Annotated in this window: 45 protein-coding genes and 2 tRNA genes (2 of these 47 cut by a window edge); 28 read left to right on the top strand and 19 right to left on the bottom strand. The window is 59.5% G+C overall.

Going from position 1 to position 57671, the window contains the following annotated elements:
• The 6 genes in view from phaeop14_RS07930 to phaeop14_RS07905 are tightly spaced (at most 14 nt apart) and all read right to left on the bottom strand, a layout consistent with a single transcriptional unit that may run on beyond the window.
• Positions 1-295: the 5' portion of a molybdopterin molybdotransferase MoeA gene (locus phaeop14_RS07930; protein ID WP_096789221.1), read on the bottom strand. Its footprint begins 878 nt before the window's first position; the window shows 295 of its 1173 coding nt (coding positions 1-295); its start codon is at positions 293-295; the stop codon falls past the left edge of the window.
• Positions 296-766, bottom strand: a complete 471-nt coding sequence (gene moaC / locus phaeop14_RS07925; RefSeq protein ID WP_096789220.1) for a cyclic pyranopterin monophosphate synthase MoaC — start codon at positions 764-766, stop codon at positions 296-298.
• Positions 766-1578 (bottom strand): indole-3-glycerol phosphate synthase TrpC, encoded by an 813-nt coding sequence (gene trpC, locus phaeop14_RS07920; protein WP_096789219.1) that lies wholly within the window; start codon positions 1576-1578, stop codon positions 766-768. The genes moaC and trpC overlap by 1 nt, the downstream gene beginning before the upstream one ends.
• A gap of 14 nt (positions 1579-1592) precedes the next feature.
• The gene (locus phaeop14_RS07915; protein WP_096789218.1) at positions 1593-2246 is read right to left on the bottom strand and encodes a uracil-DNA glycosylase; all 654 of its coding nucleotides are present in this window, start codon (positions 2244-2246) and stop codon (positions 1593-1595) included.
• On the bottom strand, positions 2243-3271 hold the full coding sequence (gene trpD / locus phaeop14_RS07910; RefSeq protein ID WP_096789217.1) for an anthranilate phosphoribosyltransferase: 1029 nt from the start codon (positions 3269-3271) through the stop codon (positions 2243-2245). The genes phaeop14_RS07915 and trpD overlap by 4 nt, the downstream gene beginning before the upstream one ends.
• Positions 3268-3849, bottom strand: a complete 582-nt coding sequence (locus phaeop14_RS07905) for an anthranilate synthase component II (protein ID WP_096789216.1) — start codon at positions 3847-3849, stop codon at positions 3268-3270. Before phaeop14_RS07905 ends, trpD begins: the two co-directional genes overlap by 4 nt.
• 197 nt (positions 3850-4046) lie before the next feature.
• On the opposite strand from phaeop14_RS07905, the gene phaeop14_RS07900 reads away from it, so the two are divergent.
• Positions 4047-5702 (top strand): divergent polysaccharide deacetylase family protein, encoded by a 1656-nt coding sequence (locus phaeop14_RS07900; RefSeq protein WP_096789215.1) that lies wholly within the window; start codon positions 4047-4049, stop codon positions 5700-5702.
• 132 nt (positions 5703-5834) lie between these two features.
• Here phaeop14_RS07900 and trpE read toward each other — a convergent pair whose 3' ends face one another.
• From trpE to fabI, 6 genes are all read right to left on the bottom strand, one after another.
• The gene (trpE, locus tag phaeop14_RS07895) at positions 5835-7346 is read right to left on the bottom strand and encodes an anthranilate synthase component I (RefSeq protein WP_096789214.1); all 1512 of its coding nucleotides are present in this window, start codon (positions 7344-7346) and stop codon (positions 5835-5837) included.
• Between the two features lie 15 nt (positions 7347-7361).
• Positions 7362-9203 (bottom strand): peptidylprolyl isomerase, encoded by a 1842-nt coding sequence (locus tag phaeop14_RS07890; RefSeq protein WP_096790258.1) that lies wholly within the window; start codon positions 9201-9203, stop codon positions 7362-7364.
• Between the two features lie 146 nt (positions 9204-9349).
• A complete protein-coding gene (locus phaeop14_RS07885) occupies positions 9350-10540 on the bottom strand; it encodes an aminotransferase (RefSeq protein ID WP_096789213.1) in 1191 nt (396 codons plus the stop codon).
• Between the two features lie 199 nt (positions 10541-10739).
• Positions 10740-11243, bottom strand: a complete 504-nt coding sequence (gpt, locus tag phaeop14_RS07880; RefSeq protein ID WP_014874783.1) for a xanthine phosphoribosyltransferase — start codon at positions 11241-11243, stop codon at positions 10740-10742.
• 49 nt (positions 11244-11292) lie between these two features.
• On the bottom strand, positions 11293-11907 hold the full coding sequence (locus phaeop14_RS07875; protein ID WP_040169262.1) for a LysE family translocator: 615 nt from the start codon (positions 11905-11907) through the stop codon (positions 11293-11295).
• Positions 11908-12023: 116 nt separating this feature from the next.
• Complete coding sequence (fabI, locus tag phaeop14_RS07870) at positions 12024-12842, bottom strand: enoyl-ACP reductase FabI (RefSeq protein WP_024097099.1); 819 nt, start codon at positions 12840-12842, stop codon at positions 12024-12026.
• Positions 12843-13009: 167 nt separating this feature from the next.
• On the opposite strand from fabI, the gene pdxH reads away from it, so the two are divergent.
• The 5 genes from pdxH (at position 13010) to phaeop14_RS07845 (ending at position 19409) form a co-directional block, all read left to right on the top strand.
• Complete coding sequence (pdxH, locus tag phaeop14_RS07865; RefSeq protein WP_040169260.1) at positions 13010-13615, top strand: pyridoxamine 5'-phosphate oxidase; 606 nt, start codon at positions 13010-13012, stop codon at positions 13613-13615.
• A 118-nt stretch (positions 13616-13733) separates the two neighbouring features.
• Positions 13734-14270 (top strand): cold-shock protein, encoded by a 537-nt coding sequence (locus phaeop14_RS07860; protein ID WP_024097101.1) that lies wholly within the window; start codon positions 13734-13736, stop codon positions 14268-14270.
• A gap of 4 nt (positions 14271-14274) precedes the next feature.
• Entirely contained in the window at positions 14275-14817 is a 543-nt protein-coding gene (locus tag phaeop14_RS07855; protein WP_096789212.1) for a DUF192 domain-containing protein, read from the top strand.
• A gap of 43 nt (positions 14818-14860) precedes the next feature.
• A tRNA-Pro gene (locus phaeop14_RS07850) sits at positions 14861-14937 on the top strand.
• An 827-nt stretch (positions 14938-15764) separates the two neighbouring features.
• Entirely contained in the window at positions 15765-19409 is a 3645-nt protein-coding gene (locus phaeop14_RS07845; protein WP_096789211.1) for a vitamin B12-dependent ribonucleotide reductase, read from the top strand.
• 193 nt (positions 19410-19602) lie between these two features.
• Here the strand turns inward: phaeop14_RS07845 and phaeop14_RS07840 are convergent, their stop codons facing one another.
• Complete coding sequence (locus phaeop14_RS07840) at positions 19603-20772, bottom strand: MFS transporter (RefSeq protein WP_244905819.1); 1170 nt, start codon at positions 20770-20772, stop codon at positions 19603-19605.
• 545 nt (positions 20773-21317) lie between these two features.
• Here phaeop14_RS07840 and phaeop14_RS07835 point away from each other — a divergent pair.
• The 7 genes from phaeop14_RS07835 to phaeop14_RS07805 are packed head-to-tail and all read left to right on the top strand — an operon-like array spanning position 21318 to position 28674.
• On the top strand, positions 21318-22064 hold the full coding sequence (locus phaeop14_RS07835; RefSeq protein ID WP_096789209.1) for a FadR/GntR family transcriptional regulator: 747 nt from the start codon (positions 21318-21320) through the stop codon (positions 22062-22064).
• Positions 22057-23208 carry an aminotransferase class I/II-fold pyridoxal phosphate-dependent enzyme gene (locus phaeop14_RS07830; protein ID WP_096789208.1) on the top strand — a complete coding sequence of 384 codons (1152 nt, stop codon included), beginning with the start codon at positions 22057-22059 and terminating at the stop codon, positions 23206-23208. Before phaeop14_RS07835 ends, phaeop14_RS07830 begins: the two co-directional genes overlap by 8 nt.
• 41 nt (positions 23209-23249) lie before the next feature.
• Positions 23250-24506: an ABC transporter substrate-binding protein gene (locus phaeop14_RS07825; protein ID WP_096789207.1), complete on the top strand. Its 1257-nt coding sequence runs from the start codon at positions 23250-23252 to the stop codon at positions 24504-24506.
• Positions 24488-25438 carry a carbohydrate ABC transporter permease gene (locus phaeop14_RS07820; RefSeq protein ID WP_096789206.1) on the top strand — a complete coding sequence of 317 codons (951 nt, stop codon included), beginning with the start codon at positions 24488-24490 and terminating at the stop codon, positions 25436-25438. The genes phaeop14_RS07825 and phaeop14_RS07820 overlap by 19 nt, the downstream gene beginning before the upstream one ends.
• A gap of 9 nt (positions 25439-25447) precedes the next feature.
• Positions 25448-26299, top strand: a complete 852-nt coding sequence (locus phaeop14_RS07815) for a carbohydrate ABC transporter permease (RefSeq protein WP_040169251.1) — start codon at positions 25448-25450, stop codon at positions 26297-26299.
• A gap of 11 nt (positions 26300-26310) precedes the next feature.
• The gene (locus tag phaeop14_RS07810; protein ID WP_096789205.1) at positions 26311-27378 is read left to right on the top strand and encodes an ABC transporter ATP-binding protein; all 1068 of its coding nucleotides are present in this window, start codon (positions 26311-26313) and stop codon (positions 27376-27378) included.
• Positions 27379-27420: 42 nt separating this feature from the next.
• Complete coding sequence (locus tag phaeop14_RS07805; RefSeq protein WP_096789204.1) at positions 27421-28674, top strand: AGE family epimerase/isomerase; 1254 nt, start codon at positions 27421-27423, stop codon at positions 28672-28674.
• A gap of 80 nt (positions 28675-28754) precedes the next feature.
• Here the strand turns inward: phaeop14_RS07805 and phaeop14_RS07800 are convergent.
• Positions 28755-28829 (bottom strand) — tRNA-Asn (locus tag phaeop14_RS07800).
• Positions 28830-29282: 453 nt separating this feature from the next.
• Between phaeop14_RS07800 and phaeop14_RS07795 the strand changes: the two genes are divergently transcribed.
• Positions 29283-32291, top strand: a complete 3009-nt coding sequence (locus phaeop14_RS07795) for a hypothetical protein (RefSeq protein WP_096790257.1) — start codon at positions 29283-29285, stop codon at positions 32289-32291.
• A 16-nt stretch (positions 32292-32307) separates the two neighbouring features.
• Here the strand turns inward: phaeop14_RS07795 and phaeop14_RS07790 are convergent, their stop codons facing one another.
• The 3 genes from phaeop14_RS07790 to phaeop14_RS07780 all read right to left on the bottom strand — a co-directional run bounded on the left by phaeop14_RS07790 (position 32308) and on the right by phaeop14_RS07780 (position 36284).
• Entirely contained in the window at positions 32308-33768 is a 1461-nt protein-coding gene (locus phaeop14_RS07790) for a phosphatase PAP2 family protein (protein ID WP_096789203.1), read from the bottom strand.
• Between the two features lie 132 nt (positions 33769-33900).
• A complete protein-coding gene (locus tag phaeop14_RS07785) occupies positions 33901-35673 on the bottom strand; it encodes an adenylate/guanylate cyclase domain-containing protein (RefSeq protein WP_040169240.1) in 1773 nt (590 codons plus the stop codon).
• Positions 35674-35795: 122 nt separating this feature from the next.
• Positions 35796-36284, bottom strand: a complete 489-nt coding sequence (locus tag phaeop14_RS07780; protein WP_096789202.1) for an Lrp/AsnC family transcriptional regulator — start codon at positions 36282-36284, stop codon at positions 35796-35798.
• 94 nt (positions 36285-36378) lie between these two features.
• Between phaeop14_RS07780 and phaeop14_RS07775 the strand changes: the two genes are divergently transcribed.
• Together phaeop14_RS07775 and phaeop14_RS07770 are read left to right on the top strand one after the other, a co-directional pair.
• A complete protein-coding gene (locus phaeop14_RS07775) occupies positions 36379-37584 on the top strand; it encodes a methionine gamma-lyase (RefSeq protein WP_040178590.1) in 1206 nt (401 codons plus the stop codon).
• Positions 37585-37698: 114 nt separating this feature from the next.
• Positions 37699-40110 (top strand): transketolase-like TK C-terminal-containing protein, encoded by a 2412-nt coding sequence (locus phaeop14_RS07770; protein ID WP_096789201.1) that lies wholly within the window; start codon positions 37699-37701, stop codon positions 40108-40110.
• Positions 40111-40214: 104 nt separating this feature from the next.
• Here phaeop14_RS07770 and phaeop14_RS07765 read toward each other — a convergent pair whose 3' ends face one another.
• Positions 40215-43466, bottom strand: coding sequence for a chemotaxis protein CheB (locus tag phaeop14_RS07765; protein ID WP_096789200.1), 3252 nt, complete (start codon positions 43464-43466; stop codon positions 40215-40217).
• A gap of 271 nt (positions 43467-43737) precedes the next feature.
• Here phaeop14_RS07765 and phaeop14_RS07760 point away from each other — a divergent pair, with 271 nt between their 5' ends.
• The 7 genes from phaeop14_RS07760 (at position 43738) to phaeop14_RS07730 (ending at position 50338) form a co-directional block, all read left to right on the top strand.
• Positions 43738-44403, top strand: a complete 666-nt coding sequence (locus tag phaeop14_RS07760; protein ID WP_244905818.1) for a hypothetical protein — start codon at positions 43738-43740, stop codon at positions 44401-44403.
• A gap of 529 nt (positions 44404-44932) precedes the next feature.
• Complete coding sequence (locus phaeop14_RS07755) at positions 44933-46069, top strand: ABC transporter substrate-binding protein (protein WP_096789198.1); 1137 nt, start codon at positions 44933-44935, stop codon at positions 46067-46069.
• 99 nt (positions 46070-46168) lie between these two features.
• Entirely contained in the window at positions 46169-47089 is a 921-nt protein-coding gene (locus phaeop14_RS07750) for a branched-chain amino acid ABC transporter permease (protein WP_040169229.1), read from the top strand.
• Positions 47089-48072 carry a branched-chain amino acid ABC transporter permease gene (locus phaeop14_RS07745; RefSeq protein WP_040169228.1) on the top strand — a complete coding sequence of 328 codons (984 nt, stop codon included), beginning with the start codon at positions 47089-47091 and terminating at the stop codon, positions 48070-48072. Before phaeop14_RS07750 ends, phaeop14_RS07745 begins: the two co-directional genes overlap by 1 nt.
• Positions 48065-48835: an ABC transporter ATP-binding protein gene (locus phaeop14_RS07740; RefSeq protein ID WP_096789197.1), complete on the top strand. Its 771-nt coding sequence runs from the start codon at positions 48065-48067 to the stop codon at positions 48833-48835. The genes phaeop14_RS07745 and phaeop14_RS07740 overlap by 8 nt, the downstream gene beginning before the upstream one ends.
• Positions 48832-49521 carry an ABC transporter ATP-binding protein gene (locus tag phaeop14_RS07735; protein ID WP_040178578.1) on the top strand — a complete coding sequence of 230 codons (690 nt, stop codon included), beginning with the start codon at positions 48832-48834 and terminating at the stop codon, positions 49519-49521. The genes phaeop14_RS07740 and phaeop14_RS07735 overlap by 4 nt, the downstream gene beginning before the upstream one ends.
• A gap of 73 nt (positions 49522-49594) precedes the next feature.
• Complete coding sequence (locus phaeop14_RS07730; RefSeq protein WP_040169224.1) at positions 49595-50338, top strand: glycosyltransferase family 2 protein; 744 nt, start codon at positions 49595-49597, stop codon at positions 50336-50338.
• A gap of 61 nt (positions 50339-50399) precedes the next feature.
• Here the strand turns inward: phaeop14_RS07730 and phaeop14_RS07725 are convergent, their stop codons facing one another.
• Complete coding sequence (locus tag phaeop14_RS07725) at positions 50400-51950, bottom strand: trimethylamine methyltransferase family protein (RefSeq protein WP_096789196.1); 1551 nt, start codon at positions 51948-51950, stop codon at positions 50400-50402.
• A gap of 524 nt (positions 51951-52474) precedes the next feature.
• Between phaeop14_RS07725 and phaeop14_RS07720 the strand changes: the two genes are divergently transcribed.
• The 5 genes from phaeop14_RS07720 to phaeop14_RS07700 form a co-directional block, all read left to right on the top strand.
• On the top strand, positions 52475-53020 hold the full coding sequence (locus phaeop14_RS07720) for an outer membrane protein (protein WP_242406972.1): 546 nt from the start codon (positions 52475-52477) through the stop codon (positions 53018-53020).
• Between the two features lie 413 nt (positions 53021-53433).
• Entirely contained in the window at positions 53434-54018 is a 585-nt protein-coding gene (locus phaeop14_RS07715; protein ID WP_040169219.1) for an outer membrane protein, read from the top strand.
• Between the two features lie 305 nt (positions 54019-54323).
• Complete coding sequence (gene cysS, locus phaeop14_RS07710) at positions 54324-55721, top strand: cysteine--tRNA ligase (RefSeq protein ID WP_040178571.1); 1398 nt, start codon at positions 54324-54326, stop codon at positions 55719-55721.
• Between the two features lie 66 nt (positions 55722-55787).
• On the top strand, positions 55788-57419 hold the full coding sequence (gene cimA / locus phaeop14_RS07705; protein ID WP_096789195.1) for a citramalate synthase: 1632 nt from the start codon (positions 55788-55790) through the stop codon (positions 57417-57419).
• Positions 57419-57671 carry the 5' portion of a squalene/phytoene synthase family protein gene (locus tag phaeop14_RS07700; protein WP_096789194.1) on the top strand. It continues 527 nt past the right edge of the window, so only the first 253 of its 780 coding nucleotides appear in the window; it begins with the start codon at positions 57419-57421; the stop codon falls past the right edge of the window. Before cimA ends, phaeop14_RS07700 begins: the two co-directional genes overlap by 1 nt.

Genomic DNA, 57671 nt, shown 5'->3' with positions numbered 1-57671 from the left:
CAGGCACTGGTGCGCCAGTGAAGATCCGCACCGCCTGGCCGGGGCCGACGCGCCCCTGAAACCCGTGGCCAGCAGCGCTTTCTCCGATGACTTTGAACATTGCATCCCGCTCGACCTCTGCCGACTTCACCGCGTAACCGTCCATGGCGGAGGCAGCAAAGGGCGGCTGGTCCCGGTTGGCGGACACAGGTCTTGCCAGCACGCGGCCAGCAGCGGCGCGCAGGGGAACGGTCTCCACCTCTAGCGGTGCCACCAGGTCAAGAAGTGTGGTCAATGCATCGGAAACTGAGATCATTTAGGCCTCGTATCGTCCTGATTTTCCGCCATCTTTCAATGTTACACGGATGCCGCCGATTTCCATCGCCTTGTCGACGGCCTTGGCCATGTCATAGACCGTGAGCGCGGCGGTAGAGACCGCGGTCAGCGCCTCCATTTCGACGCCGGTTTGGCCTGTGGTTTTCACGGTCGCCGTGATGTTTACGCCGGGCAGATCGGGGTCGAGGGTCAGATTCACGGCAACCTTGGTCACGGGCAGCGGATGGCAGAGCGGAATGATGTCCGGTGTCTTCTTGGCCCCCATGATGCCTGCAAGCCGCGCCACCGACAGTACATCGCCCTTCTTTGCGCGACCTTCTGCAATGATATCATAGGTTTCGCGCGCCATGGTGATGTGACCCTCAGCGGTGGCGATCCGCGAGGTGACTGCCTTGTCCGAGACATCGACCATATGGGCGTCGCCCTTGCCGTCGAAATGGGTGAGGGGCATTACATTGCCCCCGGCATCAGCGGATTTGCGAGGATGTCACGGGTCGCGGCGGCCACGTCATCCTGACGCATCAGGCTTTCACCGATGAGGAAGCTGCGCGCGCCGTAGCGGGCCATATCAGAGAGATCCGCAGGCGTGGACAGCGCGCTTTCGCAGACAATGGTCCGATCGGCGGGAACCAGACGGGACAGGGTGCGGGTGGTGTCCAATGTGGTCTCAAAGGTTTTGAGATTGCGGTTGTTGATGCCAAGGAGAGGTGATTTCAGCATGCAGGCGCGATTCAGCTCTTCCTCGTCATGAACCTCCAGCAGCACGTCCATATTCCAATCAGCGGCGGCGGCTTCCAGCTCTGCTGCCTGCGTGTCGGAGACAGAGGCAAGAATGATCAGGATACAGTCAGCACCAAGCGCACGGGCCTCAGCCACCTGATAGGGATCATACATGAAATCCTTGCGCAAGGCCGGGAGGGCACAGGCCTCGCGCGCCTCGGTCAGAAAGGATTTCGCGCCCTGAAAACTGGGGGTGTCGGTCAGCACGGAGAGGCAGGTTGCACCGCCGGCCTCATAGGCCTGAGCCAGATCTGCGGGGTGGAAGTCTTCCCGGATCAACCCTTTGGAAGGGCTGGCTTTCTTGATCTCAGCAATCAGCCCGTAGCCATCGCGGCTGGCCTGCATCAGCGCCTTGGCAAAGCCGCGTACAGGGCTGGCATCCCGGGCCTCGGCCTCAACCGCCTCGAGGGGTTTGGCAGCCTTGTCGGCGGCGATTTCTTCCAGCTTGTAGGCCTTGATTTTGTCCAGCACTGTTTCAGTCATCTTGACGCCTCCCGTCACGCGTTCCAGTCAATTGTCGGCTGGCCCTGCTCAGCAAGCCAGCGGTTCACCGTCGAAAAGGGGCGCGAGCCGAAAAAGCCACGCCGCGCAGACAGTGGTGAGGGGTGCGCGGTCCTCAGGATAAGGTGATCACCCGGTTGGATATATTTTTCAAGCCCTTGGGCCTGTTTTCCCCAGAGAATATAAGCCGTGGGACGCTGACTGGACAGGCTGAGGACCTCATGTGCGAGCTGCTGCCAGCCAAGGGTTTTGTGGCCGTTGGCCTCGCCTGCGGGGACGGACAAGACGGTGTTGAGCAGCAAAACGCCCTGATGTGCCCAGCCGCGCAGGTCGCCGGTCTGGCGTTCAACGCCAAGATCGTCGTGCAACTCTTTGAATATATTGTTCAAAGATCTTGGCAGCGGGCGCACATCGGGTTCGACCGAAAACGCCAACCCATGGGCATGACCAGGCGTCGGATAGGGGTCCTGACCCAGAATGACCACGCGGGTTTCTTCCGGCGGGGTCAGTGTGAGAGCCGCAAGGCGCTGGCCCGCTGGCGGGAGGATATCGCGCGGATCCTCAGCCACCGCCGCAGCAATGGCCGGGTAGCGGTCGGCAAAAAACGGCAGCTTGGACCAGCCACCCAGATCCGGCAGACCTGCGTTCATTTGTCAGCGGCAGCGGTGGTGATGCGGGCGACGGCGTCAATCTTGTCGCGGGCCGCACCGCTGTCGATGCTGGTGCGGGCCATCTCGGCGCCGGATTTCAGATCATTTGCTGTGCCCGCAACCACAAGGGCTGCGGCAGAGTTCAGCAAGACGGCGTCGCGATACGCAGAGGGTTCACCAGCCAAAAGGGCATCAAACGCTTTGGCGTTTTCTTCCGGGGTGCCGCCGACGATCGCCTCAAACGGGTGTAGGGGCAGGCCTGCGTCCTCCGGGTGGAGTTCCATCTCAGTGACACTGCCATCGGGGGCTAGGGCTGCGACCCAGCTGACGCCGGTGATCGTCAGCTCATCTGTGCCGTCGGAGCCATGGACGAGCCAGGCCTGCTCCGATCCCAACTGGCCTAGGGTTTCCGCCATCGGGCGGATCAGATCGCGGTTGAACGCGCCGGTCAGCTGTCGTTTGACGCCGGCAGGGTTGGTGAGTGGGCCGAGGATGTTGAAGATCGTACGCGTGCCGAGTTCCTGCCGGGTGGGCATCACATGGGCGATGGCAGGGTGGTGCATCGGCGCCATCATGAAGCATATACCGGCCTCGCGCAGCGCCTGTTCAGCCACCTTCGGGCCGACCATGACATTGATCCCCATCTGACCAAGCGCATCCGCTGCGCCGGATTTCGACGACAGATTACGGTTGCCGTGTTTTGCAACAACGGTTCCGGCCCCGGCCACGACAAAGGCGGTTGCGGTGGAGATGTTCAGCGTGCCCTTGCCGTCGCCACCCGTGCCGACGATGTCCATCGCGCCTTCAGGCGCCACAACGGGATTGCATTTGGCGCGCATGACCGCCGCTGCGGCTGCATATTCGTCGACGGTTTCGCCGCGGGTGCGCAATGCCATCAACAATCCGCCCATCTGGCTCGGCGTGGCGTTGCCCTCAAACAGATGGGTAAAGGCGGCCTCGGCCTCATCCCGGCTCAGGGCGCGCTCCGCAGCGGCATCAATCAGCGGCTTCATTGCGTTGCTCATGCGGGCACCTTCATCACGTTGAGGAAGTTCTTCAGCAGCGCGTGGCCGTGTTCGGAGGCGATGGATTCCGGGTGGAACTGCACGCCGTGGATCGGCAGCGTCTTGTGCTGCAGGCCCATAACGGTGCCGTCGTCCAGCTCGGCGGTGATCTCAAGACTGTCGGGCAGGGTGTCGCGATCAACAATCAAAGAGTGATAGCGCGTCGCCTCAAATGGCGACGGCAGCCCGGCAAAAAGGCCCGTGTCGGTATGATGCATGGTGCCCATCTTGCCGTGGACGATATCTTTGCAGCGCACAACGTTGCCGCCAAAGGCCTGTCCGATGGTCTGATGTCCAAGGCAGACGCCGAGCAGCGGGGTTTTGGTCTCAGCTGCGGCCTCGGTCAGGGCTAGGCAGATACCGGCCTGATCCGGATCGCAGGGACCGGGTGACAATAGAATGCCGGCCGGGTTCATCGCCATGGCCTCCTGCACATTCAGCGCGTCATTGCGGCGGACCTGCACGTCAGCGCCCAGCTCCCCCAGGTAATGCACGAGGTTGTAGGTAAAGGAGTCGTAGTTGTCGATCAGCAGCAGCATAGTCGCGGGCTCGTTTAAGGGCTGGCGGGCCGGGGCCGCGCCGCAGTATAGTGGTCGCAACATACATGTTCAGGGTTGCGCGGCAGCGTCAAGAGCACATCACCAACCGCAGGCGGGCCAAGCGTGCCCGACCGCCTTGGTGTGGCTTGGCCAACAGAATGCGACCGTTCCAGAAGGCAACGAGAGGCAGGACAGAGATGCGAGGGTTTCTTGGAGGCGTGAGTTTCGGGGCCTTGGTGGCCGCAGGCGGCGCCGTGGTATGGTCGCTGTCGGTGCCCTTACCCAAATCGGTTGAGGTCAGCGTCGCCGAACCGGTCCGCAGTGAAGTGCAGGCGCCTGCGGCGGAAACCCCGGTTGACAGTGCCGGGAGCGATCCGGATCTGGTGGAAACCCCGCCAGCGGCGCTGGATCCGCAGGTGGTGGGTGATGATCTGGAAGCACTTGCGGATGCCGATACCGATCCCGCCAGCCGCCCCGACGTGGGTACAGAATTGGGCAGCGGGGATCGCGCCGCGCCCGGTGACGTCGGCGCGCCGGCAATCGATGTGGCGCGGGATGCGCCCGTCACCCCGGTTGAGGCACTGCCGGCACCCAATGCCCCCAGTCAGGAGCAGCGTCTTGTGGTGGTGTCTGAACCAGCGCAGCCACCTGTGCCGCAGGCTGCGAGCGAAACGCCCTCCAGGCTGACGACAGCGCCGGATCAAGCCGCTCCCGAACCGTTGGGGCAGGATCAATCCGGGCCATCGGCCGAGGTTGAAAAGGGCAGAGATGAGGGGTCAGCGGCTGCCAGCTTTCCGGTGCCGAATGTGACAACCGGAGGTCCGGCCCTCAGCGGGCCAGAGGCTGGGGGCGACCAAGGACCAGCCTTGGGCGCGGTACCGGGCCCGACGGCGATTCCCGTGGTGCCGGGACTGGGGCAGGCCGGGCCAACGGAGGTGGGCACGAAGCCTGCCGCAAGCGCTGAACCTAAGACGGGTGCCGAAGGCCAGGACGAGGATACCGGGGCTCGACGGATTTCCGATCTTCCAACAACCACCCCCACGGCAGACCCGGGCAACACAGCAGATGAAACCGGCGGCCGCCTACGGATCGGGACCCCGGTCCGCCCGCTGACGGAGCGGGATCAGGCCAATGCACCGGCGGTCGGCAGTCAGACCAATGCGCAGGCGGATGGGGTGCCGTTTGAACGCAACGCCGAAGCCTTCACACCGGAGGCAGACCGCGCCCTGATGTCGATTGTTCTGATTGATGACGCCGATGCGATTGGTGCTGAGGCCTTGCAGGATTTCCCCTATCCGCTGAGTTTTGCGCTGGACCCAAGGGACCCGGAGGCGGCCGCGAAGATGGCACGCCACCGCGCTGCCGGGTTTGAGGTGATGCTGATCGCCGATCTGCCCCGCGATGCCGCGCCGCAGGATGCTGAGACGGCCTTGCAGGTCTGGCTGGAAACTCTGCCAGAGGCCGTCGCCGTGTTGGAAGGCGTGACCACCGGGTTTCAGGGCAATCGCCCGCTGGCCGATCAGATGGCCACGGCGCTTGGCGCGATGGGATACGGGATGGTGACGCAGGATGCCGGGCTCAACACCGTGCAGAAGCTCGCCCTGCGCGAAGGTGTTCCGGCCGGCGTGGTGTTTCGTGATTTCGACGGCGCCGGGCAGGACCCCCGCGCGATCCGGCGCTTTCTGGATCAGGCTGCGTTTCGCGCCGGGCAGGAGGGGGCTGTGATCATGCTGGGCCGGGTTCAGCCGGATACGATTTCCGCCTTGCTGATCTGGGGCCTTCAGGACCGGGCAAACCGGGTGTCGTTGGCGCCGATCTCGGCCTCTCTGCGCGCAAAGCTGCAGGCGGAATAAACAACGCGGCAGGTGGTTTTATGACAAAGGCGCCACTCCGGTTGGAGCGACGCCTTTGGGGCCTTCGGCGAGAGTATTTTGGGAAAGGTGACAGGCAGGCGCTCATGACAGGGTGCCCGACCGGCCTTTGACCTAGCTGTTGCCGTTGCCGGTGAAGCGCGCGGCGTCAGCGGCAGCGCGGCGGATGGCGTTGGATTTGTGGACCGTCTCCATATATTCGGCCTCCGGGTCGCTGTCATAGACAACGCCACCACCGGCCTGGATATAGAGGTTCTGGTCCTTGACGATGGCTGTGCGCAGCGCGATGCACATGTCCATGTCGCCGCCGGCCGAGAAATAGCCGACGCCGCCACCATAGATGCCGCGCTTTTCCGGCTCCAGCTCATCGATAATTTCCATCGCCCGCACTTTGGGCGCGCCGGAGACGGTGCCTGCGGGCATGCCGGCAAAGAAGGCGTCCAGCGCGTCCTTATCCTCTGCCAGCTCACCGACGACGTTGGAGACAATGTGCATGACGTGGCTGTAGCGTTCGATGATGAATTTCTCGGTCGGGCGCACGGTGCCGATTTTGGCGACCCGGCCAGTGTCGTTGCGGCCCAAATCCAGCAGCATCAGGTGCTCTGCCAGCTCTTTCTTGTCGGCGAGCAGATCCAGTTCCAGCGCTTTGTCTTCTTCGGGTGTGGCGCCACGTGGGCGGGTGCCGGCAATAGGCCGAATGGTGACCTCCTGCCCGAAGACACGGACGAGGATTTCCGGAGAAGCCCCCACCACCTGAAAGCCGCCGAAGTTGAAGTAGAACATGAAGGGCGAGGGGTTGGTGCGCCGCAGCGAACGGTAAAGTGCGAAGGGCGGCTGGCGAAACTCCTGGGTCCAGCGCTGTGCGGGCACCACCTGAAAGATGTCGCCTGCGCGGATGTAGTCCTTGGCCGTCTCCACCGCGGCCATGTAGCCGTCCTTGGTGAAATTGCTCACAGGTGGCGCTACCTCATCGGCATCGCCGAGATCGCGGCTTTCGGCGGGCATGGCGCGTTCCAGATCGCGGACCGCGTCCATCACCCGCTCAGCGGCCTGGGCGTAAGCCGCCTTGGCTGACTGGCCGTCGCTGGCCCAGGCGGGGGAGACCACGGTCACCTCACCCTTAACCCCGTCGAGCACCGCGATAACAGAGGGGCGCAGCATCAGCGCGTCAGGCAGGCCAAGCGGATCGGGGTTCACGCCCGGCAGATGTTCGACCAGCCGGATCATGTCATAGCCAAGGTAGCCAAACAGGCCGGCTGCGGCCTGCGGCAGATCATCCGGCAGGTCTATTTTGCTTTCGGCGATGAGGTCACGCAGGCAGTCCAGCGGGTTGCCGTCCAGAGGTTCAAAGGCATCTGCGTCAAAGCGGGCAGACCGGTTGAGGGCGGCGCGTTCCCCGTGGCAGCGCCAGACCAGATCCGGTTTCATGCCAATAATGGAATAGCGCCCGCGCACCTCGCCACCGGTGACGGACTCCAGCATAAAGGCGTCCTTCTGGGCGCCTGTCAGCTTCAGCATCAGCGACACCGGCGTGTCGAGATCGGCGGCAAGCCGGGTGTAGACGACCTGGTTTTCACCGGCCTCATACGCCTTGGCGAAGGTGTCAAAATCGGGGGTCAGGGCCATTTCGGTCTGCCTTGATTACTGAAAGTTGGCCTGCACGGCATTGAGCGCCTGCGGGTCGATGCGCGGGGCCGCGCGGGTCTGGGCATCTTGGACGAAGGCTTCGAACAGGGCCTGTGCCAATGCCTGATCAAGCTGGGTCCCCATCGCCTCGGCCAGCGCTGCCATTTCTGGCGTATCGGCCACCGGCAGGGTCTCAGTGAGGCGCACCACAACAGTGGCTGTGTCATCGCTGACCACGGCAACCTCGCCCTCTGCCAGATCGAAGACGCGGGCCATCAGCTGCTGTGGTGCCGCGTCGATATAGGCGGCGCGGGTCAGGCCGGTTTCTGACATCAACTCAATACCCTCGGGGAGGTCAGCGCCAGTGCGCAGCATATCAGCCAAACGCTCGGCCTCGGCCTTCAGGGCGTCCTGCAACCGTTTGGTCTGCCATGCCGCGCGCAGTCTGTCCTGCGCATCCGCGAAGGGTTCGGGGCGCGGGTCCAGTTCCTCATCCAGGCGGATGGCAAACAGGCTGCCATCCTCAAGGAAGGCCACTTCAGGGAAGTCTTCGGCGGTGACGGAGGATGCGGCCTGACGGAACCCGTCATAGGCGGCGATGCCATCAGTGCTTCCGCTGTGCCAGTCGACCTTGCCAAGTTCCATGCCGGGTTCGTCGATCAGCTCCTCCAGCGTGGCACCGCCGGCGAGCATGTCGTTGATCTCCTCCGCGCGGGTTTCAATAAGGCGACGGGCGCGGTCGGTGGCCAGTTCGGCGCGCAGCTCATCCTTGACATCCTCAAGGCTGGTCACGCGGGCCTCAAGACGGCCATTGATGCGGAACAGGGCCGGGCCCAGATCGCTGTCGAGCGGGCCGACGACATCGCCGACCTGCGCGGCAAAGACGTCCTGACCGGCGCTGCCAAGGTCACCCATGGTCACATCGCCCAGATCCACGTCCTGCAGGCTGAGGCCACGATCCGCGACCAGCGCGTCAAAGGTGGTGCCGTTGATGTCGAGCTGCGCCTTGGCGCTGTCGGCGGCGTCCTGGTCAGCAAAGACCAGACGTTCCACCAGACGGCGCTCGGGCACCTGATATTCGGCGCTGCGGTCGTTGAAGAGCTTTTCAAGCGCTGCGTCGTCGATCTCGATCTCATCCACCAGCGCGTCGGGACGCAGGGCGGCATAGGTGATCACCTTGGTACGGGGCAGGGTGAACTGGTCGATATTGGCGTCATAGAAGGCGCGCAGCTGGTCTTCACTCGGCTCGACCGCGGTGAGGGCCACGCTGTCTTCGCTGACTGTCAGCCAGTCAAAGCTGCGGCGCGCGCCGACATAGCTGGTCAGTGTGTCGCGCAGTGTGTCGGGCATTTCGGTGCCGGCCATGATGGCGCCCTGCACCAGTGTGCGGGCGGATTCGCGGCGCAGGTCGGCCTCAAACGCGGCCTCGGTCAGGCCGATATTGTCGAGTGCATATTGATAGGTGTCACGGTTGAAGGCGCCGGTGCCATCCTGAAAGGCCGGGATCCGGCTGATTTCATCAAACAGGTTCTGATCGCCAATCGACAGGCCAAGATCGCTGCTTTCCTGATCCAGGGCGGCAATGGCGATCAGACGCCCCAGCACCACGCGGTCCATACCAAGCGCAGTCATCTGGGCGATAGGGATGCGCTGGCCGGTCTGCGCCTCAAGCGCGCGCTGTTCGCGCTGCAATTCGCGAGCGTAATCATCGACCGAAACCTCCTGATCGCCAACCACGGCGACGGAGGACACAGAGCCTGTGAAATTCACGGCGCCAAATCCGGCCAGACCGATAATCAGCATCCCCATCAGGATCCAGACAAATGTATTTGATAGTTTTTTCATGCCTGCAGCCATGATGTCCTCGTATTGCCGGTCGCCGAACTGCACCGGGCAGTCGGGAATGCTGAAATGTCGAGGCTCTGAATACGCTGCCACCTTGAAAGGGGCAAGGGACGACTGATCAGCCTCCATGTTCAGAGCGGGTGAGTGGGGGGGATGGGTCAGGCTGTCCAGCTTGCCAGTCGGTCAAAAAGCGTGCGGATGCCATGTGTGTCGACATTGGCGAAGGCAATACGGAACTGCCGTGCGCCGCTGGGATCGCCGTCCGGGGTGAACATGCTGCCGGGCAGCATCAGGACACCGACCTCTTTCACCAGACGTCTGGCCAACGCGTCAGAAGAGGCCGCAAAGGGATGGGCGACATAGGCGAAATAGGCGCCACAGCCGAGAAGTTGCCAGCCCTGCGCCGCAAGTGGCGCAAACCCCGCCTCAATTGCAGAACGCCGGTTGAGCAGTTCCTGCCGTTCACCCGCGAGCCAGTCGTCAAGGTTCTCCAGCCCCCAGAGCGCGCCGACCTGTCCCAGCTGGGCGGGACAAATGGTGACGGTATCGAGGAATTTCTCCATCTCCAGCAAATGGTCCGGGCGGGCCGCAATCGCGCCGAGGCGATGGCCGGTCAGCCGGTAAGCCTTGGAGAAGGAGTAAAGATGGATCAGCGTATCCGACCAGTTCGGATCCTGAAACAGCGTATGTGGCGGGCCGTTGCGGCTGTCAAAGTCGCGATAGGTTTCATCCACGATCAGCGCCAGACCATGGGCGCGGGCCAGATCGTAGAACCGCTGCACCAGACCGTCGGGATATTCCACACCGCAGGGATTGTTGGGGGTTACCAGAATAATGGCGCGGGTTCTGTCGGTGATCAGTTTTGCGGCGGCATCGGGGCTGGGCAGCATGGCCTCTCCCACAGGCAACGGGCAGGTCTCCACCCCCTGCATGTCGAGCCACATTTTGTGGTTGAAATACCAGGGCGTCGGCAGGATGACCTGATCGCCCTCACCACAGAGCGCCGCAATCGTCGCGGCAAAGGCCTGATTGCAGCCGGAGGTGATCGCCACATCTGCCGCAGACAGATCAGCTGCGTAGTGACGATTCATTTTGTCGGCGAGGGCTGCACGCAGCTCATCCCGGCCAAGCACCGCACCATAAAGATGGCTGCTGTCGTCGTCCAGGGCGGCGTCAGCAATGGCGCGGCGCAGCCCGTCCGGCGGTGGATCAGCTGGTGCCGCCTGACTGAGGTTCAGCAGCGGCAGATCTGCGGGCAGCGTCAGCCCCTGAAGCCAGCGCCGGGATTCGACAATCGGCGAGACAAAGGTGTCGCGGGTACGGGCATTTGGAAATGAAGCCTGTGGCATGGGTGTCCTGTTCTGCGTCGGCGTCTGTGGGTGAAACGGTGGCGCCTGTTTGGGCCACTCCGCCGCAAGTTCAGAGGTTTTGCAAGGGGCTTTGGTTGGGGGTGGTCAAATGGATAGCCCATATCTGCGCGCAAAAGAAAAAGACGCCCCCGAAGGCGCGTCTTGTCAGGTGGTCATTTGTTGCTTGGATCAACAGAGATCAGTCGGTGCCGCGGTAGGGCTCGACATATTGCAGCGCCATATCCCAGGGGAAGAAAATCCAGGTGTCCTGGCTGACTTCGGTGATGAAGGTATCGACCATCGGGCGGCCCTTGGGCTTGGCGTAGACGGTGGCAAAATGTGCCTTGGGGTACATCTGGCGCACCAGCTCCAGGGTTTTTCCGCTGTCGACCAGATCGTCGATGATCAGCACGCCTTCACCGTCGCCCATCAGCTCTGCGTCAGGCGCTTTCAGCACTTCGGCCTGCCCCTGATCCTGATGGTGGTAGGATTTCACGCCGATGGTGTCGACAATGCGGATGTCCAGCTCGCGGCTGACGATCATGGCCGGGGCCATGCCGCCACGGGTGATGGCCACCACGGCGCGCCAGGCGCCATTGTCGGGCCCTTGCCCATCCAGACGCCAGGCCAGTGCGCGGCTGTCGCGGTGCAGCTGGTCCCAGGAAATATGAAAGCCTTTTTCATGAGGCAGACGATCGGTCATGTTTTTGATGCTCCTGTTAGGATCTGGCGTCCGGATCGCACATCAGCCCTCAGAGGGCGGCGATCTTAACCCCGAGGGCGGCGAGCAGGCCGCCAAAGACCCGGTCGATCACATGTTTCAGATTGATATACCCACGGCGCGTTTTCTCAAAGGAGAAGATACGGGCCACAAAGGTGTTCCAGGTGACTTCACCCAGAAAGATGCAGATAAGCAGCGCCGCGAGGGTGAATGGGCTGCTGCCGTCGGGCACGGTGCCGACAAAGACAGCACCGAAAAAAGCTGCCGCTTTGGGGTTTGCGAACTGGGTGAAGATCCCCAGGCGAAACGCGGCAAAGGCCGTCTGCGGCAGTTGCGTATCGCTGACCTGCGACATCGGCTCATTGGCGTGACGCCACATGTTCCAGGCCATGTAGATCAGGAACAGGGCGCCGCCCACCTTCAGCAGGGTCAGCAGGAAGGGGGCGTAGTCAAACAGGAGGTTCAGCCCGAACAGCGCGGCCGAGGCCCAGAGCACCGCACCGGTGCCGATGCCAATCGCCAGCGCCAGCCCGCTGCGCCAGCCATGAGCAAGGCCAACGCGCGCGGCCATAAGGACGGCGGGGCCGGGGCTGATGGCCGCCATCAGGCAAAGCAGGACGGAAGCTGTAAAGGCAGCCAGTGTCATAGTGCGGTCCCTGTTATTGGAAGAGGCGCGCGTGGGCCGCGCGCCTGCTGTGACTTGCTTTGGGATGCTGTCGCAACCGGTGTGGCAGCTGGACCTGCGCTTGCTTTCGCGCGGCGTTACTTGCGTCCGGTGGCCGCGTCGATGTCGGGGGCGTCGACCGCCTTCATCCCGACGACGTGATAACCAGCGTCAACATGCAGGTTCTCCCCGGTTACACCGGAGGACAGATCCGACAGCAGATAGAGCGCGGAATTGCCCACGTCATTGATGGTCACGTTGCGGCGCAGTGGCGAATTGAACTCGTTCCACTTCATGATGTAGCGGAAATCACCGATACCGGAGGCTGCCAGCGTCTTGATCGGGCCAGCCGAGATCGCGTTGACGCGGATGCCATCCTTGCCCAGATCTTCGGCCAGATACTTGACCGATGCTTCCAGCGCCGCCTTGGCCACGCCCATGACATTATAGTGTGGCATGACCTGTTCCGCACCGTAATATGTCAGCGTTACAGCGCTGCCACCTTCGGACATCATCTTTTCGGCACGCTGCATCACCGAAGTGAAGGAGTAGACCGAGATGTCCATAGTCATCTGAAAGTTGCTGCGGCTGGTGTCGACATAGCGGCCGCGCAGTTCGTTCTTGTCGGAAAAGCCGATGGCGTGCACCAGAAAATCCAGCTTTCCCCATTTCTCTTCCAGTGCGGCGAACAGCGCATCGACAGAGCCCTCATCGGCCACATCGCAGGGCAGGACGATATCGCTGCCCAATTGCGCCGCCAGCGGGTCGACGCGTTTTTTCAGGGCCTCGCCCTGGTAGGAAAACGCAAGCTCAGCGCCGGCGTCGGCGCAGGCTTTGGCAATGCCCCACGCGATGGATTTGTCATTGGCAAGGCCCATGATGAGGCCACGTTTGCCGGCCATCAGTTGACTAGACATGCAGGTTCTCCGCCTGTGATCTTCGAATTAGACGACCTTTAGTCTGTCACGCGGGACGCTTCAAGAGCGCTGTCTCTTGTCGTGGGGCCGATGTCGACCTAGGTTGCCATCAGCCACGCGCATTCACGCGCCAGCCAACCCAAACACAATAGACTATGAGGTGCGCCATGTCCGATCGCAGCGGTATCTTTGCGGGAGAGGATCCCTTTGCCATCGCCCGCAGCTGGCTGAGTGAGGCCGAGGAGAGCGAGATCAACGATCCCAATGCGATCGCGTTGTCCACGGTCGATGCAGATGGCCTTCCGAATTGCCGGATGGTGCTGCTGAAGGAGATCGAGGACGCGGCCTTTGTCTTTTATACCAACTACGAGAGCGCTAAGGCACAGGAATTGGACGGGGCGGGCAAGGCTGCGTTTGTCATGCATTGGAAATCGCTGCGCCGTCAGGTGCGCGCCCGTGGGATCATCACCCGCGAGAACGGCCCGCAGGCGGATGAATACTACAAATCCCGATCTCTCAAGAGCCGCTTGGGGGCCTGGGCTTCGGCGCAGTCGCGGCCACTGTCAAGCCGTGGCGCCCTCATGGCAGAGGTGGCGAAAGTGACTGCAACCAAAGGATCAAACCCGGATCGCCCTCCATTCTGGGGTGGCTATCGGTTGACGCCGCTGGAGATCGAATTCTGGGCCGATGGGGCGTTCCGCCTTCATGACCGGTTTGTCTGGCGGCGCGAATCCCCCGAAGCGCTTTGGACCGTGGATCGGCTGTGCCCTTAGGTTATCTGAGGGAAATAGCAGATTTGTGATATTGGCGGGTGTTTTTAGCTTGAACTTCGTTCCGAGAATAGAGCATCACCTACGGGTTAAATACTGAAGAATACGGTGGACTACGGCAGTGGCAGAAGACTTGAGCAGTTTGCAGCAAATACGCGGGCTGGTGAAATGGTTCGATCCGACCAAAGGGTTCGGATTTGTTGTCTCTGACGAGGGCGGACCGGATATCCTGCTGCATGTGAACGTGCTGCGTAACTTCGGCCAGAGTTCTATCGCGGATGGGGCCGAGGTTGAGTTGGTGACGCATCGCACAGAACGCGGTGTTCAGGCGGTGGAAGTCCTGTCGATCACACCTCCGACGCGCGACGACAGCCCTGTGCTGAGCGATTTTGCCGAAATGGATTCGGATGTTCTTTATTCTGAGCCATTGGTGCCTGCGCGGGTGAAGTGGTTTGACAAGGGCAAGGGCTTTGGCTTTGCCAATGTGTTCGGGCGCGATGAAGATGTGTTCCTGCATGTCGAGGTTCTGCGCCAGTCCGGCCTGTCGGAGCTGCAACCGGGGGAGGCCCTGGGAATGCGGGTCATCGACGGCAAGCGGGGCCGCATGGCGGTTGAGGTGCTCGCCTGGGAAGCCGCCCTGCTGGAAAAGCAGGACTGAGAAGATGCAGCCCCTCTGGATCCGAATGTCACGCCCGGTCATGCGCCGATTGACAGCAGGAGCCAGAGCAGCCGCAGTCTGTATTCTGTCTGTCGTCGCAATTGTGGCAGCAGATGGCGCGTCCGCCCAAAACGGGTCGGAGGCCTGCCAGCCCAATCGGGTCGCTCTGCGCGGGCCTTGGGGACAGACCCAATTTATCGTGGAAATCGCTGATACTATTGAAGAACGTGCCGAGGGGCTGATGTATCGGCCGCATATGGCGCGTGGCGCTGGTATGCTGTTTGTCTATGAGACGCCGCAGCGGGCCAGTTTCTGGATGAAGAACACGCTGATCCCGCTGGATATGCTGTTTGTCGATGTGACCGGGACGGTTCGGCACATCCATCACCGGGCGATCCCTGGCGATTTGACACCGATTCCCGGTGGCGACAACGTCTTTGCGGTGTTGGAAATCAATGGGGGGCTGGCGGAGCGCTTCGGTATTTCTGTCGGCACCGAGCTGCGCCACGAAGTTTTTTCAAAATCAGGCGCAATTTGGCCCTGTTAGGGCTTTTCAAATCAGATTGGCAACGCTAGGAAGGCGCACGGTCCGGGGCGTGGCGCAGTCTGGTAGCGCACCTGTTTTGGGTACAGGGGGTCGTGAGTTCGAATCTCGCCGCCCCGACCATGTCATCCTACGGGATGCAACGTAGACGCCGACTCGCCTGGTTCAGGCAGTCGGCGTTTCGCGTTCGGATACTCTCTTTATCGGACTGCTCGAAAGTCGATGCTCTATTTCGATGACGCTCGTTATCGCCGAAAAACCCACCAACTGATCCACCTCTGCGTGTCCAGATCGGAGATTCGAAGTGGTTTCCATTTCGTAACCAAAATCGCGTTGGAGGCGGGTCTGTTAAGGGGCGCTTAACCAACTGTTGCGCTTTGGCGTCGAATTGGTTTAACGCTTCTTGTCATCATAGAAAAAAATCTCAGGGACACGCGCCAGACTTAACTTGCGGGTATTTCACTTTATCAACCCACGGAAAGGTTGTGTGGCGGTGCCTCGGATCGCAGTTCCCTCGAAGCCCCCGTTTACCACAACCACGGCAACCCCCTCTCTTGAAGGGGAATTATCGCGTCAGGCACCTGAGAAGGCGGCGCATGTGTGGCGTAAAGAGATCAACTTTGAATCGCGGCTTCGTGATCGACCTCAGACCAATAAGCTATCGTCAATCAAAAAGTTGGTTACGAAAGGCTAAAAATGCCGTTGACCACATATGCTCGAATACGTCAAATTGTGTATGTCGGATGGCGCAGCACAAAATATGGTGGTTTTCACCCAGCGCTGCACCAGACGGAGCAAAGCATCAAGCGCTGGCGGAAATGGGGTTTCGGCCCTGACTCGCATCTTCTATGAGATGCGCAGCTCGGTGATTTGTTGCGAAAACCGACATGCGATACGTCGAAATAAGACGTGATTTGTGACAGTGGGACTGCAGAAAAGAGGCAGATGGCATGAAGATTGAACGGAAATTCACAAAATCTGGGCAGGACGCATATGCCGATCTGGACTTCGTTCCTGCAACGTCGGAAATCCGCAATCCGGATGGCACCATCGTGTTCCGTCTTGAGGGCGTCGAGGTTCCGGCGGGCTGGAGTCAGGTTGCTAGCGACGTTATCGCGCAGAAATATTTCCGTAAGGCGGGCGTGCCGAGCAAACTGAAAAAGCTCCGTGAAAAAGGCGTTCCTGAATTCCTCTGGCGCTCTGCACCAGCGGGGGATGATGTAGAGTTTGGCGGTGAGACCTCCTCCAAGCAGGTGTTTGATCGCCTCGCCGGTGCCTGGTGCTACTGGGGCTGGAAAGGGGGCTATTTCTCCACCGAGGAGGATGCGCGCGCTTATTTCGACGAAATGCGCTACATGCTGGCGACCCAGCGCGCCGCGCCCAACAGCCCGCAGTGGTTCAACACGGGTCTGCACTGGGCCTATGGCATCGACGGTCCGGCCCAGGGGCACCACTATGTCGACTATAAAACCGGCAAGCTGACCAAATCCGACAGCGCCTATGAGCATCCCCAGCCTCATGCCTGCTTTATTCAGTCAGTTTCTGACGATCTGGTGCAGGACGGCGGCATCATGGATCTTTGGGTGCGCGAGGCGCGCCTGTTCAAATATGGCTCCGGCACCGGCACCAACTTCAGCCATCTGCGCGGTGAGGGCGAGCCGCTGTCCGGTGGCGGCAAATCCTCTGGCCTGATGGGCTTCCTCAAAATCGGTGACCGTGCAGCAGGCGCCATTAAATCCGGCGGCACCACGCGGCGCGCGGCCAAGATGGTGATCGTCGATGCGGATCACCCTGATATTGAACAGTTCATCGACTGGAAAGTGATCGAAGAGCAGAAAGTGGCGTCCATCGTCGCTGGCTCCAAGATGCATGAGAAGATGCTGAACGGCCTGTTCGAGGCCATTCGCAGCTGGGACGGGGCCGAAGCCGATGCCTATGATCCGGCTGTGAACGACGGGCTGAAGCTGGCTATTCGCGAGGCAAAAAAGGTCGCGATCCCGGAGACATATGTCAAACGCGTGCTGGATTATGCAAAGCAGGGCCACACCTCGATTGAATTTCCGACCTATGACACCGACTGGGACAGCGACGCTTATAGCTCGGTCTCAGGGCAGAACTCCAACAACTCGATCCGGGTCACCAATGCCTTCCTGCATGCGGTGAAGAAAGACGCCGACTGGCAGCTGATCAACCGCGTCGATGGCAAGGTGGCCAAAACGGTGAAGGCCCGCGATCTGTGGGAAAAGGTGGGGCATGCGGCCTGGGCCTGCGCTGATCCGGGAATCCAGTTCCACGATACGGTCAACGAATGGCACACGTGCCCGTCTGATGGCGAAATTCGCGGTTCAAACCCGTGTTCGGAATATATGTTCCTGGACGACACCGCCTGTAACCTCGCGTCGCTGAACCTGCTGACCTTCCTCAAGGATGGGGAGTTCCAGGCCGAAGATTATATGCACGCCTGCCGCCTGTGGACCGTGACGTTGGAAATCTCCGTCATGATGGCGCAGTTCCCGTCGAAGGAAATCGCGCAGCGCTCTTATGATTTCCGCACGCTCGGCCTGGGCTATGCCAATATCGGCGGCCTGCTGATGAACATGGGCTTTGGCTATGACAGTGCCGAGGGGCGCGCGCTTTGCGGTGCGCTGACGGCAATCATGACCGGCGTGTCTTATGCGACCTCGGCAGAAATGGCGTCGGAACTGGGGCCATTTGCCCGCTATGAACAGAACGCCAGCGATATGCTGCGGGTGATCCGCAATCACCGGGCGGCTGCGCATGGGTCGGTTGACGGCTATGAAGGCCTGGCCGTGAAGCCGGTGCCACTGGACAGTGCAAATTGCCCCGATCCGCGTCTGGCGGAACTGGCAATGAGCAGCTGGGATGAGGCGCTGGAGCTGGGCGAGCGTCACGGGTTCCGCAATGCGCAGGCGACCGTTGTCGCACCCACCGGCACCATTGGTCTGGTGATGGATTGCGACACCACCGGGATTGAGCCGGATTTTGCCCTGGTGAAGTTCAAGAAGCTGGCCGGTGGCGGCTACTTCAAGATCATCAACCGTTCGGTGCCTGCGGCGCTGGAGGGGCTGGGCTATTCCCCGGCGCAGATTGAAGAGATCGTCTCCTATGCGGTGGGTCACGGCACCATCGGCAATGCGCCGGGCATCAACCATACCTCGCTGGCCGGCCATGGGTTTGGCCCGGCGGAACTGGCGAAGGTCGATGCCGCACTGGAAAGTGCCTTTGACATCCGGTTTGTCTTCAACCAGTGGACGCTGGGTGAGGATTTCTGCACCGGCGTTCTGGGCATCCCGGCAACCAAGCTGAACGACCCGACCTTTGATCTTTTGCGTCACCTTGGCTTTGGCAAGGCCGATATCGAGGCCGCAAATGACCATGTCTGCGGGTCGATGACGCTGGAAGGTGCGCCGCATCTGAAGGAAGAGCATTATCACATCTTTGATTGTGCCAATCCCTGCGGCAAGAAAGGTAAGCGGTACCTTGGGGTTGAGAGCCATATCCTGATGATGGCGGCGGCGCAGAGCTTTATCTCGGGCGCGATCTCCAAGACCATCAATATGCCCAATGACGCGACCATTGAGGATTGTCAGAAAGCCTATGAACTCAGCTGGTCGCTGGGGGTGAAGGCCAATGCACTCTACCGTGACGGTTCCAAGTTGAGCCAGCCGCTGGCCGCGGCGCTTGTTGAGGATGATGACGAGGCGGCAGAGGTTCTGGAAAGCGGCTCGCAGCAGGAAAAAGCCATCACCCTGGCCGAGAAAATTGTCGAGAAAGTGGTCATCAAAGAGGTGGTGAAATCCCATCGCACAAAGATGCCACAACGCCGCAAGGGCTATACTCAGAAGGCGGTCGTCGGGGGGCATAAGGTCTATCTGCGCACCGGCGAGTATGAAGATGGCAACCTGGGCGAAATCTTCATCGACATGCACAAGGAAGGGGCTGGCTTCCGGGCGATGATGAACAACTTCGCCATCGCGGTCTCGGTTGGTCTGCAATACGGCGTGCCGCTGGAGGAATTCGTGGATGCCTTCACCTTCACCAAATTTGAGCCTGCGGGCATGGTGCAGGGCAACGACTCGATCAAAAACGCGACCTCGATCCTCGACTATGTGTTCCGCGAATTGGCGGTGAGCTATCTGGACCGCACCGATCTGGCGCATGTCAAACCGGAAGGCGCCAGCTTTGACGATCTGGGCCGGGGTGAGGAAGAGGGTGTCTCCAACGTTTCCGAACTGAGTGAGACCGCCGCGACCCGGTCGCTGGAAGTGCTGAAGCAGATTTCCTCCACCGGCTATCTGCGCAAGCGCTTGCCGCAGGAGCTGGTTGTTCTTCAGGGCGGCCAGACCGAGATGCTGGCGGATGGCACTGATCCTGTCTCTGCCTTGCAATCGCTTGTTCCTGAGACGTCAACCGCGGCAGCGCCGGCAGTCTCCGGCGGCATGGATGCCCGGACCAAGGCAAAGATGCAGGGCTATGAAGGCGAGGCCTGCGGCGATTGCGGCAATTACACGCTGGTGCGCAATGGCACCTGCATGAAATGCAACACCTGCGGCGGCACCTCTGGCTGTAGCTGAAACGGGCTGGCAACGGAATGATGATCGTCGCGGCACAAGGAGTCTCGCGGCGGTTCGGAACCCGGGATGGGTGCGCTCATCCCGACACGGATCAGGACACAGGCAACGACCTCGGGCGGTAACAAAAACCACCTGATCCGTGCACCTGGAGGGGGAGGCCACTGTGCCTCCCTTTTTCTTGTTTGGTGATGGATCAGCTGCGTCTCAGAACGTGTGAGAACATAACGATAAAAACCGCAAGTGCGGCCAGGATAAGAAAGGCTGCGGGCAGCGATATCAGCTCAGCTGTGACGCCAATCATTGGCGGGCCGATCAAGATACCGCCGTAGCCAAAGGTTGCAACGCTGGCAATGGCCGCACCAGCGGGCAGGTCCGGATCGCTGGCCGCGCGGCTGAAGGCCAGCGGCATGACCAGCGCATAGCCAATCCCCATCAGGGCAAAGCCGACCATTGCCGCGCCATAGCTGCCCCAGCCGACCGCAATCAGCGCGCCAATGCTGGCACTTGTTCCGGCAAGACGGCCTGCTGCGACGGCACCAATACGTGCGACGACAAGGTCGCCAACCAGCCGCATCGCCACCATCGCAACGGAGAAAACGGCAAAGCCAAGTGCCGCATCAGCCTCGGTTGCACCAGTTGTCAGAACCAGAAAAATCGCGCTCCAGTCGGCCATGGCGCCTTCGCCAACTGCGCCGCAGAAGGCAACGAAACCAACCGTCAGCAAGGGGCCGCGCGGCAGCAGGGACGGTTTGGCAGCACCCCCCATTGGGGCGGGGCTCGCCACCCAGGGGATCTGCGCCATGTAAAGCGTGAGCAGAGCTGAAACACTGCCGGCCACGAGGAAGTGCAGTGGGATATCGGCGCCGATGGACGCCGCACCATACCCGGAGAGCGCCCCGAGACCGGCGCCAAGGCTGAACATCGCATGAAAAGAGGACATCATTGGCCGCGCCGCGCGGGCCTCGACTTCGCTGGCCCAGGCGTTCATGGCGACATCCATACTTCCATGGGCCGCGCCAAAGACAAACAAAGCCGCCGCCAGCAGCGGCAGGGTCGGGGCCAGCGCCAGCAACACCAGCCCCAGAACATAGGCCAGCGCCACCCGACGGGTGACACGGGCCGCGCCGATCCGGTCAGCCGCGCGTCCGGCCAATGGGAACGACAGAATCGCACCGGCCGCCATCAATAGCAGCAATAGTCCAAGCCCACCCGGGCTCAGCCCGTGAAACTCGGACACCGCAGGAATGCGCGAGGCCCAGATGCCGAATAATGCGCCGTTCAACATGAACATCGACGATACAGCACGCCACGGACTGCGCAGCCTGAATGTCTGGCGGAGGTAATCTGAACGGGTTTCGGTCACAGGATAACCTTTGGGTGGCAAACGGCTGACGGGTATTTTCCGCAGGTTGATCTGAATCCGATGCAGACGCAAGCGGGCGCACCGTGATTGGAAGCTGCCACTTCCCCGACTGGCAGTTGAAAGGATTGATGCGGGTGAAACTACACTCTGATCTGTACGCCAGATACCGTTGTGTGGGCGGATATAGATGGCCGCCAGTGCCAGCGTCGAGGTACTGCGGCGCTATGTGTCTAGCTACCCGTCGGGTTGCGCGGCTTTTCATATCTGTGCCATCCCGTTGCAGGGCATCTTTGCAGTGGCAACAATTTCGGTGGACTACCATCGTGAGGACAGGTCGAATCATTCTTTGAGACGCCTTCACCACCCTCTCAGATACATTGCGTGCTGAGCAGTCATCGGGCAAATCGATGACACATAAATACCTTATCCATATGATAAATATATGTATTATATTGTCCGACAATAACGTTGATAATGTCGGACAATACTGACATGCTCTTCTGAGACGGGGTTCGGCACAACGCCGACCCAAAGAGAGGCAGAGCATGGCAGTGCGTGATCCAAAACAATTCAGCCACAGCATGGCGCCACTTCCGGCGCGCAGCAGCAGCCGCGATGTTCTGGAAGCTTTGACGCATATGATCGAGGTGGAGGGACTTGGCATCGGTGATCGGCTGCCACCGGAGGTCGACATTGCCCGCCAGCTTGGGATTGGTCGCGCCAAAGTACGTGAGGCGCTGACCGCCTGGCAGAACATGGGCATTGTGACCCGCAATAAAAAAGCCGGTACGCGGCTCGCCACCGAGGTGGTCTCCAACGCCATTCACCTGCCCGTGACGCTCAAGCTGGAGGCCGAGAGCCTGCTGCGGACACACGCCGTGCGTCGCCCGCTTGAGATCGAAACCGTACGCCTGGCGACGCGCAATATCACGCCGCAAAGCGGCCGGATCATCATGGGGCGCGTGGGTGAGTTGATTGCGATCCATGGCGCCGGGCAGGACTGGCGCGCGGCGGACTATCGCTTTCACGAAGCGTTGCAGGAAGCCTGCGGTAACCCGCTGTTCGGTCAGCTGATCCAGCAGATCCAACATGGCTTCAACGAGGTATATGAGGCGCCGTTTGGCAAACCGCATCTGGGCGAGGCGTCGATCCCCTTGCATCTGCCGCTCGCCGAAGCGGTGGTCGCCGGTGACGAGAGCGCTGCGGCTCAGGTCATGGAACGCATACTGGATATGGTCGAGGCGGAGATCCGCGAGTCGATGCAGTCCATGGTGGAGGGGCGCAATGACTGAGGGGGCGGATCTGGCGACATTGATGGCGGCGGTCATGGACGACGGGAGCGGCACGATCACGCCGCCGATTGTGCAGACGTCGCTATTCAGCTTTGACAGCTATGAGGCATTTGAGGACAGGATGGCGGGACGCAGTGACGCTGCCATCTACACGCGTGTGCAAAACCCGACGGTTGCCGCGTTTGAGGCGCTGATGGCCAAGGCGGAACAGGGGGAGGCGGCAGTTGGCTTTGCCTCCGGTATGGCGGCGATTTCGTCGACGCTGCTGGCCTTTGTCAAACCGGGGGATCGGATCGCCTGCGTCGAGCATGTCTACCCCGACAGTTATCGGTTCATGGAACGGATGCTGCGACCATTTGGGGTGGAGATCGACTATTACGCGCCGCATCAGCTGGAAGAAGAGCCGGAGCTATTGAACGGGGTGCGCCTCGCTTATCTCGAAAGCCCCAGCTCGGTCGTGTTTCAGCCGCTGAACCTCAAGAAGGTGACAGCCCATGCCAAACGGCACGGCGTATTGACGATGATCGACAACTCCTGGGCCAGCCCGGTGTTTCAGAAACCGCTGACACAGGGTGTTGATATAGTTCTGCATTCCGCGTCCAAATACATCTCCGGCCATTCCGACACAGTGGCCGGCGTGGTGGTTGCGGCGCAGCAGCATATTGACCGGATCCGTGATCTGACACTGCCGCTCCTGGGCGCCAAACTGGCGCCGTTTGAGGCGTTTCTGCTGACACGGGGCCTGCGGACCCTCGCTGTCCGGATGCGACAACATCAGGCCACAGCGACGCTGTTTGTTGATCGGCTGGCCGCGCTGCCACAGGTGCGCCGGGTGCATTCTCCGGGGCCGAACGCGGTGCCGGGGCTGACCGGACGTTCTGGGCTGATGGCGGTCGAATTTGACGACAGCGTGGATATTCCTGCGTTTTCCAATGCGCTTCGCCATTTTCGGCTGGGCGTTAGCTGGGGCGGATTCGAGAGCCTGATCCTGCCAGCCCGTGTCGGGCTCGCGCAGATTGGCGAAGAAAATTCGATGCAGCGTTTTGGCGTTTCGCCGAACCTCGTTCGGCTGAACCTCGGGCTGGAGGAGGCCGAGGACCTGTGGGCGGATGTCACATCTGCCCTCGCGACCAGCACGGTCTGACAGGGCCGTGTGCACCGTCACACGACAAGGGGAAGGACAAGATGAAAAAATTTCTGACAGGGATCACCACGGCAGCGATGCTGACGGGAAGCGCCGCCTATGCGGAGACAACGCTGAAGCTGGTCGAAGTGATCACCAGCCCGGAACGCACCAAGGTTTTGCAGAGCATCGTTGACGGCTATGAGGCCGCGAACCCGGATGTGACGGTTGAGATCATCAGCCTGCCGTGGGGACAGGCGTTTGAGAAGCTGGCCACAATGGTCGCCGGTGGTGATATCCCGGATGTTGTTGAAATGCCGGACACCTGGCAGGCCCTTTATGCAGGCTCCGGCCAGCTGGCCAGTCTGAGTGATCACGTCGCCGACTGGGAGCATGGCGCCACCCTCACAGAAAAGACCGTCGCCATGGGCAGTCAGGCCGGGGATCTCTATATGATCCCTTACGGGTTCTATCTTCGGGCGATGTTCTACAACAAGAATCTGCTTGCCGAAGCCGGGGTTGCGCCGCCGGAAACCATGGCAGACTTCATGGCCGCATCGGCTGCTGTGTCCGAACTGGAGGGCAAATCAGGCTACTGCCTGCGCGGCGGTCCCGGTGGAACCAATGGCTGGGTGATGATGGCGGCCGCCATGAACGGCACCAATGATTTCTTCACCGAGGATGGCAAAAGCCGGATGAATGAACCCGGCTCGGTTGAGGGGATCCAGTTCATGCTTGATCTCTACCAGAACGGTTACGCGCCGAAAGATGCGGTCAGCTGGGGGTTCAATGAGATCGTGGCCGGCTTTTATTCCGGCACCTGCGCGTTCCTTGATCAGGACCCGGATGCGCTGATCGCGATTTCGGAACGGATGCCTGCGGAGGATTTTGCGGTGATCCCGATGCCTGTCGGCCCTTCAGGGAAGGCGTTCCCGACCATCGGTTTTGCGGGCTGGTCGATCTTCAAGGCAACAGCACATGAGGACAAAGCCTTTGATCTGGTCGCGGCCCTGTCCGCGCCGGAGGCCAACGGCACCTGGGCGAAACGCGTTGGTGTGATCCCGGTTCACAAAGGCGCGGATCAGGATCCTTATTTCCAGACCGAACAATTCGAAGGTTGGTTCAAGGAGCTGAATGGCGATCAGTATGAGCCCACAACCATGCCGACCTATCTGGAGAGATGGGGCTATTTTGCCAGCACGGTGGTTCTGGAAACCAGCCAGGAAGCACTGCTGGGGCAGCGCAGCGCTCAGGATCTGGCGGATGAATGGGCAGAATTCCTGACCGACGAACACGCCAAATGGCAGGCAAAGCAGTGATTGCGCGCGCCAAAACAACCGTCGTGTCCGGGGGAACCGGGGCACGACGTTCGCTCTACTGGCAGTATATGGTGGAGCCATTTCTATATCTGTCGCCGATGATCCTGTTGATCGGCAGCGTCATGTTGATGCCATTGATTGTCGGAATTTCCTATTCCTTTCAGTCGATTGAGCTGCTCAATCCTTTTGCTACCGGTTGGGTTGGCTTTGAGAACTATGAAAAACTGTGGAGTGATCGAAAGTTCTGGATCGCGCTGGAGAACACCGTCTTCTGGACCTTCTGGTCGATCTTCTTTCAGTTCTTACTTGGGCTTGGTCTGGCGATGCTGCTGAATACGCAGTTCTTCGGTAAAAAACTGTTCCAAGCGCTGGTATTCCTGCCTTGGGCGGTGCCCACATTTCTGTCGGCTTTGACTTGGGCTTGGCTGTTTAACCCGGTGATCGGACCGATCCCGCATTGGTTGGCCGCTCTTGGCGTGCTGTCTGAGCCCTATAATATTCTGGGTGATCCTGATCTGGCGATCTGGGGACCGATCACCGCCAATATCTGGTTCGGGGTGCCGTTTTTTGCGATCACGCTGCTGGCGGCACTGCAATCCATTCCCGGCGAGCTGTACGAAGCGGCAGAGATCGATGGCGCGACGCCTTGGCAGAGCTTCACCAAGATCACGCTGCCGTTTCTGGCACCGATGATTGCCATCACGGTGATGCTGCGCACCATCTGGATTGCGAATTTCGCGGATCTGATCTTCGTGATGACAGGCGGTGGCCCGGCCAATTCGACGCAGATCCTGTCCACCTATATTTTCACCACGGCGTTCCGCAAATTGGACTTTGGCTATGCCTCGACCATTGCGGTGGCGCTGCTGATCATTCTGCTGGCCTATGCTGTCATCCTGCTTTGGATGCGCAAGCGGCTGGTCAAGATCTGAGGGTCTCCCATGGGTTCTGTTGCACGCTCAAACAGCCGCCATCCGGCGCTGGCGTTCGGGAAATACGCGGCCATTGCCTTCTATCTCGGCTTTGCGCTGTTTCCGCTGTACTGGCTGATGAAAATCGCAATCACACCGGATGCGCTGATCTTCTCAGAGGGCACGCGGATGCTGCCCTCGGCAGTAACGTTCGAGAATTTCGCCACGGTTCTGTTCGAGACGGAGTTCCTTGCCTATTTCCGCAATTCACTGACAGTATCTCTGGGGACTGCGTTTTTTACCACGCTGATTGCTGCCGGAGCGGGCTATGCTTTTTCGCGGTTTGTCTTTGCAGGCAAGCGGATCATCATCGCAGTGATGCTGATCACCCAGATGTTTCCGCTGTTGATGATCATTGCACCGATCTACAAAATCGTGGCCGACCTCGGACTGCTGAACTCGCTCACCTCGCTGATCGTGGTCTACACCGCGTTCAATATCCCTTTCGCGACCTTCCTCATGCAATCCTTCTTTGACGGGATCCCGAAGGATCTGGAAGAGGCTGCGATGATGGATGGGTGCTCGCGGTTTCAGGCGTTGCGCACGGTGGTGTTTCCACTGACCCTACCGGGGCTGGGGGCGACGCTTGGATTTGTCTTCACCGCCGCGTGGTCGGAGCTGCTGTTCGCGCTGATGCTGATCTCGAAGAATGACGCGATGACCTTCCCGGTCGGGCTGTTGACCTTCGTGTCGAAATTCTCGGTTGACTGGGGGCAGATGATGGCGGCTGGAGTGCTGGCGCTGGTGCCAAGCTGCCTGTTTTTCATTTTCATACAACGCTACCTCGTGCAGGGCCTCACGTCCGGCGCGGTCAAGGGATAGGGGGCCGGATCATGGCACGGATCGAACTCAGAGATGTGGCGAAACGCTATGGCGCGGTGGAGGTGCTGCGCGATGTCAATCTTGATATTCAGGACGGTGAGTTCATCGTTCTTGTGGGGCCATCGGGCTGCGGAAAATCTACGCTGCTGCGGATGATTGCGGGGCTGGAGCCGATCACATCGGGTGATTTCGAGATTGACGGCCAGCGGATGAATGATGTCCGTCCGCGCGACCGCGATATTGCGATGGTGTTTCAGTCCTATGCGCTCTACCCGCATATGGATGTGGCGCGGAATATGGGGTTCTCCATGGAGATCCGCAAAGATCCCGCCGAGGCGCGCCGCTCCCGCGTTGCCAAGGCGGCGGAGACACTGGGGCTGTCCTCCTTGGTTGATCGCCTGCCCAAGGCCCTCTCGGGCGGTCAGCGACAGCGTGTTGCGATGGGGCGCGCGATCATCCGGGATCCCCGCGCGTTTCTGTTTGATGAGCCGCTGTCCAATCTGGACGCGGCACTGCGTGTTGAGATGCGGCTGGAGATTGCCCGGCTGCACAAACAACTGGGCGCCACGATGATCTATGTGACCCATGACCAGGTGGAGGCGCTGACCCTCGCCGATCGCATCGTGGTGTTGAACGGCGGCGATATACAGCAGGTCGGCTCGCCGCTTGAGCTTTATGAACGCCCGGCCAACAAATTTGTCGCGCAGTTCATCGGCTCCCCCACAATGAACATTCTGCCGGTGTCCGGTGCGGCCTCTGGCGTGATGGCGAGCAATGGGATGATGCTGACGCTGGATCATCTGCAGAACACCGCTGCTGCGGTTGAGCTGGGCATCCGGCCAGAACATCTGGATGTAGTGGAGCCGGGGGAGGGGCATCTGACCGCCGTTGCCGATGTGGTGGAGCGTCTGGGTTCTGACACAAATATCTATGCCAAAGTTGACGGGATTGGGCCGCTGATGATCCGCAAGCACGGCAATGTGCCGGTGCGAAGTGGAGAGCGTCTGGGCTTGCGCCTGCAGGCCCAAAACGCGCATATTTTCGATGAGCGCGGCATTGCCCTCAGGCCTGCAGCCTGAGCCGCTGCGATCACGACCCTGGCAGCAAAAGGAGAGCCGCCGATGAGCACGCAGTCCGCAGTCGGAGATCTTTCCGCGCCCGGTGCCTGGTTGGAGGATGCGGGCCATCAGGCCTATCTGGTTGCAGATGCCAGGCGACAGCTGGATTTCTTCGCAGGGAGTCTGCGGGCAGGGCCAGGGTTTCACACTCTGGATGCTGAAGGGCGACCCTTGCTGGATGACAAGCAGGAGCTGCACACCACCACACGGTTGATCCATTCTTACGCGCTGGCGCATATCTGCGGCTACGCCGGTGCCGACCGGATGATCGATCACGGCATCGCCTATCTCAACAATCACCACCGCGATCAGATCCATGGCGGATACCTTTGGGCGCTGTCCCGTGATACCGTCGCGGATGATCGCAAACTGGCCTATGGCCATGTCTTTGTTCTGCTGGCTGCGGCGTCGGCGAAACTGGCCGGGCACCCCGCTGCGGATGCCTTGCTGAGCGATGTGGCGGAGGTCTTGGACCAGCGGTTCTGGGAAGCGGAGCCAAAACGGTTTGCCGACGAATGGAACCGCGATTGGACACCGTTTTCGACCTATCGCGGAATGAACGCCAACATGCACGGGGTCGAAGCGCTGCTGACGGCATATGAGGCCACGGGTGAGACAGTATTTTTGGACCGCGCAGGCCATATCCTCGATTTTTTCGTGGGCGAAGTTGCGCCTGCAGAAGGCTGGCGTCTGCCTGAACATTACACTGAGAGGTGGCAAGTCGACCGCAGCTATGCCGGGGATCCGATGTTTCGGCCCGCAGGGACCACCCCTGGCCATTCATTTGAGCTGGGGCGATTGATGTTGCAGCACTGGGATCTGGCAGGGCGGCGGGACACGGGCGCCCCGACACGCGCGCGCAACCTGATTGAACGCGCGCTAGCCGACGCCTGGTTACCTGATGGTGGCTTTGCCTATACGCTTGATTTCGACGGCAAGGTCGCGATGGGCAATCGGTTCTGGTGGCCGGTGACGGAGGCAATCGGTGCCGTTGCCACGCTTGTGAAACTGGACGCCAGAGACGCGGATGAGCATTGGTATCGCCGCCTCTGGGGATTTGCGCAGGCGCATTTTATCGATGAGACCCGCGGCGGCTGGTATCCTGAAATTGATGGGAACGGGCAAGTGACACGGTCGATCTTCACTGGAAAGCCGGACATCTACCACGCGCTACAGGCCTGCCTGCTGCCATTAGGGGCACTGCCGTTGGGCCATGTGGCCGGGCTAAAGAAACTGCCCGCTCCGCTCTTGTCCTGAGCAGGGCGGCAGATGCATCAACACCACAAGTGCAGAAGCCAAAAGGGCTTAGCGTATATACGCTAAGCCCTTGGAAACTTTGGCTCCGGCGGTAGGGATCGAACCTACGACCAATTGATTAACAGTCAACTGCTCTACCGCTGAGCTACGCCGGAATGTGGGGCTGATATATGGTTTCCGTTCTGGCGCGTCCAGAGAAAAAATGCGCTGGTTTCAAATTTTTTGCCTCCAAAGGACAGATCATTTCTCAAACGGTCAGAGATCCAAAGTGGCCAGCATGTCGCCGGGCCATCCATGATGGTTTGGCAGCTTTCGCCGATCACTGGCGGAGTGTGCTGTCAGCCTACTGTTGGCGCTGAAACTATGGTAGGCTCATCCTGAGGTGGGGTTTGCGTTTGCAGCGCATCAGATGCTCGACGTGGCCGACGCCGCAAGTCCAGCAGCGCACCTCCAATGAAATGACGGGATTGAAAGACCGCGTCACTCTTTGCTGAACGGCGGCATATTATGTCGTTGTGTTTCTGCGGAGGGCCGTTCCTGAGGATGTCGGGTGAGCATTATGACACAGACATAGCATGCCCTTCGGCGCATGCACCAAGGGGGATGATATGGCGAAACTGACACATCCTGGCAAATGGCCTCCCACTGATGTTTCTGAAGGCACAACACCGCGGGCCTGGTTGCGATATGAGTGGCAATATCCGGGGTCACGCCGCCCGTCGCGCCTGATATCACATCCGACGGTGCCTTATGTGACGGCTGCGCGTGTGGGCGGTGCTGATGGTGAGATTGATCTGGCGGCGCTAAGCACGGCGGCAGAACATTACCTCAAACAGCTGAAGCACTATGTGAACGCAACGCCGCCGCCGCTGGGTCGGGCGGATCCGATGCTGGATCTGTTGGCGGATGTTGCCGCCAGCGGCAGCCTGCTGCATTGGTGCGATATCTGGCCCAAAATCAACGCTGAGCCGAGCCGTCTTGAGGGGCAGATCGCCAGCTGGAACATGTCGCGCCATCCAAAGAGCGCGATGCCGGGCACCGTTATTCTCGTCGCGACTGAAGGTATTCCTGACCCGATGCACGGGTCTTTTCTGATGCGGTTCCCGTCCGCCGGATTCCGCGTCCCGATTGAGGTACGCGCCACTGATGATCGCTTTGATCTGATTATCCGTGGCCTGACGGCAGAGTTTCCCGGCGGATCCCACCAAGCGCTGTCATCGCTGTTGGCTGGGCGAACTGATGCCGAAAAACGCATGGTTCTGGGCGGCTTGTCGCGCAGCCTCTCCGGTGTTCCCTTGGGGTTTCAGGCCGGTGTGGCTCCGGCAACACTGGTTGCATCCTCTGAGACGGAAACGGGTGACGCGCCTGTTGAGGCTGCGGTCTCAGACGACGCCAGCAGCGCGACATCGACACCGCCCTCAGATATATCCTCTGTCCCGCCGACACCTCAAACGGATGCGCAGCCTGCGGCGCGGTCCTCGGTCTATCGGATGATCACGATGCTGGAGGATGATATTGCCAAACAGGCCGGAGTGGTGCCGAAGTCTCTGCTGTTGCAGGATATCCGGTTTTCGGCGCAGCCTGAGAACGTCACCGACGGGGCCTGGGATGTCACTCTGACCCTGCTGGCGCGCGGGCAGGATACGCCGCGCGGCGAACCTGTGAGCTATCGTTTGACCGTTCGGGTACGTCTGGCGGAGCCGGGCGCAAATGAGGTTGAGTTGCTCTCCGTGACGCGGGTGCCGCTGGTCAGTCATGCGATGGCGGGGACGGGCGGTCCGCTACCGCCGCCGCTGCCTTTTGTGCGGGTATTTCCGGTGCCGCCGCCCGATTGGCGCGCCCCCTTGGGGCGGGTATCGCCACACCCCGCACCACCGCTTGCATGGCGCCGACCAACGCGGCCGGACATAATATTAGACCTGTTCCGGGAAAACCGGGCGATTGGGTTGGGTAGCGGCCTGAAGATGCAGCAGCCGGCCTATGAAGTGCGCAACTGTCCGCGATTTGTGCCGGGCGACGGGGTTGGAAAACTGCCAAAGACCCTGCCGGGAACAGGGCTGTCTGATCTGCCGCCGCGCCGCAATATATCCAGTGCGATCAGCGCCTATTGGCACAGCAAAACCTTCTTTGACACGATGCGCGGGCTGGGCCTTGCACCAGAGAGTTACATGGCGACGGCTGAGGGGCCGCTGGCCGTACACTACCGCTCGGGCATCGTGCCGGGACCGGGCCGGGATGGGCGAACAATCAATGCTCAGGTGCGCTATGAAGTGGCGCCGGATGCCACCCTTCAAAGCAAACCCAGCATCGATATGCATCTGGCGCTGGCCAATCTCAACCGTTGGGCGCGGGTGAAGGCTGGGACGCCGGGCAGTCAATTGGAGCCTCTGGGTATGGCCAGCTGCGGACGCTGGATGATGCATGAATTCGGGCATTACCTTTTGGCGGCCCGGATTGGGCAGCTTGAGTTCGATTTTGCTCATAGTTCAGGGGACTCGCTGGCGGCGGTGTTCTTCGATCCGCTGTCGGATCTGTCCAGCCCGACCTATCCCGGCGACCCGAGGATGCGGGGGTGGACGTTTCCCTTTGTCTTCGCGCCGCGGCGGCACGACCGGACGCCGGCCATGGGCTGGGGCTGGTATGGGTTGCTGAATCGCTCTGTGATTGAGGATCCGCCGGATTCCGGGACCGAGCATAAAGCCTATCTGACCGAGCAGATCCTATCGTCCACCTGCTTCCTGCTGTATCGATCCTTGGGCGGCGATACGCTTGCGGATACAGAGGCTGACTGGGCACAGCGCACCCGGGCCTCTGATATGGCGCTATATCTGCTGATGCAGGGGATGGCCGGGCTGGCACAATCGCCGTCGCGGGCGGAAATGCTGGAGGTTGGCATGGAGGAGGCCGGTTGGAGCGCCCCGGCTTCCGTACCCTTGCCGAGAGGCGGAGCAGACTGGCAGCCCGCCACCTCTCACAAGGTGACGCGATGGGCCTATGAAACCATGGGCATGTTCCCCTCCGAGCCGAGTGAGATTATCAGCAAGGCGGGGGCGCCGCCGCTCGTAGATATCTATATTCGCGACCGCCGTCCCGATGTGTTCCCGACCGGGGATGGGCCGGTGAAGGTCGGACCGGGCAGCTATGTGCCCGTCTCGCTTCATTGGGCGGCAGATGCCGATTGGGTGATGCCCGGCTGGCTGCCGAGCTTTGGCAACAGAGGGGCGGTGGCCGCTGGTGGCGCGCGGCTGCGGGCGTGGGCTGGTTGGGTGCTTAATGACAAGTCGTCGGCTCAAGTTATGGAGCGCAGTGTTGTCTGGAACGGGCAGGTTGATATCGGACCGTTCGATATTGCGCCGGACGCGGCCGGCATGACGCTGGTGCAGACTGATCAGCAGCAGATTACACAGCTGACCACGGCGGCACGCACTGCGGCCCCTGCAGGCACCCAGCTGGTGGTCTTTTATGAGCTGAGCCAGATCAATGACCGTGCCAACACCGACCCTGCCGCTGACTTCACGGTCAAGATTGGCGCAGCGGCGTCACCGCCGACGAAGGTGCAGGCCCTTGTTGATCTGGTCGCGGGTGATAACAATCTGGGCCTGCATATGGCGTCCTAGGAGGTCTCTGCGATCCTCATGTGATGTCAGCGGAGACCCAGGGTGTCGACCATTCGGCCTTCGCCTTCTCCAGGATACGGTGCAGTGTGGGGACCGAGATATGCGCCCATGGGTCGCCGCTTGCCTCTGGGTTCACCGGGGCGCTGTCCATCAGGCAATACCAGATGCCTGCCGCGATGTGCCGTCCAGCGGTCGAGTCGGAGGGGTAGTGCACCCCGATCCTTTCACGGTTCACCGCAATCCGGTTCGCCATGGTCAGCAACGGCGAGGCGATCACATCACTGCCAAGCAGATCATTATAGGTCGGCTTGCGCAGCAAGGTGCCCGCCGGGATTTGCACATCCGTGCCTGAGCCATCAGATTTATACCCTTTCACCACCCCAAATCGCTGTGCCACGCCGGGAATTTCCAGCAACAGCAGGGACAGGAAATGCGCCAGAAACGCATGGCCGCTGGGAAAGGCTGGATGGGCGGGTGGCCCAAAGGGCACCGTCAGGCCGGGCCGCAGTATCGATGGGCGCACCCGTTTAAAATGGGCTTTATAGCTCATATAGGCGACATTGCCGACAGCCAGTCCAAGATCAATCAGTTTGAGCGTGAACGGATGGTCAAAGCTGTTGGCCCCCAGAAAATGGATCAAATAGGCCGGCAGGCCATCCGCCTGGATATCGCATTCAACCATATACTGTTGACGATCATCCTCCATATACATTTTGAGCACTTCGAGCTCAGCAACGATGATATCAAGGGCATCTTTGGCGGCGCCCTGAGATTGCGTTGGGCTTCCTGTTTGAACATAGCGCCAACGTAGATCGTTTCGTTCCAGCCACCGGTCGCCGACATGGGCGGGATGCCAGTTCTGATATTGTGAGGCGAATTCCAGTGCTGCCATGGTGCCGGGTTCGGATCTGTCTGCTGCACGCAGCCATTCCCCAAGATTGGGATCAAATGGAAGCGCCCAGAACCGCAGAGCGGGATCCCAGTCCTCGGTGATCCATTCCAGCGTTATAGGGTATTGCGGTTGTCCCGGTGTCCCCTTGTCTTTTGGGATTTGATAGGGGCTGATGATCATCGACAGCGGGAACGGGTCACCGCCGTTGTTGTCGGGGCTAAAATCCAGCGTCCAGGGCAGCAGCCCCAGCTCCATTGGCGTCGCGTAGTAGCTGCGCAATGTGCCGATACCAGCGTCAGCGCCATTGCCAAGAAGATAGCCGTTGTCTTCCAGCCCGAGTCCCAGCCCTGAGCCGAGCCCCAAACCGTTGCCGAGGCCAAGACCTGATCCTAGCCCAAGACCAAGCCCAGACCCCAAACCCAGGCCAAGCCCTAAGCCCTGACCTGCGCCCAATCCGTTGCCAAGACCGAGGCCATTGCCCAACCCCAAACCATTTCCGAGGCCCAGACCATTGCCGAGGCCCAGCCCCAACCCGAGGCCCAGACCGTTTGACGCGCCTTGTGAACTGCCATGTTCCGCCATCATAAATCCCCCTTAAATCGTTGAATACGAGTTAAAAAACGTCCTACGTGGCTGCTGATATCTGGCCTTTGCCGGTCTGCCTCTCGGTTTATTTTGTTATTGTCGGGTATCCCGATTATGCGCTGTGGCTGCCGTCTATTCCGGCAGTCCTGCGCGTATCAATCCGTCGATCAGTCGCTCCAGAGCCTGCTTCGATTTAAGTGGATACCAAGTTGCAAATTTTGAGACCGAGAAGCCGGGATCCAGATCAAGAATTTCCTGAGCCACCTTGCGTGCGTTGTCTGCCTGACCGCTGAGGGCAAAAGACGCCGCAAGCAGACGCAGGCTCGCCATGAAGCGTGGTTTGTTACGGCGGGCGTTCTTCAGGAAACGGATCGCTTCCGGCATGTTCCCGTCAACAAACTCAGCAAGGCCCGCCGCAGTCAGGAAAAAGAAGCTCAATGGATCATAGGGGGCCAGCCGCCAGACATTGAGAAGCCTATCGCGGGCCTCTGCACCATCGCCGAGATAGGCATATGTCGTCGCACTCAGCCCCCAGGCCAGCGGCAGGTTCATATTATGCGCTAGTGCATCCTCAAAGAGTTCCAATGCGTCTTCCGGGCTGTTTTCATGCAGGCTGAGCACATGGGCGCGCACCGACAGGGTCAGCGCGTCATCGGGGTCCAGTTCCACTGCGCGTCGGGAATGGTTGATCATGATCAAGATGTCGTCACGCGGGTTTCGAGAATGACCTTCCGCTAGAAAGAAATTCATACACCATGCAAGGTAGGCATGGGCCTGTGGGTAATTGGGATCGAGAGACACGGCTCGTTGCAGCAGGGCGATCGCCTCTTCATAGCTGCGGTCATCCAGCTGATAGAGTCGTGCGAGCGCCCGCAGCACACATTTATACGCATCCAGACTGTCGGTGCTTCGGGCGCTGATATGCTCCGCCTCCGTTGACAGCACTTTTGGTTCCAGCATCGCCAGCACACCGGAGGCGATCTCATCCTGAAAGGCAAACAGCTCCTGCAAATCTCCGCGGTAGGTCTGGGCCCAGATGGCGCGGTTGCGAAGCACATCCATCAGTTCAACAAAAATGCGCAGCTGATCCCCGTGGCGGTCGACCGAACCGGTCAAGAGATAGGAGACCCCAAGCCCGCGACCAATCTCGGCCGGGTTCTCATTGCTGCCTCGGAATTTAAGCGTCGAAGTGCGCGCCATGACAAACATTGTGCGGCTGCGGGACACGCCTGAGATGATTTCCTCGGTGATACCATCACCGAAATACTGCTCCTCTGCCTGCGCGCCGCGATCCTGAAATGGCAGCACCGCCAACGTCGGGCGGTTTTTCCAATCCGCATGGGGGTGTAAGGGAAGGGTGTCACCGCTGCCGTCACAGACTTGATAGACCTGAACTGGACGGTCGATGTTCTTCAGGAGCGGTGAGCCAAGATCTTGAAATCGCAGAGAGAGTTTCCCGCGCACGATGTCGCGAACCATTTTGGTCACCACTACCGTTCCCGGATCGGCAAGCTGATGAATGCGCGAGGCAACAACAACGCCATCGGATTGCACAGTGCCCTGATCGTCGATTACGTCGTCGATATTGATACCGATACGGATCTTCATCGGGTTGGCATCGTTGTCCGACTGGGCAAGTCGGTCCTGCACTGCCATAGCCCATCGCACGGCATCAGTGGCACTGGTGAATTCTACCAGTAGCGCATCACCAGCATCAGACCGCCGCACACCGTCGTACCGTTCCAGTTCATCTAGCAGCACCGTATCACGCAAATGACACCATCTGCGCACCGTTTCTGTGGTGCTGATCTCGATATGCCGCGTGTAATCGGCCACATCGGCAAAGGCAAACGCCGTGAGCCGCGTCGAGACTTTGGGAAGGATTGTCGGGATGGGCCCCTGCATGGATGATGTCCTGCCGCCGATAGGGGGGCAGTATATCGAATAGTATAGAATTATAAAGAATGTAGCGCGGGGGAGGTCGTATCTTTGCCGACCATCTGCAAATCAGCGAACCTGATGGGTGATCAGCCTCCGTTGCCCTCAACCTCAGGGTAGACTGCGGTCTTTTTCACGACGCCGTAGACAAAGCTGGTATCGATGGAACTGATGCCCCCGATGGGATGGAGCCGGGCGCGCACGAAGCGCTCGTAATCTTCCAGATCCGCCACCACCACCCGCAGCAAATAGTCGGCCAGGCCGGTCATGACAAAACACTCCAGCACTTCCGGTGTGTCGCGGATCTGGCGTTCGAAATTGGCCACCACGCTTTCCGTATGGTTCTCAAGGCTGACCCGGACAAAGACCGTGACCGGCAGCCCGTAGACCTTGGCATCGACGTCGATGCTGTAGCCCTGAATGACATTGGTATTTTCCAAAATACGCAATCGGCGCAGGCAGGGCGAGGGGGAGAGATTGACCTCTGCCGCGAGGTCGAGATTCGTCATCCGACCATTGCGCTGCAGCGCCCGGATAATTCGCCGGTCAGTCACGTCTAGTTTGGGTATTTCTGGCATAATATGCCAATCCTTATGCTGTTTGAGGGTAAATTAGCAACTAATCGCCCGTGTGACCATCCTAAGATGCTGGAAACGCAATAGGGTGATATTCATGACAAAAACTGGTTCCAGCTTCTCCACACGCGCAATCCACCATGGCTATGACACGCAGTCGCAGCAGGGATCGCTGAACCCGCCGCTCTATCTGACGTCGACGTTCACCTTCGATTCCGCCGAGGCCGGCGGTGAGATGTTCACCGGCGAACGTGAAGGGCATTTCTACAGCCGGATCTCCAACCCGACTTTGGACCATCTGGAGCAGCGGATTGCCAATCTGGAAGGGGGCGAAGCAGGGCTTGCCACAGCGTCCGGCATGGGTGCGATCACCTCGACCCTGTGGTCGTTCCTTGCAGCGGGTGACGAAATCATTCTCGACAAGACGCTTTATGGCTGCACCTTCTCGTTTATGACCCACGGCCTGCCGCGTTTTGGCGTGAAGGTACGCCTGGTGGATATGACGGACCCAACCAATCTGGCTGAGGCGATCAGCCCGAAGACCAAGCTGGTCTATTTTGAGACGCCGGCGAATCCCAATAACCGCCTGATCGACATCGCTGCAATTTCTGAGATTGCGCATAAAGCCGGTGCCAAAGTGGTGGTCGACAACACCTTTGCCACGCCGGTCATCACGCGACCGATCGAACTGGGCGCTGATATCGTCGTGCATTCAGCCACCAAATTCATCAGTGGGCACGGGGATGTCATTGCTGGTCTGGTGGTGGGCTCCAAGGAGGATATCACCCAGATTCGTTTGGTCGGGCTGAAGGATATGACCGGTGCGGTTATGTCACCCTTCAGCGCAATGCTGCTAATGCGCGGCCTGAAGACGCTGGAACTGCGCATGGAGCGCCATTGCAAATCCGCATTGAAGGTTGCCGAGGCTCTGCAATCGCACCCGGCGGTGGAACGCGTCTATTATCCCGGCCTTGATGATTTTGCCCAAGGTGATCTGGCGCGGCGGCAGATGTCGGGCTTTGGGGGCATGATCCCGTTTGAGGTGGTCGGCGGCAAGGCGGGCGGTATTGCCATGATGAACAGGCTGGAGATGGTCCAGCGTGCGGTATCACTGGGCGATGCCGAAACCCTGATCCAACACCCGGCCAGCATGACTCATTCGACCTATACCCCTGAGGAGCGCGCCGAACATGGGATCGCTGAAGGTCTGGTACGGATGTCAGTAGGGCTTGAAGGTGTCGACGATATCATTGACGATCTGATGCAGGCGCTGTCCTCGCATAACGCCTACGCCGCTGCCTGATTTCGGCTTTGCCCGGCGCGCTCCCTTTAGCCGCCTGATGTAACCGCCACGCCCTTCAGGTCGCCCCTGTAAAAGGCCCCCTCCGCACTCCGGCGGGAGGGGTAGCTTCGATTTATGCCAACGAGTTTGACCATGACCCCGACATCCGCCGCGCCGACACCCTCTTCTGAAATGCTCAAGACGATTGAGCAGCGGCTGCTATGGCTGTCACATTGGATGATCCACAACGCCAACCACCTGCGCGCCAAGGAAGATGGCATCAAAATCGGTGGCCATCAGGCCAGCTCCGCCTCCATGGTGTCGATCATGACCGCGCTTTATTTCAGCGCACTGCGGCCTGAGGATCGGGTGGCGGTGAAACCCCATGCCTCGCCGATCTTTCATGCGATCCAGTATCTTATGGGCAACCAGACCCGCGAGAAGATGGAGAATTTCCGCGGCTTTGGCGGCGTGCAAAGCTATCCCAGCCGGACCAAGGATATTGATGACGTGGATTTCTCCACCGGATCTGTGGGTCTGGGCGTGGCGATCACCTCCTTTGCGTCCATGGTTCAGGACTATATCACCGCGAAATCCTGGGGTGCGGACGCGCCGCAGGGGCGCATGGTGGCGCTGGTCGGCGACGCTGAGCTGGATGAGGGCAATGTCTATGAATGCCTTCAGGAAGGCTGGAAAAACGATCTGCGCAACACCTGGTGGATCATTGATTACAACCGCCAGTCCCTTGACGGGATCGTGCGCGAAGGATTGTTCCAGCGGATCGAGAAGATCTTTGACGCCTTTGGCTGGGATGTGGTGAAGGTAAAATATGGCGCCCTGCAGCGCGCCGCATTTGAGGAGCCGGGCGGCGACAAGCTGCGTCAGTGGATTGATGATTGCCCGAACCAGACATATTCGGCGCTGACCTTCATGGGCGGAGCGGTCTGGCGCCAGCATCTGATGGAGGATCTGGGCGATCAGGGGGATGTGACTGCACTGATCGAGCGACGTTCGGATGCGGAGCTGGCGGCGCTGATGGAAAACCTCGGCGGCAATTGCGTAACCACTATGGCCGAAACCTTTGCCGCCATCGACCATGACCGCCCGGTTTGTTTCCTGGCCTATACGGTGAAGGGGTGGGGCACGCCCATCGCGGGCCACAAGGACAACCACGGCGGCCTGATGAACAAGACCCAGATGGCGGAATGGCAGCGCTATATGGGCGTCGCTGAGGGCGAGGAATGGGAGCCGTTTGCAACGGTCAAAGATGCGGCTGCGCTGCAAGGGTTTCTGGATCAGGCCCCGTTTTTTGCCAAGGGCGCGCGGCGTTATCAGGACGCGCGCTTGCCTGTGCCGACGGTGGAGGTGAAGACCGACCGCGAAATGTCGACACAGATGGGATTTGGCAAGATCCTTGATGACCTCTCCAAAGGCGACAGCGATCTGGCAACGAGGATTGTCACCATGTCTCCGGACGTGACCGGCACCACCAACCTTGGTCCTTGGGTGAACCGGCGCAAGCTGTTTGCCCGCACGGCCCAGGCGGATGCGTTCATCGAGCATAAGATCCCGTCGACCGCCAAATGGGAGTTTACACCGGACGGCCAGCATATCGAGTTGGGCATTGCGGAGATGAACTTGTTCTTGCTGCTGGGGGCTGCCGGCCTGTCTCAATCGCTGTTTGGCAAGCGGTTGATCCCGATTGGCACCGTCTATGATCCCTTCGTCGCGCGTGGCCTCGATGCGCTGAACTATGCCTGCTACCAGGATGCCCGTTTCATGATCGTAGGCACGCCATCTGGGGTGACATTGGCCCCGGAAGGGGGCGCGCATCAATCCATCGGCTCGCCACTGATCGGGATGAGCCAGGACGGGCTGGCTGCGTTTGAACCTGCCTTCGTGGATGAGCTGGCGGTGATTATGGAATGGGCGTTCGATTATCTCCAGCGCGACGGCGAAGGTGACCCGGATGAGCGCACATGGCTGCGTGATGAGACCGGCGGCTCGGTCTATTTGCGACTGACCACCAACCCGATTGAACAGCCCGGCAAACGTGGTGACGATGATTTCCGGCAGGGGGCCATTGATGGTGCTTACTGGCTGAAAAAGCCGGGGCCGAACTGTGATGTGGTGATTGCCTATCAGGGGGCTGTCGCGCCCGAAGCCATCAAAGCCGCTGCCGCCATTGGCGAGGGTCGCCGGGACGTGGGCGTGCTGGCCGTCACCTCAGCCGACCGGTTGAATGCGGGCTGGACCGCAGCGCAGCGGGCGCGGGCACGTGGCCTGCCGCAGGCGCAAAGCCATATCGAGACCTTGCTGGCTCAGCTGCCCAACCATTGCAAGCTGATCACGGTGATTGACGGGCATCCCGCAACCCTGAGCTGGCTGGGGAGCGTTCAGGGGCATCAGTCTATTCCGCTTGGCGTCGAGCATTTTGGTCAAACCGGCACCATCGGCGATCTCTACCGTCACTTCGGCATCGACGCGCAAGCCATCACCGCAGCCGCAGACGGGCTAACCGCAGGCAAACGGCTGAAAGTCGTATAATGCTTGTGCCGTGGGGACTGGGCGAAGCACGCAGAAATCGAATATAAAGAAAGGCGCAGTCACCTGCGCCTTTCTTTAACTGCTATTGCCGAAGTTAAAGCTGGTCAGCCGACAGCCTGTTGCGCCTCGCGGAAGATACCGACCAACCGTGTCACCTCGCCGTTTTCGTCGCGCACTGCCACGCCCTGGCTTTCCACATGAATCTCCGAGCCATCGGCGCGGATCAAACGTTTGATGAAGTTAAAGCCAGTGCCGGCTTCGATGGCCTCGGAGACGATGCGTTGAACGTCCTCGCGATCGTCAGGGTGGAAGAACGCAATTGCGCTGTCGATTTCCGGATTATAGCTTTCGGGATCTACACCATGAATCTCGTAGACTTTGGGCCACCAAAAGGGGGTCTGACCATCGGAGTCAATGGACCAGAAGCCAATCCCAACCATGTCTTGCACCATTTCAGCCTGCATCAGCAGCGCCTCAGCGTGTTTACGCGCCTCCACAGTTTCGGTCACATCAGTGCCAATGGTGAAGATGGTCGGTTCTTCAGTGATATGATGAGGGAAGCGGTGGCGATCCATGCTGATCCAGCGGGTGCTCTCTTCATGAGGAAGGTTCACTTGCAGCAGTTCATGATCAAAACCGTTTTGAGTGTCGAGAACCTTTGCATCATTCTTGAGCATCTGCTCATCAACGCCGGCATCAGAGGCCAGGTTGAAGACATTTTTCGACAGCGCTTTGTCGCGGCTTGGACCGAGAAGTTCTGCGTAGGCCGAACTGATCCGCAGGATCTCTCCGCTACGGGTTCGGTTCATCAGCAACAGCTTGGAATTGTCGAGGATCATCTCCATCTCGTGCGCCATGCCGGGGAATTCTGACGCCACCATGGTCACCCCAAGGATCTGCCCGTTGACGTCGAAATAGGGCGAGCAGATCAGGTGGATGCGCGTCCCTTTAGAAGTGAATTCCTCAGTTACAGTTTGGCCAAGACGCAACGCTTCGCTGCAGATGGGTGCCAGTATCGGGAAACCTTCGGGCAGAGCGCATTGGCTGATGTGAGGGCTGGAGATCGGACGGCGAATGTTGAACATCCGCGTCGCTGCCAGAGTTGCCTGCGTGATCTGCAAGGCGCTGTCCGCCACGACAATCGCCAATGGGGTGCTCTCAAGAACGGAAATCAGCTCGCCTGTACGACCACTCAGCTCGGATGCCGTGACCTGCAGCTCCTCGTTGACGGTGATCAACTCTTCATTGGTGGATTGCAGTTCTTCGCTTGAGGTTTCGAGCTCTTCATTGGTGGCTTGTAGCTCTTCGTTGGTGGATTGGAGCTCCTCATTGAGTGACTGCAACTCTTCGTTTGAGGTTTCCAGTTCTTCGATGGTCTGCTGCAGCGCTTCTCGGGTTGTTGCAACCTCATTTTCCAGATTGCGAATCCGTTCGAAGGTCGCGTCGCCCTCATCGCCGACAATTGGCGCCGCGTTCATCCTGGACCGGTCAACGGTTACCGGGGTGAATACCACCAGTGCGGCGCGCTCGCTGATATCTTTGGCAATAATCGGATAGACATCTAAACGTATTTCTTCATCGTCATTTTCAGCCAGAAGATGACGGACGCCCCCCTTATGGGCGCCGTTCTTCAACGCGATGGTAATCAGGCTGCGGGCCTCTTCGCGCAGAGGACTGCGCAACAGGTCAAGATGCATCCGCAGCGAACTGGTCTCATTTACTTCGATAAACTGGCTAACGGACCCATAGACTCGCGCAATAGAGAAATCCTCGGTGACCAAAAGCGAGTTCTTGCCGAGAGACTGTGCCAGCGCTTCGAAAAGCTGACGATCGGTGGATGGACCTTGCTGTGGCGGTGGCTTGATTGTCGGCCGCTGCGCCATCATCGGAACCGAGGGCATATTGTAGGGTTGCTGTGCCTGATGGGCGCGCAGGGACCGCTTGCGATAGACATGCGACGTGGAGCGGTCCTGCACGAACAGTTCATCCGACCCCGCAACACTTTCCGCAGTGCCGAGGAATAGCAGCGCATGCGGTGACATCGCATAGTGGAACCGAGACATGACTTTCTGCTGAAGCGGATTGCCAAAATAGATTAGCAGGTTACGGCAACAGATCAGATCTACTTTCTGGAAAGGGGGATCCTGGCAAACATTGTGGTCGGAGAACAGAACTGCATTGCGTAGATTGTCGACCACCCGCACACCGTCGGTCTGACGGATCAAGTACTTATCCGCAAGCTCAGAGGGAATATCGTTCAGCGCCGCAAGGCTGTAGACCCCTTTGCGCGCCGTTTTCAACGCATCCTTATCGATATCAGTCGCAAAAATCTGTACCCGCGATTTGAGCTGATTGGTCGGATTGCCAAGCGCCTCTGAGACCACCATCGCGATCGAATAGGCTTCCTCACCAGTGGCGCAGCCCGCGACCCATATTCGCAGCGGTCCGGGACCACGCTCCTTGATAAGCTGAGGCAGCAGCCCCTTCAGCAGTTCGAATTCTTCGCGATCACGGAAAAACCGCGTGACTGAGATCAGCAGGTCTTTGAACAGAGCATCAACCGCATGGGGATTGTTACGGCAGAACTGCGTGTATTCCTCTTGAGTTTCAATCCCAAGGGCTATCATACGCCGTTCAATCCGGCGGCTGATGGTTGTCTGCTTGTAGTCGCGGAAATCCACACGCGTGCGCGCCAACAGGATTTGAAGCAGGTCCGATACCGGCGAATCTCGCAGGCTGTTCTCGTTACGAAAGGAGGTAAAATCACGCGGTGAGGACAGGATTTTTTGCAGGTTTGCACCAATATCCTGGGGCCGTAGGACCAAATCTACGCAACCAGTCTGAACTGCGGCTACAGGCATGCCGTCGTATTTTGCGCTCTCGGCATCCTGAGCAATGGTGATGCCGCCGGCCTCGCGAATGGCTTGTACGCCATAGGCGCCATCACTGCCCGTCCCAGAGAGAATGATCGCCATCGAATTATCGCCATTTTGCTCCGCCAGACTGACAAGGAAGCGGTCCACCGAGGGGCGTGGCGTTCCAGGTTCGGCATTTGGATCCTGCAACAGATGGAGACGACCGTTTGAGAAGATTACATCGCTTTTGGGGGGCGTAATATAGACAACATTGGCCTCAGGCACGGTGCCATTCTCTATGGTTCCGACCTTCAGCTGGGTCTGACGCGCCACCAGTTCTGTCATCAGGCTTTTGTGGTGTGGCGACATGTGCTGTACGACAACGTAGGCCGCAGGCACATCCACCGGGAGAGTGGCAACCAGTTCGCGGATGGCTTCTAGCCCGCCTGCCGACGACCCGATACCGATAATCGTCAGGTCTTTTGTAGTTCGCGTTGTCATATGTGTGCCTATCGTCTATCGTATGCTCTATCTATTAGCGCCTTCAGCACCAAGAGGTCCATGATCAATTAAAAAAAGGTCAAATTGGGATGCTGGTTTACTCGGGATGAGGGTATTGGGGGTGAAATGCATTATTGCAATCTATGGCTGCATAAGGCTTGACTGAGATTGTTACTCCAATCTACGCTGCATAAATAATTTATAAACGACTCCTAACTAGATATTAAAGCACCTCCAGTTGTATAGGTTGGTTGTGATGAATGTGGTAACTATGACTGACAGTTCCGAGGCTGGAGAAGATCAGCGGCGGTTCATAGTGAACTTGATCGCCGATCAGGGTGAGGCTCCCCATGTACGGTCCTGCGAAGTGGTTAGTCCTGCGTTTCGAAATCGAACATCCTTCGTAAACACGATGCCTCTTGATGAAGTGTTCTGCGATGCCATTGCGGATGGCCTGACTGACTGTGTCAATATGTTGTCGGGTGAAACACAGGTGATTTCGTTGCCATCGCTCATTCTTGAGGTGCCGGGCCTTGTTCTGGCAGGGGCACATGTTCTCTCAACTGTCGACGAAGACGGTAGCCAGTCGATCATCATTCGGTTTCGGTGTAGCGTCGGCGGCATCGGCTACGCTTTCCGCCCCGACGTGGGGTTCGGTGCCGGGCTTGAGGATTTGACCCGAGAGGTAAGCGCGCAGGTGCTGACGGATCTGGCATTGCCATTGCTCAATGTCCTTTCCGCAACGGAGGACGGCCTGGTCGACGCAGAAAGTGCAATCGGGTCACTCAGTCAGCAGCTGGCTGACCGTGTCCACGAGATCCGCTTTCAGATTGAGCTTGTGAAGCGCTACACTGACGGTCTTGAGCGCCAGCGTAGAAGCAGTCAAAGTGCAGAAGCGATGAGAGAGCAACCGCGTCACCTCACGTCCTGTCAGTGAATGACATCGTTTGCAGAGCCCGACTGTATGTTTGCGCGCCGACGGCAGCATTACAACCTGCCATCGTATCGCAAATTCAATGTGTTGTTGTGATCGGCGTGCCTAAGACTACCGCTTGGTCACATTTCTCCTGAAATTTCCAGTTCTGTTCACGGCATCGCCAATCGCGCGCCCACTCCCGGCAGGCAGGCACCGTCTCAAACGAGGGTTAGAAAACCCGCTGCAACGTCGGGGCCGGACGTAAGGTTGCTGGTGCAATAAGTTTTAAGGTTAGATATTTTAATCTTGAAATAAATATGGACTTCAGCCTAGGCTTCCTTGAAGGACTGATGAAACGGTCCTTGGACATAGCGCGACCTGCCTCCTGCGCATGTGCTCTGCCTCCGGCATGAGCATATGGGTGTAGACTGACAAATCTGAAGAACGCCGCAATAAGCTGGCGCCGTGCAGTCCAATCAGAAAGAGTAAGCGGCGGGGAGTTGCCACAGAAGCGGCCCTCATTGCTCAGACAGATCAGGGAGATGGATCAATGACGACACTGAAGACCATGGCGCTGGCAACAGCCGTATCAACGCTGGCCTTGGCCGCGAGCGCTGAGACCAAGATCGGTATGATCACAACACTCTCCGGCGGCGGTGCGGGCCTTGGCGTCGATGTGCGCGACGGTTTCATGCTGGCGATGGAGCAGGCAGGCCGCGACGATATCGAAGTGGTGATCGAAGACGATCAGCGCAAACCCGAAAGCGCCGTACAGATCGCTGATCAGATGATCCAATCGGAGAAGGTCGATATCATGACCGGCATCATCTGGTCGAACCTCGCTATGGCGGTGGTTCCGGCGGCCACGGCGCAAGGCGTATTCTACCTGTCGCCCAATGCCGGTCCGTCAGCACTGGCCGGAAAGCGTTGCCATGAAAACTACTTCAACGTGGCCTGGCAGAACGACAATCTGCATGAGGCGGCGGGTGCCTTTGCCAATAATGCGAGCCTGAAGAACAGCTATATCCTCGCCCCGAATTACCCGGCTGGGAAAGATGCATTGACCGGCTACAAGCGGATGTATCAGGGCGATCTGGCCGGTGAGGCATACACCAAATTGGGTCAGACCGATTACGCGGCCGAAATTGCGCAGATCCGCGCTTCCGGTGCCGACAGCGTCTATTTCTTCCTGCCGGGTGGCATGGGCATTTCCTTCCTCAAGCAATATGCAGACAGCGGTGTTGATTTGCCGGTTGTTGGCCCGGCCTTCAGTTTTGATCAGGGCATTCTGCAGGCGGTCGGTGGTGCTGCATTGGGGATCAAGAACACCTCGCAGTGGAACAAGGATCTCGACAATCCGGCCAACACGGCCTTTGTCACCGCCTTTGAGCAGAAATATGAACGCCTCCCTTCGCTCTATGCAAGCCAGGGCTACGACACTGCGAACCTGATCCTCAGCGCATTGGACAAGGCAAGTGTTGATGACAAGGAGGCCTTCCGCGCGGCGCTGAAGGCTGCGGAGTTCAACTCCGTTCGGGGTGATTTCAAATTCGGCGACAACCACCACCCGGTCCAGAACATCTACGTCCGCGAAGTCATTCAGGAAGGGGATGTTTTCACCAACAAGATCATCGCAACCGGTTTGGAAAATCACGCTGACGCCTATGCGGCAGAGTGCAAGATGTAAGACAATCTGAGGCGTGCGGGCCGGTGAGAGATCCGGCTCGCATCCTCCCATTCCAATGGCTGCGGAGGTGTGATGCCTCTGCTTTGGTGGAACGAATTCATGTCCCTCATACTTATACTGGAGCAGATCCTGAACGGATTGCAGTTCGGGGTGATGCTCTTTCTCATGGCGGCCGGCCTGACCTTGGTCTTTGGTGTCATGGGGCTGATCAATCTGGCGCATGGTGCGCTTTATATGGTTGGTGCCTTTGCCGCCGCGGTTGTTGCGGCTTGGACCGGCTCATTTGTTCTGGCCCTGATCGCCAGCCTGGCCGCCGCCGCAGCGGCTGGCGCGCTGGTCGAACTTCTGGTGATCCGGAAACTCTATGACCGGGATCATCTGGATCAGGTGCTGGCCACGTTTGCGCTGATCCTGATCTTCTCCGAGGGCACGCGCTGGGTCTTTGGATCTTTCCCGCTGTTTCTGGATGTGCCGGGTTATCTGTCGGGTCCGATCAGCCTGCCGGGGGGCATTGAATACCCGCTTTATCGTCTGACCATCATTGCCATTGGTCTCGTGGTCGCAGCCGGGTTGTTCTGGCTGATCGCGCGCACCCGTATCGGGATCCAGATCCGCGCCGGCGAAAGTGACCGGGAGATGATTGCGGCACTTGGTGTCGATATTTCAAAGCTTTACACGCTGGTCTTCGCCCTTGGCGCAGCGCTGGCCGGGCTGGCCGGTGCCTTGGTCGGAGCCATTCAATCGGTGCAGGTCGGCATGGGTGAGCCGGTGCTGATCCTGGCCTTCGTGGTGATTGTCATCGGCGGCATCGGTTCGATCAAGGGAGCGATGGTCGGTGCATTGTTGGTGGGGCTGACGGATACATTGGGCGGCGTTTTCCTGCCGCAGCTGTTTGCGCTGTTCATGGAGCCTGCCAGTGCGACATCCGTCGGGGCATCGCTGGCGTCGATGCTGATTTACATCCTGATGGCGCTCATCCTGTTGGTGCGCCCGTCCGGTCTCTATGGGGGGCAGCACTGATGAGCCGTGAAAACCTGTTGAACGCTGCGGTGATCCTGCTGCTGCTCGCGATACCGCTGTGGGCGCATATGGCAGAAGAGCCGTTTCTGATCACCCTCGCCACAAAGGTCTCAATCCTTGCGCTGGCTGGGGTTGGTCTCAATATTGCGCTGGGGATTGGTGGGCTTGTGAGCCTTGGCCATGCTGCATTTTTCGGGATCGGCGGTTATGCGATGGGAATCCTGGCGGCCCACGCGCAGAATTACGAACCGCTGGCCGAATGGCCGATGCTGATCGAAGGCACCAACCAAATGCCGGTGATCTGGCTGGTGGCGGTTGTCGCCAGCGCGCTTGCGGCACTGGTGATTGGCGCGCTGTCGCTGCGCACCTCTGGCGTCTATTTCATCATGATCACCTTGGCCTTTGGTCAGATGCTCTACTACTTTGCCATCAGTTGGTCAGCCTATGGCGGTGAGGACGGGCTATCGATCTGGGTGCGCAATGAGTTTCCGGGTCTGAACACATTGGTACCTTTGCAGTTTTTCCTGATCTGTTATGCCATCCTTTGTGCGGCGCTCTGGTTTGCCGCCCGGCTGGCGCGCGCGCCCTTTGGTCTGGCGCTTTCTGCTGCGCGTCAATGCGAGGCGCGGGTGGAGACGGTTGGCATCACCCCTTACCAGCTGCGTCTGACGGCCTTTGTTATCTCTGGCGCGATCACCGGCTTGGCCGGGGCGCTGTTTGCCGATCTGAACCGTTTTGTCAGCCCCACCATGCTCAGCTGGCATACCAGTGGTGAGATTATGATCTTTGTCATCATCGGTGGCGTGGGTCGGCTGTTTGGCCCGGTCATCGGCGCTGCGCTGTTCATCCTGCTGGAGCATCTTCTGGGTGGGATCAGCGATTACTGGCAGATCTACCTGGGCGGGCTGCTGCTGATCATCGTGCTTTACGCCCGTGGTGGCGTGATCGGTGCGATCAGCGGACGGGAGGTGGCCCATGACTGATCTAACGGGCGCTAAACGGGTCCTGGAGGTCAGGGATCTGAGCAAATCCTTCGGCGCGTTGCAGGCCAGCAAGAACATCTCACTGGATCTGCGCGCTGGTGAAATCCATGCGTTGATCGGCCCCAACGGCGCCGGAAAATCAACCCTTATCAAGCAGATATCCGGCGAACTTCGTCCTGACAACGGATCGGTCTCGCTGCTCGGTCGCCCGGTAGATGACCTGAGCCGCGTCGCACGAGCCCGGATGGGGCTGGGGCGCACCTTTCAGATCTCCGCGCTCGCGATGGATTTCACGGTGTTGCAAAACGCGGTGCTTGGCGCGCTTGGTGCGCGGGGTGGCGTGTTTCGGTTCCTTGGCAATGTGATGCGAGACAAGGCACTGGTGGCGCAGGCGGAACAGGCGTTGGAGCGCGTGGGCCTGCTGAGCGATGCAAAGCGGCGGACCGCTGATCTGTCACATGGTCAACGGCGCCAACTGGAGGTGGCGGTGGCGCTGACGCTGCAGCCGAAACTGTTCTTGATGGATGAGCCGATGGCCGGTCTTGGCGCGGGGGGATCGCAGGCGCTGACCGGGTTTTTGGACACACTGCGCCGCGAGGCACCAATCCTTCTGGTGGAGCATGATATGGACGCGGTCTTTGCCTTGGCGGATCGGATCAGCGTGCTGGTTTATGGCGAGGTCATAGCCACCGGCACCACCGATGAGATCCGCAACAACGCTGAGGTGCGACGCGCCTACTTGGGTGAAGAGGAGGCGGTATGATGTTGCTATCTCTTAAAAATGTTACTGCATCATATGGACCATCTCAGGCCTTGTTTGGTGTGGATCTGGACATTGGCGAAGGCGAAGTGGTGGCGCTGATGGGGCGCAACGGGATGGGTAAGTCGACCACAATCAAGACCATCTGCGGCATGCTGCCAGCGAGTGAAGGCACGCTGCATTTCGCCGGAAATGACCTGCGCAAGCTGCCCTCACATAAAATCGCGCGCCTGGGCATCGGGTTGGTGCCTGAGGGCCGCCGGTGTTTTGCCCCACTCACGGTCGAAGAAAATCTGAGAGCTGCCGCACGGCCCGGCCCTTGGGATTTTGCCATGGTGGCAGATCTCTTTCCCCGCTTGGCGGAGAGGCGCGATCAGACTGCGTCGTCTTTGTCCGGAGGCGAGCAACAGATGCTCGCCATTGGTCGTGCGTTGATGATCAACCCGCGGCTGCTGATCTTGGATGAGGCCACCGAAGGGTTGGCGCCAGTGGTGCGGCAGGAGATCTGGGCGGCGATTGCGCGACTGAAACGCGACAGTGGCCTGTCGATCCTGGTGGTGGACAAAACGCTGCGGGAACTGGCTGCCGTGGCGGATCGCGCGGTGATTGTGAACAAGGGCACGACGGTTTGGACAGGTGCGATGGGCGCGCTGACGCCCGAACTGAAGGACCGCTATCTGGGCGTTTAGGCAGGTCCGCGGCTTGGACTTGCGCTGTGGCTTTGTTAGGCAGGGCAAAACAGCCCCGGCCAAGGAACCCGCCATGCCTGCAATCACCCTCTGCATTCCTGCCTATGCCATGGGCGGGGACGGTGCACGTTATCTGGCGGATTCCTTTGACCATCTCTGCCACCAGAGTTTTAGCGATTTCGATATCGTTGTATCAGATCAATCCGATGACATGGCGGTTGCTGAGGTCTGCCGGGACTATGCCGACCGGCTGACCATCACCCATCTGTGGAACCGCGAGGGGTTGCGACAGGCATCGGCCAATGTGAATAACGCAATGGCCCATGCAAATGGCGAGATTATCAAGGTTCTGTTTCAGGATGATTTGATCATAGATCCCAACGGGTTGGCGCATATACATGATGCAATGGGGCAGGGGGCGGACTGGTGCCTCTGCGGCTCTGGTGTCACGCGGGACGGCAGCAGTGTGACCCGTCCGATGCGTCCCCGCCTGACGGATCGGTTGCATTTTGGCAAGAACACGGTGTCCAGCCCCTCGGTTCTCGCCATGCGCCGGACTTCGGCCATGGAGTTCGACGAAGCCTTGATCTGGCTGATGGATGTGGACCTCTATAAACGTCTGTGGGATGCCTACGGAGATCCCGTGGTGGTGCCAGACACAGTGATCGCCAACCGCATGCACGAAGGCCAGGTCAGCGCCTCTGTCAGCAAGGCGCTACGGCAGAAAGAGCTGCGATACATGCGCAAAAAATTTGCCAAGAGCACCAGTTTTCGTGGCTGGCTGGAATATTTGCGGCAGCGGCTGAAGGCCATCTGAGATCGGCGTCGAAGTTCACCTATGGGCAGTCCGTGACGATGCCCATAGGTATTTCAATGACTTATCTGGGCAGGTGAATGTTAAATCGCTCCCGCAGCGCCTGATCCAGAACCGGGTCGAATTGCGCCTGCGAGGCCTGGCTCAGGATTTGTTCCTTGCGGGCCACGGCCTTTTCTATGAGGTCGGGTTTGTCCAGCTCGGCCCATTCCTTGGGAGAGGTGCGATCCCCGAATGTCGGGTAGACAAAATCCTGCTGCATCCGGCTCAGCGTAGCGTCCGTACCCAGATAATGGCCCGTACCGCTAAGGCAGACTTCAGCGATCTGATCAATGGCGACGGTATCCTCGCTCACCTCAATCCCGCGCACGCAGCGCATGGCCTGACCAAGCATATCGTCGCTCAGGATCAGGGACTCAAGGCAGAACCCAAGCAGTGAGGCATGCATTCCGGCTGCTTCATACACCATGTTGCACCCCGACAGCCCCGCCATCACGTTGGAGCACATCTGCTCCCATCCGGCCTGCATGTCGGGCAGTTTGCTGTCAGAGGCGCCAGCGGCGGCCCCGCCCGGCAGGTCATAATAATGATGCATCTGCGCGCAGCCCGCCGTCAGCAGGGCCTGTTCGCCAGATCCGATCGACATCGCCCCGGTTCGCAGATCAAGCCCAAACGGCCAGGTGCCAAAAATCGCGGGTGCGCCGGGTTTGACGGCGTTGACGTAAACCAGACCGGCCAGGCATTCGGCCACCGCCTGCACAATCGCGCCGGCAATTGTTGACGGGGCGGTTGCGCCAGCCATGCCAGCGGACAACAGGAGAACCGGCATGCCGCCCTTGATGCACAGTTCCATCACCTCGCAGCTTTCGGTGGCGAACTTCATCGGGGGCACAACGAAGCAGTTGGAATTGGACATGAACGGCCGCTCGCGCCACTTGCCCTCACCGCCTGCAATCATATGCAGCATCTCCAGAGCCGGCGGCACATGGCTCGGCTCGGTAAAGGATGTTCCGATATGTTTCAGCGTGCCAGAGCAGCTTGCGTAGACCGTATTCAGGTCCATTTCCATATTGTCGAGGATATCGCGACACACCATGGGCCGTTGCAGGAAATGGACATTGTCCAGCTGGTCGGTGATCCGGGCGGCGTCGTGCAGGTCCTGCACAGTTGAATCGCGGTATGTCCGACCATGGACGTCAACCACATGGACCGCAGCACCGGCGGTGCCATAATGCACCCGGCTACCGGAGAGTTCGAGATCGTTTTTCCCGTCCCGGCTGAACAGGGTGACTGATCTGTTGGCCTTGGCAATCGTGTCCTCCACCAAGGCACGGGGAAAGCGGATGCGGCCATCGTCCCCTTCGATACAGCCCGCAGCTTTCAGATAGGCGACCCCGCTGGGGGGCGCGTCGGCAAGGCCGATCTGCTCCAGGGCATCCAGCGCGGCTTGGTGAATGCGTGCGACACCGGCGTCGCTGAGCGGGCGGTAAAGCCCGCCCTCCAACCCGGCCCGGATGGGGCGCAGATGGTCGGCAAGGGGGGCTGCACGGGCAGCACGGCGGGCAGCGCGGCCACCGCTGCGGGCCGCACGAGGGGAGTTTGATTGATCTGTCATAAGGTCTCTCTGGGTCTGAAATGAAATCTGAATGTCTCAGACCCGCCGCGGTCGTCCCCGTGCCGCCCGACCACGGGACGCGCCGATAGTGCGGCCGATCAGGCTGATGACCCACCGTTCCCCTGACTGTTTCCCTGGCTGGTTGGCTGCCATGTCGCTGCTCCATCGTGCTCTGGACATCGTTGCACAGGGGGCGACCGATTCTATCTCATTTGCGACTTTTGTGAAATTTGCGACCAATATTTCACAGTTGGTATATGTAGACTGTTACGTACAACTTTTGATGATACGCCTAAAAATCGAAACATTTTAGAGTCTTGCGTGACCAACTTCATCTATATTTATATAGCCTGTTCGGTCAGACTAAGAACGTCAACATGCTGAACCTGCTGTTAAGCATTTGCAGAGATACTGGTCGGAGATGGACAATCACGCGCGCCTAAACCGCGGGCCGTCAGAAAAGGGACGTGCCGATGTTACCGGCCTCCATTGAACACACAGATCACAAACTATCGGCGCACCACATGATGTGGCGACGGTGCCTTCGGTCGCGCGAAGGTGTATCCGCTCGTCAGGCGGCGATGGTCGGGTTTGTCACCGCTGTTCTGTCTGCTGCACCTGGTTTTGCCGGCGACTGGAGCGGATTTTTCCTTGGCACCTCAATTGCACGGGTGCAGGCCGTACAATCAGAGCGCGGCTCGGTGAGCGCGTCGGGGCTTCATCTTGGCTATGATCATGATTTCGGCCGCGTAGTGCTGGGTGGGGAGGTTGAGGTCGATCGCAGCGGGCGTGTCCGCTCTGACCTGACTGAGGAGCAGACTCGGCGGATCAAGCTGCGCGCTGGGTACGACATGGGGGAGACGCTGGGATATGTCACCATCGGCTCCGCGCGCAATGAAACCGCCACAGATAGCGACAATGGTGCGGTTTATGGCCTGGGGCTCAGCTACTCGCTCAACCGTGCTCTTCGGGTCAGCGGGGAATACCTGCATCAGGACGCAAGCGATGGTGCGGCCGTTCGGGCCCCATCCCGGGATATCCTGTCGATCCGCGCATCTTTTCAGTTCTGACAGCAGCCCTCTCACCATCCGCCAATAGAATTGACTGCCGAAATCGGCCTACTGCGGCTATTTTGCAGGTCCGATCATCCCTGCGCAGCGCCTCAACCTCGGTTGAGCGACCCACGGAATAGGCCGATCCGGAGCAGTCGGCTGGGCGCGTATACGGAATCAAGATAGGCGGCGGTTGGCCGGTCGCGCGAGATGCTGGCGCGTACTTGCCAATCGGCAATGAAACGCTCGAAATCAATCGGCAGAAACCTGCTTCAGGCGCTTATTTTGGGCCAAATAATGCGCAGAAATTCGGAAAATTATGCAGGGGTCTGGAACAAAACGGCCGTCGATCTTCTTTAAAGGGGGCAGACGCGAGAGTAGCGCGTCGACGCAGAAGACACATGTCGAAAGACAGACAAGGAGAAGTCGAGATGACTCGTATCGTATCCATGGCCGCTATTGCCGCCGCCCTGAGCACCCCAGCCTTCGCCGGCAACCTGGAAGAGCCTGTCGTAGCCCCAGCCCCTGCCGCTCCGCCAGTTGTGGTTGCCAATGACGGCGGCGACTGGACCGGTGCCTATATCGGTGGCCAAATCGGGCAGCTGGACGCAGATACCAGCAATGGCCTGTCAGGGGATGATGTCTCTTACGGTGTGCACGCTGGCTACAACTATGATTTTGGCCGCTTCGTACTGGGTGGTGAGATTGACTACGACGCCACCGATGTTGATCTTGGCGGCGGTGCCGCCACTGTGGACTCGGTGATGCGCGGCAAGGTGAAGGCCGGGTATGACTTTGGCCCCGTGCTGGCCTATGTGACCGGCGGTGTGGCGCAGGTTGATACCTCTATTGGTGATGAAACCGGTGAATTCTACGGTATCGGCGTGGCCTACCGTGTGACAGATCAATGGACTGTCGGTGGCGAAGTGCTGGAGCATGACTTCGACAATCTGGGCAGCTCTGGCATCAGCGCTGATGCGACCACCGTGTCGCTGCGAGCCTCCTACCAGTTCTGATTGGACCCACCGGGGTTAAAGGCGGCGCGTCCATTTCGGTGGGCGCGCCGTTTTGCGTTGGCGTGAGGCTTCGGTCTGAATTGCAGGCTTGGCGCGGCGATGCGCGCGTGTTATGAAATCTCCATGAACCGGATTTGCAACATTATTACCTGCTGCATTACCTGCTGAAATAGTCAGCGGGCTGGTTTCTGTCGTTCCCTTCTTTTGAACAAGTTGCTAAGCCCGCGCTGCGCGCCGCGTATCTGCGGCACCCGTTGGGAGAGTGGCCAGAGGCGCATGCGCTGCGGTCAGACGAAGGATTTGTGATGACGACGATCAAGCTGCACAACACCCGCACCCGAGGCAAAGAGGTGCTGGACCCGCTCAATCCCGACGATGTGCGCCTCTATCTCTGCGGACCTACGGTTTATGACCGCGCCCATCTTGGTAATGCGCGTCCTGTGGTGGTGTTTGACGTGCTCTATCGCCTCTTGCGCCACGTCTACGGCACCGATCACGTCACCTATGCGCGTAATTTCACCGATGTGGATGACAAGATCAACGCAACTGCGCTGGCCCGCAAAGAAGCGGGCGCGCCGGGCACGTTGGAAGAGCTGGTACAGGAACGGACCGAAGAAACCATCAGCTGGTATCTGGCGGATATGGCTGAGCTGGGCGCGCTGGAACCGGATCACATGCCGCGCGCAACCGCCTATATTCCGCAGATGATCGCGATGATCGAAGACTTGATTGCCAAGGGCCATGCCTATGCCGATGGCGCGGGACATGTGCTGTTCTCGGTCAAGAGCTACAAGGACTACGGCGCGCTATCCGGCCGGTCGGTGGATGACATGATTGCCGGGGCGCGGGTTGAAGTGGCCGATAACAAACGCGATCCAATGGATTTCGTGCTGTGGAAGCCCTCCACCGATGAGTTGCCGGGCTGGGACAGCCCCTGGGGCCGGGGTCGTCCGGGGTGGCATATCGAATGCTCCGCCATGAGCCATGAGCTGTTTGGCGACAGTTTTGATATTCACGGCGGTGGCAATGACCTGATGTTCCCGCATCACGAGAATGAAATTGCGCAAAGCTGCTGTGCCCATCCTGAGGGCGATTTTGCAAAAATCTGGCTGCACAATGAGATGCTGCAGGTCGAAGGCAAGAAGATGTCCAAGTCTCTGGGCAATTTTTTCACCGTACGCGACCTTTTGGATCAGGGCTATCCGGGGGAGGTCATTCGCTTTGTGTTCCTGCAAACGCATTACCGCAAGCCGATGGATTGGACCGACAAAAAAGCAAAAGAGGCGGAAGCCACTTTGCGCAAGTGGTATCAGCTTGCGGCAACGGCCCTAGACAATGAAGAACCATATGTTGGGCTGATCAATGCACTATCCGATGATCTAAATACCGCTCAAGCGATTGCCGAATTGCATCAGCTTTCTCATGCAGGAGATGCTGCAAGCATGCGGGCTAGTTTGAAGTTCATGGGCCTTATGGGGGCGGACATTCCGACATGGGTTGCAGGTGAGGAAGTTGATTTAACCCACTATGAAAAATCACTTTTTGAGGCGCGCCAGGCGGCTATGGAAACCAAGGATTTTGCGGAAGTTGATCGGTTGAAATCCGCCTTGGTCGATGCCGGCATCGAAGTCCGCATGTCAAAAGCTGGCGTTGAACTGGTGCCCGGCCCGTCGTTTGATGCCAGCAAATTGGACGCGATCTAGCACCACGACACATCACGGCCCTCTGAGGGGAGGGCCACCCTCATTTGCCAAGCCATAAGGCCAGCCATGACCAAAGAACGTCTTTACCTCTACGACACCACGCTGCGCGATGGGCAGCAGACCCAGGGTGTGCAGTTCTCGACCACAGAGAAGGTGCAGATTGCCACGGCGCTGGACGGGCTGGGGGTAGACTACATCGAAGGGGGCTGGCCCGGCGCCAATCCGACTGACAGCGGGTTCTTTGATGCGGCCCCGCAGACGCGCGCGACCATGACCGCCTTTGGCATGACCAAACGGGCCGGGCGGTCCGCGGAAAACGACGATGTTCTGGCGGCGGTGATGAATGCCGGCACCGGGGCGGTCTGTCTGGTGGGCAAAAGCCATGATTATCACGTGACCCATGCGCTGGGGATCACGCTTGAGGAGAACCTCGACAATATCCGCGCCTCCATCGCGCATCTTGTGGCGCAGGGGCGCGAGGCGCTGTTTGACGCCGAACATTTCTTTGACGGCTATAAGGACAACCCGGATTACGCGCTGGCAGCATGCCGCGCCGCGCTTGAGGCGGGCGCGCGCTGGGTGGTGCTGTGTGATACCAATGGTGGCACCTTGCCCGGTGACGTCGGGCGGATCGTGTCGGAGGTGATCGCGGCGGGGCTGCCGGGGGATCATTTGGGCATTCACACCCATAACGACACCGAAAACGCGGTGGCCTGTTCGCTGGCCGCGGTGGATGCAGGTGCGCGGCAGATCCAGGGCACACTGAACGGTCTGGGGGAGCGCTGCGGCAATGCCAATCTGACCACGCTGATCCCGACGTTGCTGTTGAAACCCCCCTACGTGGACCAGTTTGACATCGGTGTCAGTCGCGAGGGGTTGAGCACGCTGACCGCGCTCAGCCGGATGCTGGATGAGATTCTGAACCGGGTCCCGACTAAACAGGCCGCTTATGTTGGGGCCTCCGCCTTTGCCCATAAGGCCGGGCTGCATGCCAGCGCGATCCTCAAGGATCCGAGTACCTATGAACATATTGACCCGGCATTGGTGGGCAATGCGCGTATCATACCGATGTCCAATCAGGCCGGGCAGTCCAATCTGCGCCGTCGCCTGTCGGAGGCCGGTCTGCGCGTTGAGAACGGCGATCCGGCGCTGGCGCGTATTCTGGAACGGATCAAGACCCGTGAGGCCGAGGGCTATTCCTATGACACCGCGCAGGCCTCGTTCGAGATTTTGGCCCGTGAGGAGCTGGGGCAGCTTCCAAGCTTCTTTGAGGTGAAGCGCTATAAGGTCACGGTGGAGCGGCGAAAGAACAAGTATGACCGGATGGTCTCGCTCTCTGAGGCGGTTGTGGTCGTCAAGGTGGATGGCCAAAAGCTGCTGTCGGTGAGTGAATCGCTGGACGAGACCGGTAGCGACCGGGGGCCGGTGAACGCGCTGGCCAAGGCGCTGACGAAGGATCTGGGCCAGTACTCCAAGGCGCTGGATGATATGCGGCTGGTCGATTTCAAGGTGCGCATCACCCAAGGCGGGACCGAGGCGGTGACCCGCGTCATTATCGACAGCGAAGATGGCAAGGGGCGGCGCTGGTCCACCGTGGGCGTCAGCGCCAACATAATCGATGCGTCGTTTGAGGCGCTGCTGGATGCGATCCGCTGGAAACTGTTGCGCGATACCGATGCGGCGGGTGGTGCGGCCTGATGATCCCGTTTGATGATGATCTGACCGCCTGCGCCGATCTGGTGCAGAAAGGCGATCCCGACCGCTTTGCCACGGTGATGGCCGCACCGGTCGAGGCACGCGCGCCGCTGTTTGCGATCTATGCGTTTAATCTGGAATTGGCGCGCGCGCCTTGGGCCTCGACCGAGGCGATGATTGCGGAGATGCGCGTGCAGTGGTGGCGTGATGTCGGGGAGGAAATCGCCGCAGGCGGCCCGGTGCGTCGGCATTTTG

Source organism: Phaeobacter piscinae (assembly GCF_002407245.1).
GTDB lineage: Bacteria > Pseudomonadota > Alphaproteobacteria > Rhodobacterales > Rhodobacteraceae > Phaeobacter > Phaeobacter piscinae.
Note: the sequence above shows the minus strand (reverse complement) of the source record. Positions and strands in the feature narration are given on the sequence as shown.

Bases quoted from the DNA above. Each gene is read 5' to 3' on its own strand.
- moaC (WP_096789220.1), bottom strand. From the start codon at position 766: ATGCCCCTCACCCATTTCGACGGCAAGGGCGACGCCCATATGGTCGAT.
- trpC (WP_096789219.1), bottom strand. From the start codon at position 1,578: ATGACTGAAACAGTGCTGGACAAAATCAAGGCCTACAAGCTGGAAGAA.
- phaeop14_RS07915 (WP_096789218.1), bottom strand. From the start codon at position 2,246: ATGAACGCAGGTCTGCCGGATCTGGGTGGCTGGTCCAAGCTGCCGTTT.
- trpD (WP_096789217.1), bottom strand. From the start codon at position 3,271: ATGAGCAACGCAATGAAGCCGCTGATTGATGCCGCTGCGGAGCGCGCC.
- phaeop14_RS07905 (WP_096789216.1), bottom strand. From the start codon at position 3,849: ATGCTGCTGCTGATCGACAACTACGACTCCTTTACCTACAACCTCGTG.
- phaeop14_RS07900 (WP_096789215.1), top strand. From the start codon at position 4,047: ATGCGAGGGTTTCTTGGAGGCGTGAGTTTCGGGGCCTTGGTGGCCGCA.
- trpE (WP_096789214.1), bottom strand. From the start codon at position 7,346: ATGGCCCTGACCCCCGATTTTGACACCTTCGCCAAGGCGTATGAGGCC.
- phaeop14_RS07890 (WP_096790258.1), bottom strand. From the start codon at position 9,203: ATGGCTGCAGGCATGAAAAAACTATCAAATACATTTGTCTGGATCCTG.
- phaeop14_RS07885 (WP_096789213.1), bottom strand. From the start codon at position 10,540: ATGCCACAGGCTTCATTTCCAAATGCCCGTACCCGCGACACCTTTGTC.
- gpt (WP_014874783.1), bottom strand. From the start codon at position 11,243: ATGACCGATCGTCTGCCTCATGAAAAAGGCTTTCATATTTCCTGGGAC.
- phaeop14_RS07875 (WP_040169262.1), bottom strand. From the start codon at position 11,907: ATGACACTGGCTGCCTTTACAGCTTCCGTCCTGCTTTGCCTGATGGCG.
- fabI (WP_024097099.1), bottom strand. From the start codon at position 12,842: ATGTCTAGTCAACTGATGGCCGGCAAACGTGGCCTCATCATGGGCCTT.
- pdxH (WP_040169260.1), top strand. From the start codon at position 13,010: ATGTCCGATCGCAGCGGTATCTTTGCGGGAGAGGATCCCTTTGCCATC.
- phaeop14_RS07855 (WP_096789212.1), top strand. From the start codon at position 14,275: ATGCAGCCCCTCTGGATCCGAATGTCACGCCCGGTCATGCGCCGATTG.
- phaeop14_RS07845 (WP_096789211.1), top strand. From the start codon at position 15,765: ATGAAGATTGAACGGAAATTCACAAAATCTGGGCAGGACGCATATGCC.
- phaeop14_RS07835 (WP_096789209.1), top strand. From the start codon at position 21,318: ATGGCAGTGCGTGATCCAAAACAATTCAGCCACAGCATGGCGCCACTT.
- phaeop14_RS07830 (WP_096789208.1), top strand. From the start codon at position 22,057: ATGACTGAGGGGGCGGATCTGGCGACATTGATGGCGGCGGTCATGGAC.
- phaeop14_RS07825 (WP_096789207.1), top strand. From the start codon at position 23,250: ATGAAAAAATTTCTGACAGGGATCACCACGGCAGCGATGCTGACGGGA.
- phaeop14_RS07820 (WP_096789206.1), top strand. From the start codon at position 24,488: ATGGCAGGCAAAGCAGTGATTGCGCGCGCCAAAACAACCGTCGTGTCC.
- phaeop14_RS07815 (WP_040169251.1), top strand. From the start codon at position 25,448: ATGGGTTCTGTTGCACGCTCAAACAGCCGCCATCCGGCGCTGGCGTTC.
- phaeop14_RS07810 (WP_096789205.1), top strand. From the start codon at position 26,311: ATGGCACGGATCGAACTCAGAGATGTGGCGAAACGCTATGGCGCGGTG.
- phaeop14_RS07805 (WP_096789204.1), top strand. From the start codon at position 27,421: ATGAGCACGCAGTCCGCAGTCGGAGATCTTTCCGCGCCCGGTGCCTGG.
- phaeop14_RS07795 (WP_096790257.1), top strand. From the start codon at position 29,283: ATGGCGAAACTGACACATCCTGGCAAATGGCCTCCCACTGATGTTTCT.
- phaeop14_RS07790 (WP_096789203.1), bottom strand. From the start codon at position 33,768: ATGATGGCGGAACATGGCAGTTCACAAGGCGCGTCAAACGGTCTGGGC.
- phaeop14_RS07785 (WP_040169240.1), bottom strand. From the start codon at position 35,673: ATGCAGGGGCCCATCCCGACAATCCTTCCCAAAGTCTCGACGCGGCTC.
- phaeop14_RS07780 (WP_096789202.1), bottom strand. From the start codon at position 36,284: ATGCCAGAAATACCCAAACTAGACGTGACTGACCGGCGAATTATCCGG.
- phaeop14_RS07775 (WP_040178590.1), top strand. From the start codon at position 36,379: ATGACAAAAACTGGTTCCAGCTTCTCCACACGCGCAATCCACCATGGC.
- phaeop14_RS07770 (WP_096789201.1), top strand. From the start codon at position 37,699: ATGCCAACGAGTTTGACCATGACCCCGACATCCGCCGCGCCGACACCC.
- phaeop14_RS07765 (WP_096789200.1), bottom strand. From the start codon at position 43,466: ATGACAACGCGAACTACAAAAGACCTGACGATTATCGGTATCGGGTCG.
- phaeop14_RS07760 (WP_244905818.1), top strand. From the start codon at position 43,738: ATGACTGACAGTTCCGAGGCTGGAGAAGATCAGCGGCGGTTCATAGTG.
- phaeop14_RS07755 (WP_096789198.1), top strand. From the start codon at position 44,933: ATGACGACACTGAAGACCATGGCGCTGGCAACAGCCGTATCAACGCTG.
- phaeop14_RS07750 (WP_040169229.1), top strand. From the start codon at position 46,169: ATGTCCCTCATACTTATACTGGAGCAGATCCTGAACGGATTGCAGTTC.
- phaeop14_RS07745 (WP_040169228.1), top strand. From the start codon at position 47,089: ATGAGCCGTGAAAACCTGTTGAACGCTGCGGTGATCCTGCTGCTGCTC.
- phaeop14_RS07740 (WP_096789197.1), top strand. From the start codon at position 48,065: ATGACTGATCTAACGGGCGCTAAACGGGTCCTGGAGGTCAGGGATCTG.
- phaeop14_RS07735 (WP_040178578.1), top strand. From the start codon at position 48,832: ATGATGTTGCTATCTCTTAAAAATGTTACTGCATCATATGGACCATCT.
- phaeop14_RS07730 (WP_040169224.1), top strand. From the start codon at position 49,595: ATGCCTGCAATCACCCTCTGCATTCCTGCCTATGCCATGGGCGGGGAC.
- phaeop14_RS07725 (WP_096789196.1), bottom strand. From the start codon at position 51,950: ATGACAGATCAATCAAACTCCCCTCGTGCGGCCCGCAGCGGTGGCCGC.
- phaeop14_RS07720 (WP_242406972.1), top strand. From the start codon at position 52,475: ATGATGTGGCGACGGTGCCTTCGGTCGCGCGAAGGTGTATCCGCTCGT.
- phaeop14_RS07715 (WP_040169219.1), top strand. From the start codon at position 53,434: ATGACTCGTATCGTATCCATGGCCGCTATTGCCGCCGCCCTGAGCACC.
- cysS (WP_040178571.1), top strand. From the start codon at position 54,324: ATGACGACGATCAAGCTGCACAACACCCGCACCCGAGGCAAAGAGGTG.
- cimA (WP_096789195.1), top strand. From the start codon at position 55,788: ATGACCAAAGAACGTCTTTACCTCTACGACACCACGCTGCGCGATGGG.